This window comes from Streptomyces lasiicapitis, assembly GCF_014646335.1.
GTDB classification, from domain to species: Bacteria; Actinomycetota; Actinomycetes; order Streptomycetales; family Streptomycetaceae; genus Streptomyces; species Streptomyces lasiicapitis.
Genome location: NZ_BMNG01000004.1, coordinates 604,286 through 661,956 on the forward strand (window position 1 = coordinate 604,286; position 57,671 = coordinate 661,956).

The following is a 57,671-nucleotide window of genomic DNA, read 5'->3' on the forward strand; positions in this document are numbered from 1 at the left end:
GCAGGCGACGCACACGATGTTGGCGATGCACGGCGTGTCCAAGAGCTTCCTCGGCGTGCGCGTTCTGCACGGGGTCTCGCTCGACCTCGCCGCCGGTGAGGTGCACGCCCTGGTCGGGGAGAACGGCGCGGGCAAGTCGACGCTCATGAAGGTCCTCGCGGGCGAACACGTCCCCGACGAGGGCACCATCACGCTCGACGGAAGGAGCCACCACTTCAGCCATCCCGCACAGGCCCAGGCCGCCGGAATCGGCATCATCCACCAGGAGTTCGCCCTCCTGGAGCACCGCACGGTCGCCGAGAACGTCTTCCTGGGCCGCGAGCCCACCCGCTACGGCCTCGTCGACCGCCGCGCGATGGAGGCCCGTACCACCCAACTCCTCACCGAACTCGGAGAGTTGGACATCACGCCACGCACGTACGTGCGGGACCTGTCCGTCGCCCGGCAGCAGACCGTCGAGATCGTCAAGGCGCTCGCCTCCGACGTACGCGTCCTCGTGATGGATGAGCCGACCGCGCCGCTCGCCGACCACGAGGCCGGACTGCTGCACGCGCTGGTCCGCCGCCTGGCCGCCCGCGGCCTCGGCATCCTCTACATCTCGCACCGGCTGCGCGAGGTCTTCGAGCTCTCGCAGCGCGTCACCGTCCTCAAGGACGGCCGCCACGTGACGACGGTGCGCACGCGGGACACCAGCACCGACGCGATCGTGCGCGCCATGGTGGGCCGGGAGTTGAGCGCCTACTACCCGCCGCGCGCCCGCCCCGAGGAGGTCGGCGAGACCCGCCTGACCGTGCGCGGCGGCGGCAACACCCGGCTGCGCGGCATCGATCTGACGCTGCGCGCGGGCGAGGTGACGGGAATCGCGGGGCTCCAGGGATCGGGGCGTACGTCCCTTGCGCGGGCCCTGTTCGGAGCCGCGCCCTTCACCACCGGCACGATGACCGTCGGCGGCCCGCCCCTGCGGCCCGGCACGCCCCGCCGGGCCATCCGCGCCGGGATCGCGCTCGTCACCGAGGACCGCAAGGCCGAGGGGCTCGCCCTGCGCCAGTCCGTGCGGGACAACGCCCTTCTGGTCACGCGTGCCGTGCCCGACCGCGAACGGCCGCCAGCGGCACGGGAGTTGACCGCGCTCCTGGAGAGGGTCCGGCTGCACGCGCGCGGTGAGGACCAGGAGGCCCGCTATCTCTCCGGCGGCAATCAGCAGAAGGTCGTCATCGCGAAGTGGCTCGCCGCCCGGCCGCGCGTGCTGCTCTTCGACGAGCCGACCCGCGGCGTCGACGTCGGCGCCAAGGCCGCCATCCACACGCTGGTGCGCGACCTCGCCAAGGAAGGCCTCGCCGTGCTCATCGTCTCCTCCGAGCTGCCCGAACTCATCGGCATGAGCGACCGGATCCTCGTCATGGCCGAGGGGCGGATCGCCGGGGAACTGCCCGCCGGGGCTTCGGAGGAGGACGTCATGCGGCTCGCGACCGCGTCGTCCGACGGGCCCGAGCCACCGCCCTCGACCGACCCGCCGTCCCGGTCCGACCCGCCACCCCCGTCCGCCCAGGCGCCCCACGAGGGCACTGCCCCCACAGCGCAGGAAGGAGCGGAATGACCGGCACCGCCCTCGCCCCCAAGGCCGACCGGGCCCCCGCCAAGACCCGCGCCCCGCGCGGCCGCTCCCGGCTCGCCGACCCCGCAGTCGGCGTCTGGCTCGCGGCCGCCGCCGTCACCGGCATCGGCTGGATCGTGGTGGCCGCGCGTGGCGGCGACTTCCTCACGCTCACCAACGTCGTCGGCATCCTGCAGAACAGCGTGGCACTCGGCCTCGTCGCCGTCGGCCAGACCGCTGTCATCCTCACCGGCTCCCTCGACCTGTCGGTGGCCTACCTCATCAGCCTCGGCACCCTGGTCGCCGCCACCACCATGGAGGACGGCTCCGTGGTCACGGGGGTGCTCGCGGTCCTCGCGCTGTCCGCGGCCGTCGGGCTCGCCAACGGGCTCATCGTCACCGGCCTGAAGGTCAACGCGTTCATCGCGACGCTCGGCACCGCCTTCATCCTGCGCGGCTGGATCGAGGAGAACTACACCGGTCCCGCCGGCAAGGTCCCCGCCTCCTTCCAGCACCTCGGCTACGACCGCATGGGGCCGATCCCGGTCTCCCTCTTCCTGCTCCTCGCCGTCGCCGCCGCGCTCTGGGTCGTCACCCGGCGCACCCGCTTCGGCCATCACCTGTACGCCACCGGCGGCGACGAACACGCCGCCCGCCTGTCCGGCGTCCGCACCCGCCGCACCGTGATCGCCGCGCACGTCCTGTGCTCGCTGTGCGTGGGCGCGGCCGCCCTGTTCCTCGCGTCCCGCCTGGGCGCCGGAGCGCCGTGGGCCGGCACCGAGGCGCGCTACGACCTGGAGTCCATCGCGGCCGTCGTGCTCGGCGGCACCGTCCTCGCGGGCGGGCGCGGGGGAGTGGCCGGCACCCTCGGTGGCGTCCTCGTGCTCGCCGTCCTCGACTCCGTCTTCAACCAGCTCGGCGTCGACCCCTTCTTCAAGAACGTCGTACGCGGCGTCGTCATCATCGCCGCCGTCGCCCTCTACGCCCGGCGCGGCGCCAGGAGGCCCGCATGAGCACCGGTACGGGAACGAGCCCCGGTACGGATACGGACAAGGCGACCGACGCGGCCGAGAGCCGGGCCGCGACGGCGACGACCGCCGCGTACAAGACCATCGCTCGCGGCCTCGGCACGGGCGCCCCCGTCTACGCCCTCCTGATCGTGCTGCTCGTCGCGCTCGCCGCGACCGACCCCGGCTTCTACGAACCCGACCGCTTCCTCGCCTTCGTCAAGCGCGCGGCGCCGCTGGTGATCCTCGCCGCCGGGCAGTACCTGGTGATCGTGTGCGGCGAGTTCGACCTGTCCGTCGGCGCGATCGTCACCGCCGGAGTCGTCGCGACCGCCGAGGTCTACGGCACGTACCCCGACGCCCCCTGGCTGCTGATGACCGCAGGGCTGCTGCTCGCGGGTGCCGTGGCGGGACTCGTGAACGGGCTGATCACCACCAGGCTGCGCGTGCCGTCGTTCATCACCACGCTCGGCATGATGCTGATCCTCGAAGGCGCCGTCTTCTACTGGACCGGCGGCTCCCCGCAGGGTCAACTGCCCCAGGACTTCCGTCAGGTGGGGCGCGGCACGGCGATGGGCTGGCTGCCGTGGGCGGTGCTCGCCTGCCTGGCCGCCGGTGTGCTCGTGGTGCTCCTGATGCGCTCCGACTTCGGCCGTACGCTCATCGCGACCGGAGACAGTCAGCGCGCCGCACATCTGGCCGGGGTGCGGGTGCACCGGGCGCGCGTCCTCGCGTTCGTGTTCTCCGGTGTGGCCGCCGCGCTGGCCGCCGTCCTCGTCGGCGGCTTCTCCGGGGTGTCCGCGCAGGCGGGACGCGGCTACGAGTTCGAGGCGATCACCGCCGTCGTGCTCGGCGGTGTCGCCCTCGGCGGCGGGCGCGGCAGCGTCGTCGCCGCGATGGCTGGCGCGTTCTCGCTCCAGGCGCTGTTCACCTGGCTCAACCTCCAAGGCGTGTCAGGGGCGTTGGAGTCCACCGTCCAGGGCGTCATCGTCATCGCCGCCGTCGGGATCGGGGCCGCCGACTTCTCCCGGCTGCGCCGCCGTCGCGCCCGGCCGCCGGGCGCTCCGCCGGGCTCTACGCCAGGCATCGCATCGGGCACCCCACCGGCCACCCCGTCCGGCACCTCACCCGCCACCCCATCCGGAGGGACACCCTCATGAGCCCCAGTCGAAGCCGCAGCCTCAGCCGCATCAGCAGAACGCCACCGCGCACCCGCCGCGCCGCCCCCGCAGCAGTCCTCGCCACCACCCTGCTCGCCGCCCTCGCCGCCTGCTCAAGCGACGCCCCGGCCGACGGCCCCGCCGCCTCCGGGCAGAGCGCCGAGCAGAAGAACGACGGCGGCGACAAGCCGTCCAAGTTCTTCGACCGGACCGAGTACGACCGCCAGTTGAAGCTCGGCGAGCAGACTCCGCAGGGCCCGGCCGCCAAGCCGTGGGAGCAGATGCTCCAGCCCGCGATGGCCGACACCGCCCAGTACCGGAAGAAGGGCTCCGCCGACGACGTCCACCTGTGCTTCTCCAACGCCGGAGTCTTCAACCCCTGGCGGCAGGTCGGCCTCAAGACGATGAAGGCCGAGGTCGAACTCCACGACGAGATCGACGACTTCACCGTCCTGGACGCCCAGGGCAAGGACGACAAGCAGATCTCCGACATCCAGGAACTCGCGGGCAACAAGGAATGCGACGCGCTGATCGTCTCGCCCAACACCACCGCCACCCTCACGCCCGCCGTGAAGGAGGCCTGCGGCAAGCTGCCCGTCATCGTCTTCGACCGAGGCGTGCAGACGGACTGCGCCGTCACCTTCATCAACCCCATCGGCGGCTACGGCTACGGCGCGGTCGCCGCCGACTTCCTCGTCGACGAGGTCAAGCCCAAGGGCAAGATCCTCGCGCTGCGCATCTCGCCCGGCGTCGACGTCCTGGAGACCCGCTGGTCGGCCGCGAAGCTCGCCTTCGACAAGAGCGAACTCGACGTCGTGGACGTGAAGTTCACCGACGGCGACCCGGCGAAGACCAAGTCCATCGTGTCCGACTCGATCTCCCGGCACGGCTCCGTCGACGGCGTGTGGATGGACTCCGGCGCCACCGCCGTGGCCGCCGTGGAGGCCTTCGAGGACTCGGGCGCCGACGTGCCGCCGATCACCGGCGAGGACCAGCAGGACTTCCTCCAGGCCTGGAAGGACAAGAAGCTCACCGCGATCGCGCCCACCTACCCGACCTTCCAGTGGCGTACGCCGGTCATCGCCGCCCTGCGGGTCCTCAAGGGCGAGCAGGTCCCCAAGGAGTGGAAGCTGCCGCAGCCCACCGTCACCGAGGCCAACCTCGACGACTACCTCCAGGACGGCATGCCGCCGCTGCACTACGCGATGTGCGGCTGCCAGAAGATGCCCGGGTTCCCCGGGGACTGGGGAGGCAAGAAGTGACGTCGCCCGCAGGGAAGTTGGGGCGTGACGACCGGCCGCCGGGCGTCGGCTGGCCCGTGGGTGCCAACCCGTGGATCTGGCACTCGCCCGTCGCCTCCGACACCCTGGCCGAGGTGCTGCCCCGCCTTGCCGGATGGGGCTTCGACTGCGTCGAGCTGCCGTTGGAGCAGCCCGGCGACTGGGAGCCCGCGGCCGTCGCGAAGCTCCTCGACACCACCGGCCTGGCGCCCGCCGCCGTCATCGCCGTCATGCCCCCCGGCCGCGACCTCGTCCGCGCCGACCCGGCGACGGTGCGGGCCACCCAGGACTACCTGCGCCACTGCGTCGACGCCGCCCACGCGATCGGCGCGCCGGTGGTCGCGGGCCCGGTGTACGCCGCTGTGGGCCGGACCTGGCGGATGGGCGCTGCCGAACGGGCGGCCGCGTACCAGGAGTGGCGCGAGCACATCGCGCCGGTCCTCGCACACGCCGCGCCCGCCGCCAGCACCTCGAAGACCGCGCACGCCGCCCCCGCCCCCGTACGCATTGCCGTCGAACCCCTCAACCGCTACGAGACGAGCCTCCTGAACACCGTCGCGCAGACCCTCGACGCCCTCGAAGGCCTGCCCGAGCAGGGCATCGGCATCGCGCTCGACGCGTACCACCAGAACATCGAGGAGCGCTCCCTGCCCGCGGCCGTGGCGGCGGCCGGGCACCGCATCGTCCACGTGCAGGTGTGCGCCAACGACCGCGGCACCCCCGGGGCCGACCACCTGGACTGGGCGGGCTTCCTCGGCGCGCTGCGCGAGAGTGGCTACCGGGGCGCGCTGTGCGTCGAGTCGTTCACCGCGCACAACGACGCCATCGCGGTCGCCGCCTCCGTGTGGCGGTCGCTCGCCCCGAGCCAGGACGCCCTCGCGACCGACGGCCTGCGCTTCCTGCGCCGCGCCGTCGCGGCCCTCTGAACCGGGCCCTCGGGCCCACGCACTTCCGGCATCCGGCACCCGCACCCTCCGACCCCACAGAGAGGACCACCTCATGGGATGTCATGCTCGTGACATCAGAGGCGTACGAAGAGCGGTCATCGCCGTTCTGACGGCGCTGTTGCTCGCCGTCGGCTTCCTGCCGGCCGCCGGAGCCACCGCCACCGGAGCGCCCGCCGCCGACAAGGCACCGGCCTTCCGCGCCCTGCTGTTCACCAAGGCCGTCGGCTACGTCCACGACTCCATCCCGGCCGGCATCCAGATGGTCAAGGAGCAGGCCGCCGCCAACAACTTCGAGGTCGTCCAGACCGACGACTCGACCGTCTTCGACGACGCCAAGCTCAAGGACTTCGACGTCATCGTCATGCTGCAGAACTCCGGCATGGTCTGGGACACCGACGCCCAGCGCGAGGCCATGCAGAAGTACGTACGGAGCGGCAAGGGCATCGTCGCCCTCCACAACACCCTCGACATGGGCATCGAGGACTCCTTCCCGTGGTGGGACGACACCGTCAACGGCGGCGCCCACATGCCCGCCCACTCCCCGGGCGTCCTCAAGGGAACGGCGAAGGTCGCCGACCACGTGCACCCCTCCACCAAGGGCCTTCCGCAGCGCTGGGAGCGCCCCGAGGAGTGGTACAACTTCGACAAGAATCCGCGCGGCGACGTGCACGTCCTGGTCTCCGCCGACGAGACGACGTACAACCCCGGCAGCGAAGCGATGGGCGCCGACCACCCCATCTCCTGGTGCCGCAACGCCGAGGGCGGCAAGGTCTGGGCGACCGCCATGGGCCACGACAAGGCCTCGTACAGCGAACCCGCCTTCCGCGACCACGTGCTCGGCGGCATCCAGTGGGCGGCCGGGAACAAGCCCGGCGACTGCGGCGGCACCGTCTGGTCCGGCTACGAGAAGATCGCGCTCGACGAGAACACCGCCGACCCGATGGAGCTGGACGTCGCCAAGGACGGCAAGGTCTTCTACGCCCAGCGCAGCGGCGAGGTGAAGATCTTCGACCCGAAGACGCACGCCACGACCACCGCGGGCAAGGTCGACACCTACACCGGCGGCGAGGACGGCCTGGTCGGCATGGAGCTTGACCCGTCGTTCGCCAAGAACCGCTGGATCTATCTCTATTACGCGCCCGCGAGCGCCAAGGACGACGTGAACCGCCTGTCGCGCTTCACGGTCAAGAAGGACAACACCCTCGACCTCGCCTCCGAGAAGAAGATCCTCGACGTCCCCGCCTACCGGGACCGCACCTTCCCCGAGCCCGGACACACCGGCGGCGCCGTCGAGTTCGGCCCCGACCGCACGCTGTACCTGGGCGTCGGCGACGACGTGCCGCCGAACCTCGACCCGAACTGGCAGGGCTACGCGCCCCTCGACTGGCGCCCCGGCAAGCAGATGCTGGATGCCGCCCGCACGGCCGGCAACACCAACGACCTGCGCGGCAAGATCCTGCGCGTCAAGCCCAGGGACAAGGGCGGCTACACCATCCCCCAGGGCAACCTCTTCAAGCCCGGCACGGACAAGGCACGGCCCGAGATCTACGCCATGGGCTTCCGCAACCCCTTCCGCTTCACCGTCGACCCGAAGAACGGGAACGTGCACGTCTCGGACTACGGCCCGGACCGCGGCGCCCCCGAGACCGCACGCGGCCCCGAGGGCCTGGTCGAGTACAACGTCATCACCAGGCCCGGCAACTTCGGCTGGCCGTTCTGCCACGGCAACAACCAGGCGTACGCGCCCTACGACCCCGACACCCAGAAGGTGGGGCAGAAGTTCGACTGCGCGAAGCCGGTCAACCCCTCCCCGAACAACACAGGCCTGAAGGACCTGCCGCCGCTGACGCTCCCCGAGGTCTGGTACGGCTACGGCGCCTCCAAGGAGTTCCCGGAGATGGGCACCGGCGGCTCCGCGCCCATGAGCGGCCCCGTCTACCGCTACGACCCCAAGAACCCCTCGAAGACCAAGTTCCCGCAGTACTTCGACGGCGCGAACTTCTTCTACGAGTGGGCGCGCAATTCCGTCAAGGAGATGCGCTTCGACGACTCCGGCAAGCTCCTGAAGATCAATGACTTCCTGAAGTCGGTGAAGTTCACCAAGCCGATGGACATGACCTTCGGGCCCGACGGTTCGCTGTACGTCCTGGAGTGGGGCAGCGAGTTCGGCGGCGGCAACAACGACTCGGGTCTGTACCGCGTCGACTACGCGCAGGGCCAGCGCGTCCCCATCGCCAAGGCCAAGGCGTCCGCCACCAACGGTCCCGTGCCCCTCAAGAGCGACTTCTCCAGCGAGGGCAGCAAGGACCCGGACGGCGACCCGCTGACCTTCGCCTGGGACTTCAACGGCGACGGCACCTACGACTCCACCGACCCCAACCCCTCGCACACGTACACCACCAAGGGCGACTTCAACGCCCAGCTCAAGGTCACCGACTCCACCGGCAAGTCCGGCTACGCCAACATCCCCATCACGGCGGGCAACACGGCGCCGAAGGTGACCGTCGAGACGCCCGTCGACGGCAAGCTCATCACCTTCGGCGACAAGATCCCGTACAAGGTGAAGGTCACCGACCCCGAGGACGGCGAGATCGACTGCTCCAAGGTCTTCGTGAACCCGGCCCTCGGCCACGACGACCACGAGCACCCGACCACCGACATCCCCGGCTGCGAGGGCACCGTCGACACCGGCGACCTGGGCGGCCACCCCGAGGGCGCCGACCTCACGTACGTCCTCAACGCCAAGTACACCGACAAGGGCGGGTCCGGGACGAGCGCCCTGACCGGCTACGGCCGCTCGGTCATGCACCCCAAGCACAAGCAGGCCGAGTACTACGACGACCAGTCGGGCACCCGGATCGTCTCCCAGGCGGGCGCCGAGAACGGCAAGCGCATCGGCGACGTCAGCAACGGCGACTGGATCGCCTTCGCGCCCATGAGCGTCGAGGGCGTCGACAAGGTCACCTACCGGATGTCGTCCCCGTACGGAGCGGGCTCCGTCGAACTCCGCGCCGACGCCCCCGACGGCAAGCTCCTGGCCACGACGCCCGTGCCCAACACGGGAGGCTGGGACAACTACCAGAACACCCCGGCGGTGACCGTCGAGCCCCTGGCCGGCACCCACAAGCTGTACGTGGTGTTCAAGTCGCCGCAGGACAATTCCTTCGACGTGGACGCTGTCGCGTTCTCGGCCTCCACGGGCTGACCACCGCGACTGCGTACCGGCCCCGGTTGTCACCGGGGCCGGTGCGCCTCACTGCCAGAACTGGGCGAGCACGCCCTCCTTGAACGGGGCGGGGGACACGGACAGGTTCCCCGAGAACGGATGGTCCAAGGACAGGCACAGCAGCAGGCTCACACCGATCAGCCCGGCGACCGAGATGACGAACATCATCTGGGCGCGCAGGCTCCTGATGCCGTAGAGGAACGTCAGCGGCAGCATGACGAGCGCGCCGCCGTAGATGAGGACGTTCAGGAGCGTGGGCAGGGACTGCTGTGAGTCGGAGAGCCGGGTGCGGCGGGCCTGGGCGACTTCGCCGAGGGTGGTCACGGACTGCTCGTAGTAGACCTTCTCCGACTCGCTCCTCGGCTCGTAGTCCTGGAACACCTGGTAGAGCTTGACCACTTGGGGGTTGGTGACGCCCGGGTCGGGCCGTCCCTCGCGCATCAGCGGCCATTGCTTCTCGACGATCGCGTGGACGTACTCGCCGACGGCGACGGTCACCCTGCGCTCCTGCGCGGGCGGGAACGCGGAAGCGTCACGGAGCACCTCGGCGGTCTGGCTGGCCTCGGTGGCGACGTTCGTCTCCGCGTCGTTGAGGGCCTCCCACTCGGCCACGACGACGAAGGCGAGGATGATGCCGTAGATCGCGGCATACATGCTGAGCACGACACCGAGCATGTCGTTGTACGCGCCGTGCGAAAGCCTCGAGAGTCTGCGCCGCAGCAGCAGCGTGCCGGTCACGGCGACGAGTACGGCGCCGCCCCCGAGCAGCATGGCGAGCGTGAGGGTGGTGAAGTTGTTGAGCAGCCAGATACCCACAGCCCCACAACGGCGTGCGCCCGCGCGGGTTACGCGCCCGTCGTGCGCTGCCCGGACGCGAACCGCGCCGTGGGCTGCGTTTGAGGACGCACGGAGACCCGCGACGCGTCCCTGTCCCAGCGCGTCGCGGGTCTGCGTATCCCCGTAACCCCGTCAGCGAGTGCCGACCGCCGCGCGCACGGCCCGGCGGGCCATCTGGCAGTCGTCGTGCAGCCGCCGCAGCAGCAGCCGCTGTTCCTCGCCGGACGGCGCGGCCCCGGGGTGGGCCTGGCCCGGGGCCGTCGGGGTCGTGTCGTGCAGCGTGCGCTGCACGGCCGTCTCGCACATCCGGATCTCGCGGGTGAGCACCAGCATCAGGTTCACCAGGAACGCGTCGCGTGCCGCCGGGCCCGCCGACTGGGCGAGCTGGCTGATGTCGCGGCGCGCCACGGGTGAGTCGCCGAGCACGGACCACAGCGTGGCGAGGTCGTAGCCCGGCAGATACCAGCCCGCGTGCTCCCAGTCGACCAGGACAGGACCGGCCGGTGAGAGCAGCACGTTCGAGAGCAGCGCGTCACCGTGGCAGAACTGCCAGGTGAGCTGAGGTCCGGACACGTGTGCGTGCGCTATGCCGTGCAGCAGCTTCTGCAGGTCGCCCATGTCCCGGTCCGTGAGCAGGCCCAGCTCGTGGAAGCGGGAGATCCGCCGGCCGTAGTCCAGTGGCTTGCCGAACATCTCGTGCGGCGGCCGCCACTGGTTGAGCCGGCACACCGCGCTCATCGCCGCCCGGACGTCGGCGCGCGGTGGTGCTTCCGCGGGGTGCCGCTGCAACGCGGCGACCCGGCCGGGCATGCGCTCGATCACCAGCGTGCAGTCGTCCGGGTCGGCCGCGATGAGACGCGGCGCGCGCACGGGCGGACGGTGCCGGACGAACGAGCGGTAAGCCGCTATTTCGTGGCGGATCCGCTCCGCCCACAGGGGCGAGTGGTCGAGCAGGCACTTGGCCACCGCGGTGGCGCGGCCGGTCGTACCGACGAGGAGGACGGTGCGTCCGCTGCGGCGCAACACCTGCACGGGCTGGAATTCCGGACAGATGCGGTGCACCGAGGCGATCGCGGTGCGCAGTTGCGCACCCTGGGGGCCGGACAAGTCGAGTCTCCCGCTGAGCGGCCCGGCCCCGGTGGCCGGTACGCGTCGCGTCCGGCCGGTTGCGAGCGGAGCGGCCGCGGGCCGCGCCGGCGCCAGATAGGGGCCGCCACCGGGCAGCGGGGCCTCCGTCGCGCGGGCGGAGCCGCGGGAGGAGGGGTGCGGCCGCAGCGGCCGAGGCGGGGCGGACACGGAGGACGATGCTGTGTACATGGGCGATACAGATCCCTTCGTGTGCCTGCGAGTTGCGGCGCCCTCCCGCCCCGGCCGCTGTGGGTGCACCCTGGGGAATGCCTTGTGGCGGCCGGGTCGGGGTGGCGCATTCCTACCTGACACCCGTGAGCCCCTGGCACACCATGTGGCGCACCCTGGCGAACCCTGGCGAATAGTCGCTCAGCAACTGACAGAGGGTTACTGTCAATTCAGCCGAGAACCCTGGGGGCTTGACGTGAACGGACAACTCAACACCCGTCTGTCGGATCTCTTCGGCCTGGCGGGCTGGTCCAAGGGCGAACTCGCGAGACTGGTCAACCGGCAGGCGGCCGCGATGGGTCATCCGCAGCTGGCCACCGACACCTCGCGGGTGCGGCGCTGGATCGACATGGGAGAGATCCCGCGCGATCCCGTGCCCAGGGTCCTGGCTGTTCTGTTCACCGAGCGTCTCGGCCGTGTCGTGACCATCGAGGACCTCGGTCTGGTCCGGCACGGGCGCGTAGGCAAACAGCGCGCCGACGGGAGCGCAGAACACCCCGACGGCGTGCCGTGGGCGCCCGAGCGAACCGCCGCGGTCCTCACCGAATTCACGGGAATGGACCTCATGCTCAACCGACGCGGCTTGGTGGGCGCGGGTGCCGCGCTTGCCGCAGGCTCCGCACTCACCAGCGCCATGCACGACTGGCTGCACACCGATCCGACCCTGAAGGCCGACGCCCCCCGTCTCGACGACCCCCTGCAAGTCGACCCCGCCGGATTCGACCGTTATGAGGCCGCCCCCATCGGGTCCCAGGAGATCGAGGCGCTCGAGCGCTCGGTCGAGGTGTTCCGCGCCTGGGACGCGTCCCGCGGCGGCGGCCTCCAGCGCAAGGCCGTGGTGGGCCAGTTGAACGAGGTGGGCGGCATGCTCGCCTACCGCCACCCCGACCATCTGCAACGGCGCCTGTGGGGCGTCGCCGCCAACCTCGCCGTACTCGCCGGCTGGATGTCGCACGACGTCGGCCTCGAACCCACCGCCCAGAAGTACTTCGTGATCGCCGCGCACGCGGCCCGCGAGGGCGGCGACCGACCGCGCGCCGGGGAGGCCCTGTCCCGCGCCGCCCGTCAGATGGTGCACCTCGGCAAGCCCGAGGACGCCCTGGACCTGATGAAGCTCGCCAAGTCCGGCTCGGGCGAGCAGACCCTGCCGCGCACCCAGGCGATGCTCTACACCATCGAGGCCTGGGCGCAGGCGTCGATGGGCAAGGGCCAGGCGATGCGCCGCACCCTCGGCCAGGCGGAGGACCTCTTCGTCTCGGACAAGGGCGACGTGCCGCCGCCGAGCTGGATGCAGATGTTCGACGAGGCGGACCTGCACGGCATGCAGGCCCTGGCGTACCGCACCCTCGCCGAGCACGAGCCGTCCGCGGCCCGGCTCGCCCAGCGGCACGCCAAGGAGGCCATCGCGCTGCGCCTGAAGGGCCGCGACCGTTCGACGATCTTCGACTACATCTCGCTGGCGTCGGCCTGCTTCATCGCCGACGACCCCGAACAGGCCGCCCGGTACGCACGCCTGGCCCTTGTGTCCATGGGATCCAACTCCTCGCTGCGCACCTGGGACCGGCTGCGCGAGATGTACCGCCTGACCGCGCAGTACGCGGGCTATCCGAAGATCGAGGACCTGCGCGCCGAGATCAAGCAGGCCCTGCCCAAGGCGGCGGCCCGGCCCGGGGGAGGCAAATGGGTCCAGGCATAGGAACCGCATAGGAACCGGAGCGGAGAGAAACGGCCGGTGCCGGCGTTACGAAGTCGTGGCTAGGGCTTCGTCCGCGTACGCAGCCTAGGCGTCGACCCTCGCCACCAGCAGACAGGCGTCGTCCTCCCGTGGGGCCACGCCGAACTCCTCGACAGCGACGCGCACGCAGTCCTGTGCCGCTTTCGCCTCGGCGAAGCGCGGTGCCAGGGCGAGCAGCCGGTTCGTCGCGGCCTCTCGGGAACGCCGCGGCACCAGACCGTCGGTGTGCAGCAACAGCAGGTCACCGGGGCGCAGTTGTTCCTCGGCCTGTTCGTAGCTGGCGCCGGACGTCGCGCCGAGGAGCACTCCGTCCGGTGGCGTCAGCGCGCGCCCCGTCCCGTCGCGGAACAGCAGCGGGGCGGGGTGGCCCGCCTGCGCCCAGGTCAGGGTGCGGTCGGCGGCGTCGTACAGACAGCACACGGCGCTGCCGAGCGCGGGCTGCACGGAGGCGTCGAGGAGCTGGTTGAGCCAGCCCATGAGGCGGCCGGGCCGGGTGCCCGTGACGGCCATGCCGCGCAGCGCGCCGAGCAGCATCGCCATGCCCGAGGTCACCGTGACGCCGTGGCCTGTGAGGTCGCCGACGCTCAACAAAGTGCGGCCGTCCGCCAGTTCGAGCGCGTCGTACCAGTCGCCGCCGATCAGCGCGGTCGACGACGACGGCAGGTAGTGCGCGGCGAGGTCGAGGCTCGCGGGTCCGCCGTGCGGGAACCGCAGGGAGCCGCGCCACGGTGGCAGCACGGCTTCCTGCAGTTCGACCGCGAGCCGGTGCTCGGTCTGCGCGAGGTGCCGCTGGCGCTGCAGCGAGTCACGGGTCTCGCGCACCACCCGCTGGCTGCGGCGCAGTTCGCTGACGTCCCGCAGCACCGCCCACATGGAGGCGGTGGAGCCGTCGGCCGCGAGCACGGGCTCGCCCATCATGTGCACCTGCCGTACGCCGCCGTCGGCGCGCACGACGCGGAACTCGCCGTCGATCGGCTTGCCGTCGACCAGGCAGTCCGTGACCATCGCCGTCAGCGTCGGCTGGTCGTCGGGGTGGATCAGGGAGGGCAGCTCGTCGAGGGAGAGCGGCGGTGTGGCCGGGTCGCGGCCGACGATGTGGTACAGCTCGGCGGACCAGCTCGCCTCGTCCGTCAGCAGGTTCCACTCGGCGCTGCCGACCCGGCTGAGCAGCGAGCCGCGCTGCGGCTCCGTCCGCGCGGTGGAGGCGGTGGCGGAGGTGGTGTGGGGGTGCGGCGGGCCGTCCCGCAGTTGCGCCAAGTGGCCGTGCAGGTCATTGAGTTGATGAACCGCCAGGTCGCAGAGCGCGCGCTGCCAGCGGCCAGCGGGGTCGCCGTGGTCGGCTCCTGTCTCGCGGCGCACCGCGTCGACCTCGCCGCGCAGTCTGCGGGCCTGTGAGATGAGCGCGTCGACCGCGCCGTGCTCGTGCGACCGGTCGGGGCGGCCTTCGAACACATGGGACGGCATGGGGTGCTCCGTGGGTGATGCGGTGCGACCGGGCTTGCTGTGGGGATCGCCGGTCATGGCTCCTCGACCGGTAGCGGCGTGGCGTTCGTACTGGCCTTCGTGCGTCGCGTACGTGACTTCCCTTTGTGACGTGCGTGACGTGTGCGATGGCGCCCGTACTGACTTCAGTAACAACTCTTCGACCGGTAACGACTCTGGCACAGCGGGCCCACGCCCGTAAGGGATTTGGCAACACCCGATGCGGTGGTGCTTTTGACATATGCCCCCGTCCTTCGAGGCCGGTCGAGCGGCTGTGCGAGTCCGCTGGGGCTCAGGCGACGACGACGTGTTCGGTCACTTGCCCGGGGAAGACCCGGCCGCGCCCCTCCGGGGGCCGGTCCACGACCACCGCGACACCCCGCGCGGCCAGCCGCTCCACGGTGCCGATCAAGTGCTGGTCGAAGACGTTCGTCTCGACCGGGGCGAGCACGATGCGGGCGCCCTGGTGCCCTGCCCACACCAGACCCTGGACGAGCCAGGACACCGCGCCGTGCCCGCCGGGCCCGAGCACCCGCACGGACAGGAAGCGGACGTTCGGCCCGGCGCCGGGAAAGGAGTCGAGTGTCCCGCAGGCGTACGCGGTGCAGTCCGCGACGCCGTCGGCGGCGTCACCGGGGGTGCCGGGGATGTCCTCGGTGAAGTCCGCGGCGGCCACGAGGCGGTGCCGGACGGCGGGGTGGTGCGGGTCGAGGCCGCTGCCCAGGACGGCGACGAGGACGGTCCCGTCAAGGGTGGTCCGGGTGGTCTCGTCGGGGGTGGAGCTGGGGGCGGGGCTGTGAGGGCCGTCGCCGGGGGTGGTGCCGGAGGTGGCTTCGGGACCGGCTCCGGGGTCGAGCGTGGGTTCGGCCGTGGGCATGGCGCCCGCCGCGGCCGCCTCGCGTGCCGCGTGCGCGCCCGCGGCCGTGAACCGCACCTGCGCCGCCCGCAGCCGGTCCAGCATGTCCGCCAGATGCCCCTGGAGCCGGCAGCCGTCGGGCAGGGGCACGTCCAGGAACGGCAGGTCACGCGCCCGGTGCGCCAGCGCCCGCCCGCGGCCCTCGTCCTCGCCCGCGACCCGCAGGAGCGGCGCAAGCGCCTGGTCCACCGCGGCCTGCGCCGCTGTGTCTTCGGTGTACATGGCGTTCTCGGCGTTCTTGGCGTCCCGCGCGTGCAGCACGGCGACCGTGAGCAGCGTGTCCACGTTGGCCAGCCAGTCCTCCGGATCATGGCCGCGTACGTTGCCGTCGTTGACGCCGTCCTCGCGGTCGAGCGCCTTCTGCACGTCCTCCCGCGCGCCGTCGACGTCACCTCGGGCGAGCCGGATCGCGGCGTGACCCACGCCGATCTGCGGGGACATGAGGGTGGTGAAGGACCCGCGGCCCGAGGCCCGGTCGCGGATGTGCGCGGCGTACTCCATGGCGGCGGTGAGCGTCGCGTCGGCGCGGTCGAGGTCACCGGCCGCGATCCAGGCGTACGCCTCATGGGCGAGCGCGACCTCCTTGCGCCGCCGCCCGGCCCGCTCCCACAGTCGCGCCGCGGCCGCGAACTCCCCGGCGGCGACCCGGTGTTCGCCGGTGCGCAGCCGCAGCAGGCCCGTCGCCTCATGGATCTCGGCCGCGGCGTGTCCACCCACCGCCCGCAGCCGCGCGGCGAGCGGGGCCATGCGCCGGGCGAGCCCTGCCGCCTCGTCCGCTCCGGCGTACAGCAGGACCCGCGTCACGGCGTCGCGCACGCCCACTGCCAGGGCCGGCGCCTCACGCTCCGGTACGGGCGCGCACGTGCCGGAACGCAGGGTGGCCAGGAGCGTGGTGTGGGCCGGGGCGTGCGGGCGTCGCGGGTCGGCCGCGAAGCCGAGCAGGGCCTCCTGAGCCGCCCGGTCGCCGCTTCGCATCAGCGCGCGCACGGCTTCGGGGTGGAAGCGTTCGGCGCTGGTGTCCAGGACGGCGGCGGCGCGGGCGTACGCGCGCAGCAGGCGCCGCGCCCGGCGCGGGTTCCCGCCGAAGAAGGCGCTGACGGCCTGGTTGAACCGGGCGCACGCCAAGGTGGGATCGAGCTCGGCCAGGCGTGCGCAGGCCCGCTCGGCCTTGGCGAACTCGTCGCGGTAGAAGGCGCGGGCCGCGCACGACTGGAGCGAGACGAGGTGGCGCGGCGCGAGCCGGGCCGCCGCCGTGAAGTCGTCGACCTCGCCGGGGTGTCCCGTGCTCTCCCGCAGGACGCCGCGCAGCGCGAGCGCGTCCGCGTCGTCGGGCCGCGCCGCGAGCGCGGCGGCGAGCAGCGGCCCCGCCTCGGCCTCCCGCCCCGTCCGGAGCAGCAGGACCTGGGCGAGCCGCACCAGCGCGTCCGGGTCGCCGGGTGCGCGCGCGAGCAGTTCGCGCGCCAACTCCTCGGCCCTGTCGATCTGTTGGCGTCCGAGCGCGACGCGGACACGGATGTCGGACGCGGCACGGGCGGTTTCGGGGTACGTCTGCGCCTGGCGGGCGTAGGCGTCGGCGAGGTCGAGGAACCCCGCGTCGAGGAAGAGTCCGGCGTAGCGCACGCGGAACTGCGGCAGCGGCAGCGGAGCGAGGTCGGGAAAGCTGGCCAGGGGTCCGCGCTGGGCGACGGCGAGGCCGCCCCCGGCCCCGGTGGCCGAGCGGAACGTACGCTCGTCGACGACCCCGATGGAGAGCACGGACGGGCACTCCGCCGGCCACCAGCGGGCGCTGCGGCCGCGGTTGCCGGAGGTGGCCACGAAGTTGCCGAGGAGCCCCTTGGCGGCCACGAACGCCTCGACGGCCTCCTCGACCCGCCGCGCGTGGTCCGGGTAGGAGGTCAGATCGATGCCGCCCGCCATGAACACGAGGCCGACGTCGAGGGGAAGCAGGAGTTCGAGCGCGGCGAGCAGGTCCTCCACGCCGATCAGCCCGCCGGGCCCGCGGAACGCCTTCACGGAGACGATCCGGCAGCCCGGCTCGGCCAGCACCTGCCGGATGGCCTGCACCGTGCCGTGCCCGCAGACGTCCTGCGGGCCCTCGCCGGTCACGTCGAGCGGCGGGCAGGCGAGCCGGCCGCTGAGCAGCGGATGGTCGGCGAGCACACCGGAGTCGATGACGGCCACGTCGGCGGAGCGGAAGAAGTGCAGCGGCATGAGCGGGCAGGGGAAGGGCATGAACGCGCTGGTCCGCTGCAGCTCGGGGGAGTCGGGCCAGTCCGCGCGGGCCTTGCGCCGGCGGCTGTCGGCGCTCTGTATCTGGTGGGCGAGATTGGCGTACGTGGGTACCAGGTGGGCGCCCGTGTCGGGGTCGCGTACCAGGTGCAGGGCGAGGGAGGTGCTGTGCAGGCCGGGGGCGGGCGGCGGCGTCGTGGCGTCCTTGGCGAGGTCGGCGCGGAGCCGGGACAGGAGGGCGGCGGTGTCTTCGAGGTCCGGCACGGCCGTCACCTGGGGGATCCTTCGCCGTCGCCGTGGGTGCTCGCGGTCCCGGCGTCGCTGTCGTCCTGGAGGACGGCGATTCTGGCGGGCGGTGCGAGGCGCAGGTCGAGCCGTCCGATGTCCAGGCTGTGCCGCCCGTCGAGCAGGAGCCGGATCACGGCACTGCCCGTCACGGGGGACTCCGCGCCGATGGCGAGCGGAATCATCAAGGACTCACCGGCGGCGACGTGATGGCCCACCGGGTGCCGGTAGCCGACCGTGCCGTGGCGCAGGCGGAGTTGGACGACCTCCATGCGCTCGAAGGCGGAGTGCGGCTCGCCGGTCACGTCGAGGACCGCGGTGGCCACGGACGGGTGGGCGGTGATGCGGCGGACCAGCTCCTCCAGTTCGGCGGGGGCGGCGGGCCGTGCCGTCGCGTACCGCACCGCGTCCTCGTCGGACCGCTCGGCGACCAGGCTGAACGCGGCGGCGAGCGTCGTGCGGGCCGACTCGTCGTGGCCCGCGTGGAAGGTGACGACGATGCGCGGTGCGGGCGCGGTCGGCGGCGCGCCGTCCGGTGCGCGTCCGCCGTCCGTCGCCAACGTGCCGAAGGCCAGCTCGACTTGGTTGATGCTGACGGTGCGCTCACGAGTGTTGGTGACGTCGATGCGCAGCTCGGGCTGGGTGGAGGCACCTGGCACCGAACCGCGCGGATAGGCGGCGAGGGACTCCGTGGGCTCGACGCGGTAGCGGTTCCTGCCGTGGTGGGTGATGCGGTAGTACGGCGTGTCGGCGAGCCACAGTCGGGCCGCCACGCCGGGTCTCCGGTCCCGGGCCAGCTTCAGCCACGCGACGGCTCCGGCGCCGGCCGCGATGAGCGCGGCGAGCAGGACGAGGACCTCGACGACGACAGGGCTCTGAGCCGACATGGTCCCCCCGGATCATCTGGATCATCAGCGCGCCCCGAAGGCGGCCGCCTGCCGCAGGCCGGCGTCGCAGGCCGGCGTCGGGGGCCGCCTCGAAACTTCGTGGATCGAAGGTAGCGGGTCAGAGAGCTCGATCACCACACTTCGGGCATTCGGCGGGGAACGGGAGTCATGGGGTATCTCCGCTAAGTACGCTGAAACGACCGGGGTGTTGAGGGGTGTGCCTGGGTGTTGAGGGGGCGTACGGATATGGACCTTCCGCATGGCGAGCCGTCCCGTGGTCCTTTGCCTGACGGCCTCTCACGTGACGACCTCTCACATGACGTCCTGGACGTGCTGCTGGCCGGTGCGCTCCCTCCGGAGCGGAGTGCCGGGGCAGCAGCCCGTCCCGCGGCACCCCTCCTCGCGGCGGCCCGCTCCCTCGCCGCCGGAGAGCCCCGGCGCGCCCTGCGCCTCCTGGAGCGGGTCGACGGCCCGGCCCCGGCCGCCGACATCGCCGCCGCGCTGCGTACGGCGGCGCACACCCTCGACCTCAACTGGTCGCCGGGCGGCGGGGGCGCCGTCCTGTCCGACGGGGACGAGGAGCTCCTGAGCGCCCGACCGCCCGAGCCGTCCGATCCCGGTGCCCGACTGGTCGTGTTCGTCGCCACGCGCCTCCTGCCGCGTATCCAGAACGCGCGCTCCATCGCGGAGAACTCCCGTATCAGCGACGATGGTTGGGCCGCTGTGCAGGTGCTCCAGGATCTCGAACGTCTCGGGGGCGAGCTGGGCGGGGGCGCCGGAGGTCCGCAGGTGCGGCGGCTGCGGGCGCACGTCCAGTTCGCGGTGGCCGACGTGGCGGGCAGGGCCGGACGCGACGAGGACGTACGGACCGCTGTCGCCCGGTGTCGTGAGGGTGCCGAAGACGATCCTTGGCTGCTCGCGCGGATGCGGCTGTTCGAAGGGGACGTGGCTCTGACACCGGGCTCTCACCCCGAGCTCCTGGGCCTGCGGCTCGGTCCGCTCGGGACCATGGGGCAGGCCGGGCCGCAGGCCCCGGGGCCCACGGCCACCGCCCCCGCCCCGGAGCCGCCGCCCGACCCCGCCGCGGCCGAAGCCCACTACGCGGCCGCCGACGCCCTCTACTCCCGCCTGTCCAGCCCGCACGGCCTGGCCCAAGTAGCTGTCAGGCGCGCCCACTTGGCGCGGACGCGCGGTGACCGGGCGGGCCGTGCGCGAGAACTGGAGTGGGCCGAGACCCTGGCCGCGCGGGCGCGCGCGGGTGCCCTGAAGGTGACCGTCACCACGCACCGCCTCCTCGACGGGCTCGCTGACGGCGAGGACGCGTACCGCCGCGCACTCACCTGGATGGCCAAGTGGAGCCTCCGCGAGGGCAGTTCCAGTTTCGTACGCGGAGTGGTCCGCCTCTTCCTCGCGTACGCGGCAGCGCGGCAGCGGGACGGGCAGACCCTGGCCGCCCTGCGCTGCCTGCGCGCCGCCCGGTACCTCGCCGCCCGCAGTGTGCCGTCCGTGGAGGGGGAGTTGACGGACCGCGCCTACCTCGACCTGGTGGACCGCCTGAACTTCCGGCAGGCGTCCGCCGTACTGCTCGCGGCGGACACCGCCCACGCCACGGCGGCTCTGGCCCGGCCCGGCGCCGACGAGTACACCTGGGTGCGCGCCGCCGACCTTGCGCTGTCGCTGGACCGTGCGGTGGAGGCGCTCGCCGACCCGGATCTGAAGGCCGTCGCCGAGGCCCGGCTCGGTGAACTCGACGCCGAGGCAGGGAGGTTGGCCGGTGCGTGGCGGCCCGCGGCCGAGGCCGTCGACGCCGTACGCGAGAGCTTGCGGCGGGCTCCGGGCCAACTGCTGCGCCACCGGGGCCGCCGAGCCCTGGAGGCGGGCTTCACACACAACGGACGTGCGCTGCTCCAGCAGGCCCTCGACCTCGCGGGCGACGACGTGCTCCTGCGGATCTCACTGCTATACGACCTCGAACGGCAGGACGAGGCCCACGCCCTGGCGACCGCCCTCAACGCGGCCGGCGCGCTGCACCCCGACCAGGCGGTCAGCCTGTTCCTGCGCCTCGGCGACCCGGGGACGGCGCGCGAGGCCCAGAGCCTGCTCGACCGGATCGGGTGGCCCACCTCCACGGACAGGCCCTGGGAAGACATCGCACGCCGAGCGGAACTCGCCGAGGCCGAGGGCGACCACACCAAGGCGATCGACCTGAGCGAGGACGCCGTGGCCCGCTTCGAGCGGTGGTCGGACCTGCTCGTGCGGGACGTACTGCGGACCTCGATGACGGACGACGTGACGGTGGCGGCGATGTACCACATCGCGGCGCGCGCCTACCTCTGCCGGGCGGAGGAGGGCGGGGGTGGTGCGCGTCGAGGGGGCGGCGGGGTCGGCCGGGGTGCCGGCCTCGGCGCTGACCCCGGCGCCGACCTGGCCCGTGCCTTCGACCTCTCCGACCGCTGCCGCGGCATCGCCGCCGACATGCTGACCTCCCTCGACGAGCTGCCCCCAGGCCCGCCGCTCGACGCGGCCCGCCGCTGGCTGCGGGCAGGCTCGGCGTGGGCCGCCGCGTACGAGGGCCTCGTCGGCGCCGTCACCGTCAACCCCGCGCGCACCCCCACCTCCGCGCGCCTGCGTCACACCGTGCTCGCCCCCGAGGACGAACTGGAAGCCGCCGACGCCCAAGTGGCCGTGCATGCACCGCAGTTGCTGCGCAGCCGCACGCGGTCGCGGAGGCCACGCGGCACCCGCCTCGACGCCGTGCGCGCCGCGCTCCCCGACGACGCCCTGCTCCTCATGTACGAGACGTTCGACGACGACCTGCTGATCTGGGCGGTCGAGGGCCGCGGCGACGCACTCCACGTACGCCGCACCATCCACCACCGTCGCCTCGCAGGCATCGTGCGGCGCTTCCACACCGCGTGCGCGACCGGTACCCCCGCCGGCGCGGTGGCGGCCGAGCTGTCCGGGTGGCTCCTGGAGCCGGTGGCCGACGAGGTCCGGCGCCATCGGCGGCTGTACGTCGTGCCGCACCGCGCGCTCGGCCTGGTGCCGTTCGCCGCGCTGCCCCTGGACGACGGGCCGCTGGGGGAGCGGCGTGTGATCTCCCAGCTGCCGTCGGCGGCCCTCGTCACCCGGCCCGGCGGCGGTCGGCCGCCGCGCCTCGACGCCTCCGCGCTGCTCGTCGGCGACCCCGAGTACGCGCCGGACCGGGGGCTCGCCCCACTGCCCGGGACGGCGACGGAGGTGACGGCGATCGGCCGGCTGCTCCACGCCGAGCCGCTCCTCGGCCCCGCCGCGACCGGCGCCGCCGTGTCCGCAGCCGCGCCGGGCCGCGCCGTCCTCCACCTCGCCACCCACGGCGTGCTCGACGAGCGCGGCCCCCACCGCAGCTACGTCGCCCTGGCCGGCCGGGACCGGCTGACCGTCGGCGACCTCACGGGCCTCGACCTCGCCGCCGACCTCGTCGTGCTCTCCGCCTGCCACACCGGCCGCGGCACCGCGACGGCCGGAGGTGACGTCGTCGGCCTGGTCCGGGCCGCCGTCGCCGCGGGCGCCCGCCACACCGTCGTGTCGCTGTGGCCCGTCGACGACGAGTCGGGGGCCGTACTCATGACGTACTTCTACGAGGCGCTGCGCGAGCCCGGAACGCCGGTCGCGGAGGCGCTCGCGGTGGCGCAGGGCCGGGTCCGCGCGCTGGGCGCCCAGGGGCGCGCGGCGGCGTACGAGGAACTGCGCGAGGCCACCGGGGGCCGCGCCGCCGCCATCGGCGCGCGGGACGGCCGCCCACCCGCCGACCTCGCCGACGACACCGGTCAACTCCCGTACCACTGGGCACCGTTCATCCACGTGGGGGCGTGAAGCACCCGCGCGCGGAGCTGCGTTCCGCGGGGTGACCGGGGGAGGCGCGCGTGTCATCCTGGCCCGTACGGCGCGCGTCACCGGGGGGTGCGATGCGTAAACGGGCCCTGCTCATCGGCAGCCAGACCGGCGGGTTGCGCGGCGTACACGCCGATGTCGCGCTCATGGCCGACACTCTCGGCGCCTTCGGCTTCGAGGTCACCCGCGCGACCGCCGAGCGCGCCACGAGGCGCGGCATCATCGACGCGTACCGCACGCTCATCGACGCCACCCGCCCCGGTGACGCGGCCGTCGTGTACTACTCGGGCCACGGCGGCATGGCGCGCCGCCCGAGGACTGCGCCCGAGAGCCCCGCGCGCATCCAGTACCTGTGCCCCACCGACATCGACGAGAGCGGTGAACGCACGGGATTCCGTGGCCTGTTGGCGGATGAACTGAGCCTTCTCCAGTACGAGTTGAGCGCGCGTACCGCCAACGTCACGACCATCATCGACAGCTGTCATTCCGCCCGGATGGCGCGTTACGGGCGGGAGGTGCCCAAGGCGCGCGCGTGGGCGGACGAAGCCGAATGGGCGACCGTGCACGCGGCGTGGCAGGCCGCAGTGCGGGACGCTCCTTCGCCCGCCGACCGGACCGGTGAGTCGAACCCGTCCGTCGTACGGCTCGTGGCCTGCGGGCCCGACGCCATCGCGTTCGAGATGCCCGGTCTGGAAGGCGGCCGTACGCACGGGCTGTTCACCGCGACCCTGGCCCGACTGCTGCGGCAGCCCGGCGCCGGGCACCTGACCTGGCGCGGCCTCATGGAGAGGGTGCGGCCCGCGGTCATGGACGCGATGCCGCTGCAGCGCCCCGAGGCCGAAGGCCCCGCGGACCGGCGACTGTTCGAGGAGACCGAGCAAGTGGTGACGGGCGTGCTGCCCGTGCTGGTCGAGCGGAATGTGGCGTGGCTGAGCGCCGCCGGGCCCTTCGGAATCGGCGTCGGCGACCAGTACGCGCTCGTCGCCCCGGGCGGCGATCCCGCCGAACCTCAGGCCACCGCAGTCGTCGACCAACTGCACGCGGGCGCGGCCCGGTTGCGCCTCGCGGACGGTTCCGCCGCCACGCTGCCTCCGGGGGTCGAGGCCCACCCCCTCCAGGTCGGCCTCGGCCGACGCCCCGTCGCGATCGTGCCGCAGGACCACCGCGACCGCGCCCGCGTGTCCGACGCCCTGGCCGCCGGAGCCCAACTGCGCATCGCCCGGCACGACGAACCCGCCCTCGCCACCGTCGCCCTCGAACCCCACGGACTCCGGCTTCGCGACGCCGGAGGCGAACCCCTGCGGGCCGCGACCGTCCCCCTCTCCGGAGCCTCGCTCGCCGCCCTCGCCCAGGACCTCCGCCGCCTCGCCCGCGCGGCCCACCTGCGTGCCCTGGAGTCCGGCTCCGGCGCCGAAGCGCTGCCCGACGACGTCGGGTTCAGTTATGCGCTGCTGCACGCGGACGGCTCCACCACCCCCCTGGCCGCGAGCGGAGAGCACCTGTTCAACGGCGACCAGGTGGTCGTACGCATCCACAATCACGGCCGCGACCACCGCTACGTCTCCGTCTTCGACATCGGCCTGCGCGGCGCCGTCGAACCGCTCACCACGACCGAGCCCTCCGGCATCGAGATCGAACCCGGCGGCCACTACGAGCTGTTCCGGCTCCCCGGCAGCCACCGCCTCGCCGGAGTCGAACTCTTCTGGCCCGACGACCTGCCCCGAGGCGCCCCACGCCCCGAGTCGTTCGTCGCCGTCGTCACCGACCGCCCCCAGGACCTCACCCGCCTCGCCCAGCGCGGCACCGCCCGCCGCACACCCGGCGGCTCCCCCCTCCAGCGTCTGGCCGACGACATCGTGACCGGCGTCCGCGACGCCCGCAGACCGGACTACGTGGAACCGGCCGTGCGCTACCGCGTGGCGCGCTGCGACTTCCACCTGCACCCCGGCCGCCGCCCGGGTCCGGAGCCCGCGTTCGCGGTGGACGAGCGGCCCGACCCGACGTTCCTGCTCGTGCCGCCGCATGCCGCTGGGCCGGTGCCGCGCCGCCTGGCCGTGCGGCTGCGCGAAGCGGTCGCGTACGACGGCGGGGTGCCGCGCCCCGCCGCCCTGCGCGTCGACTGCCTCGCCGTCACCCGTACCGAGGGCGCCGTCCCGTACCGCGCCACGACGCACCGCATCGCCGCTTCGAGTCCCGGAACACCGCTCCCGCCGGACGGCCTGCCCCTGTATTCGGGCCCGGTGCGGGGCGCCGTCGACCTGGCACTGTGGGTCTCGCGCGAGGAAGGCGAAGGCCCGGACCTGGAGCGGTTGTTGGCCGCCGCGGCGGAACGGGCCGACGAGGCCGACCGTACGTACGGAATCGACCGGACGTATAGAAATGACCGGCTGCACGGGGCCGACAAGGCGCTCGGCGTGGAGATCCACGAAGCCGTGGCGCTGCTCACCACGCCCGCCGGTGCTGGTGCCGGTGCCGTGGACGCGGTCGCGGCCCTCGTCCGTGCCGCCGCCGCGCTCCTGGACCGCGCCGGTGCGAGCACCGGCGCGTACCGCACCACGCTGCTGCCGTACGAGCGGTACGCGGTGGGCGACGGCGCCGCCCGGCACCCGGCCGACGGGCTGCTGCGGGCCGGGGAGCTGTCGTTCGCGTACGAAGTCGTCGACACCGGCCGGGCCGGGGGCGGCGCGGACGGGGAGCAGCGGAGGCAGCCATGACGTACCAGCAGCGGATCGACCGGCGGCGGCCCGGGTGCTTCCTGTTCCTGGTCGACCAGTCGGGCACCATGTACGAGCCGATCGGCGGGAGCGCGCAGGTCCGCAAGGGACAGGCGCTCAGCGACACCGTCAACGACGTGCTGTACGCCGTGCTCATCGAGTGCACCAAGGACGTGCGCGAGGAGGAGCCCCGGCACTACTTCGACATCGGCGTCATCGGCTACGGCGGCCCCGACATGGTGGTGCCCCTCGTCGGCGGTGGTCGCGACCTACTGGTTCCCAGCGCCCAACTCCCGCGCCACGCAAGGGTGGAGACCCGGGAGAAGCTCCAGTGGGACGGCGCGGGCTACCGCTCGGTGAGCCGCCGCACCATGGTGTGGCTGGACCCGGTGTGGCAGGGGTCGACGCCGATGTGCGGTGCGCTGCAGCACGCCCACCGGGTGCTGAAACGCTGGGTGTCACGGCACCGCGACTCCTTCCCGCCGATCGTGCTGCACGTCACCGACGGCATGGCCACCGACGGCGACCCGCGCCGCCCCGCGGCCCGGCTGCGCAAACTCCGCACCGCCGACGGGAACTTGCTGCTGTTCAACCTGCACCTGTCGGCGCGCGGCGAGGATGCCGTGTACTTCCCGGCCGAGACGGCGAAGAGCACCGACCCCGCGACCGCGCTGCTGTACGAGATGTCCAGCGAACTGCCCGCCAATCTGGTCGAGGAGGCGGGTTACGCGGGCCGGATCGCCCCCGGTGCCCGCGGCTTCGTCTACAACGCGGACGTGCCCGAGCTGGTCGACTTCATGCGGATCGGCACGGCAACGACGAGCCGGGTACGGGCCGGGTGACTGCTGACGGACCGCCCCCGCCCCCGCCCCCGCCCCCGCCCCCGCCTCCGGCGCTCGGCAGGCGCCTGGTGCTGACGGCTTCGGTCCTGTCCGTGCCGAAGTCGGCCGGTGAGCCGAGCGAGGACGCCGCTGCCCTCGATCTGGCGCGGGGGCGCATCGCGGTCTGTGACGGCGCGTCACGCGCGCTCGCGTCCGGGCCGTGGGCGCGGTGTCTGGCGGACCGCTTCGTGGCTGCTCCGCCCGACGACTTCGGTGAGGAGGCGCTCGCGTGCTGGGTGCGCGCTGCCGCGGAGGAGTGGTCCGCGGGCATACGGCTGCCCGCGGAGGCGCCGCCGTACCTGTCGGACGCGGTGGCGCGGGGCAGCTTCGCGACGCTGCTCGGTGTCGTGGTGGAGGCCGCACCACCTGGCGCCGGGAGCGTGTGGTGGCGGGCCGTGGCCGTGGGCGACACGTGCCTGGTGGCCCTGCGGGCGGGCGCTGTCGTCCGGTCCTTTCCACTGGACGGACCGGAACAGTTCACGTCCGCTCCTGCCCTGGTGCCGACGTCGGCGGGGGCGCTGCCGGGTGCCTTGAGCACTGCTGATGTGACGTCCGGGGCGTGCGGCGTGGGTGATGTGCTCCTTGTGATGACGGACGCGCTGGCCCGCTGGGCACTTGGGCGGGCCGCGCGTGGGGGTGAGGTGTGGCGATTCCTTACGGAGGTGGCGCCGGGGGATTTTGAGGGGGAGGTGCGTTTGCTTTGGCGGCGGGGGGAGTTGGAGGTGGATGATGTGACGTTGGTGCGGTGTGGGGTTGTGGTGGGGGTGTAGTGGGGGCAGGAGGCGGGGCGAGAGCGACGGGGTATCGGCACGGGCACGGCACACAGCGCCCAAGTGCTCGAAGCACTGGGACGAGTCCGTCACCGGGGTTCTGACCGCCAGGGTCCAGCGCGGGCGGCCCGGCTATATTCCATGCGTGGACGACGATCACGCACAACTCCTCGCGGGCCGCTACCGGTTGAGCCGACTGCTCGGCCAGGGTGGGATGGGCGCCGTCTGGCAGGCCCACGATGAGCAGTTGGGGCGGGACGTCGCTGTCAAGGAGTTGCAGTTGCCCGAGCATCTGGGCGAGGCCGAGCGGCAGAACTGGATCGGCCGCCTCGACCGTGAGGCCCGCGCCGCCGCACGGCTGAAGCATCCGGGGATCATCACCGTTCATGACCGGATATCCGGCCTCGACGGACGGCCCTGGATCGTCATGGAACTGGTGGACGGCGGGTCCCTGGCCGACCTCATCGAGGCACAAGGCGCGCTCACGCCCCAGCGGGCAGCCGATATCGGGCGGCAAGTGGCGGCTGCGCTCGGTGCCGCGCACCGGATGGGGATCACTCACCGGGACATCAAGCCCGCCAACATCCTCCTCGAAGAGGACCGGGTCGTCCTGACCGACTTCGGGATCGCCGCCCTTGAAGGCGACGCCACCCTCACCGCCACCGGCATGATCATGGGCACGCCCGCGTTCATGGCGCCCGAGCAGGTCCGGGGCCTGCCCGCGACGGCCGAGTCCGACCTCTGGTCCCTGGGCGCGACGCTGTACGCCGCCGTGGAGGGCCACGCCCCGTTCGCCGGGACGGCCCCGAGCGCGGTCCTGGTCGCCGTCGCGACGGAGCCGCCGATTCCGGCCGTGCGGGCGGGGGTGCTCGGCCCCGTGCTCGACGGGCTGCTGCACAAGGATCCAGCGGCGCGCCTGACCATGGATCAGCTGCAGGCCCAGTTGAACGGCGCGGCAGCGCCAACTCCCGCCATGGCAGCCCCCGTTGTGCTCGCACCTCCCACGATGCCGGCGTGGAGCCCCGCCGTGCGGGCGCCGCAGGTCGCGGCGGAGCCCACCGTCGGGCCGCGGCCCGCACCGCGCCGACGTGTCTCGCCGTGGGCCAAGTTGGGCGCGACGATGCTGGTGATCGCGCTGGTCTCGTATGCCGGGTACTTCCTTGACAAGGGGGGCGGCGACAACAGCACGTACGAGGCCAACCGGACTGTGGCCGACGCCCTCACGGTCCCCACGGGATTCTCCGGGCCGACCACGACCCGCGTCGACCAAGACCAGGCACAAGTGACGTACACGTGGCCCGACCCGTGCGTCAAACACTGCGCCGACCAGGTCCTCCTGGTCGAAGAGTGGATGAAGCGGCAGGCGGGCGTAGCCCGGGTCGACACCCTCGGGGCCGAACGCGGCGGCTGCCTCAACGACGAGCACGGCTGCCCCATCCTGATCGAGCAGACGCCGTCGTACAAAGAGCCGACCCTGCAGAGCGCCGCAGTCCAGACGGAGGGCGACCGGCTCTCCTTCCGGGTCCAAGTGGGCCGATAGCCGCCGGCCCAGCGCTGAAGGAGACCGGTCGGTCAGCGGGCGGTCGGGGGCGTTGCCGTGCAGGGGATCGAGCGGTTGGCCGTTGCCGTTGGCGTTGCCCTCGCCTCCGACGACGAGACAGGCCGTCGCACCGGCCCCCAGGGAGAGTTCCGGAAGCCGGGCCAGTGCCGCCGCCTCGGGCGGAAGTCCGGCCAGTTCGGGGAGTGCGGCGCCCTGCCCCAGGACTGGCGGACGCCGGGGCCGGAGACGAGAGCCTGAGCTTCACGAGTGAGCGGTTCGCGCATGTCGTGTTCCGCGTGGGCGGCATAGAAGCGCAAGTCCACACGCCGAAGGAGGGCGCGAGCCCGTCGGCGGAGGCGTGGGCGGACGTGCTGGAGCGGCGGATCCGCTCGGTGATGACGGGCGAACAGCCGACAGCGCGGATCACGCAGGGCCAGGACCTGTCCGGGCGATCATGCGACTGTCTCGTAGGGGCCGTTGCTCTGGTCGCTACGGCGTGGGCGACCACTCCAATGTTCAACTCTGAGGCCTGCGTTCGGCGTCATCCTCCCCAAGGGGCAGGCACTGCCCCTTGGGGATCAGGAGGCACACGGACATGAAGCAGCGCGTTGCATGCACTGTCTCACTCACTCTGGCAATGGCGATTGCCGCTGGAGCGGCAGCACTCGCCCCGTCCGCGCACGCGGCGCGGTCAGAGCACGGTGGCCACGAGGCCACCCGGACCGCACTGCGTGATCTCGTCGAGAAGGGCGGACTTCCCGGAGTGGCCGCCAAGGTCCGGGATCGTAACGGCAGTTGGTTCGCGGCGTCCGGTCATGCGGACACCAGCACGGGCCGTGAGCGTTCCCCCGGCGATCACTTCCGTGGGGCCAGCATCACCAAGACGTTCGTCGCGACCGTCGTGCTCCAACTGGAGGCGGAAGGGAGACTGAGCCTGGACGACACGGTCGAGACGTGGCTGCCCGGCTTGGTGCAGGGCAACGGCTACGACGGGAGCAGGATCACTCTGCGTCAGCTCCTCAACCACACCAGCGGCATCGCCGACTACACCTCGGATCCCGCGTTCATACACAATGCCGCCGGTCCTGGCTTCCCGGAGCACCGGTACGACACCCATGCGCCCGAGGAACTCGTGGCGACAGCGCTGAAGTACCCACCCATGCCCGATCCGGAGCAAGCGCCGCTGTACTCGAACACCAATTTCGTGGTCGCCGGGATGGTCATCGAGAAGGTGACGGGCCATTCGTACGGGCAGGAGGTCGAACGCCGCATCATCAAGCCGCTGAAGCTGACCGGGACATCGTTCCCCGGCACGGCACCACAGTTGCCGAACCCGCACCCCGTCGGCTACTCCCGGCTCCACCAGGATGAGCCCGACGCCAAGATCCATGACGCCACCGAACAGAACATGACATGGCTGGGCGCGGCCGGCGACGTCATCTCCACCAGCGGCGACCTCAATCGCTTCCAACAAGCCCTGGTGAGCGGGCAGTTACTGCCCCCGAAGCAGATGAAGGAGATGCTCGATGAAGTCCCGGCGGGGGACGGGCTGGGGTATGGGCTCGGTGTCGAGTTCGGGCAGCTGTCCTGCGGAGTGAAGGTGGTGGGTAAGACCGGCCGTGCGAACGGCTCCCTGTCCGGGATGTTCGGCACGCTGGACGGGAAGCACCAGCTGACCTTCAACGTCAACGGTGACTGGTTGCAGGATGGACGGCTCTACGTGAATGTCATCGAAGCGGAGTTCTGCGGCAGGGTCCCGTCCCCGACCGACAAGCCGTCTCCCTTGCCGGAGCTGGTTCGACTTCGGTAGTGGCGGTTCACTTAGTCGGCCATCCGCGCCAGGTGCGGCCCTGGGAAGTGGTCCAGGCCGAGGCCGTGTTTGAGTTCGCGACAGTCGAGTTCGATGCGGAGAACCAGCTCAGGTGGGACTGGGGCCGGCCTCGGTGACCAGTTGTTCCGGATCGCCCGACTGTCCAGGCGCCCGTGCGCAGTCGGCGGACAGGCGGCGGGACATTGTTGCGACGCGCGGGTCGGGGGAGGCGCCCAGGCGTTCCCAGAGGGGGGTGCGGCCGGGTTGGGCGAAGTCGGTCTCGCGGAAGATCAGGTTTTCCTGGGTGTGCAGTTCCCACAGGCCCGGGTCCGCCGCGACGGCCAGCGCGGACAGGAAGATCACGGAGGCCGGGAAGGCGTCGAGGCGTACGCCCTGCAGGTCCGCGGCTTCCCGTGGGTGTCGGTAGTCCGGGTGCCCGGCGTCGGCTCGCGGCCACTCCTGGCCGTCCGGTACCCAGACCCCGTCGAGATCGACCAGTTGGAGCCGGAGTTCGTCGTCGACCAGGACGTTGCCGTGCTGGAGGTCGCCGTGGCCGAGGCCTGCCTGGGCCAACTGGCGAAGGACCACACGCCAGTTGGCGGCGAGGTGGCGCAAGGCTCGGGGTTCGTCGAGGTGGCGGGCGAGGGCCAGGTCCAGAGTGTCCCCGGGTACCCACGGCATCAGCACCACCGGCCACCACGCGCCGCCCACGAGGATGCCGCGCTCCAGCCAGGTCGCCGGGGTCAGGGCGGCGCAGGGGCGGGTTTCGACGTAGCGGCTCAGCGAGTCGTAGCGGCGTGCGCCTGCCACGGGTTCGCGGGTCATGCAACGTACCGCGCACGGGCCCCGGTCCCCGAGCAGCCGGAAGACTACGGCGTTCCGGCCCGAGCTGGTGCGGGGCATGCCCAGCCGGTTGAGGTCGAGCACGCCTCGGGCCAGGCCCGGGTCGGCGAAGGCCGTGGCCGGATCTTGCACCGCTTCGGCGTACTCGGGCTTGGACGGCCAGCGTGGGCCGTGCGCGGCGCTCTCGGTCATGGCGGGCGGTCCCCCTTCCCGTGTTTGTCGCCCGTTCCTGTTCTTGGGTCGGGCTGGTGCCCTGCCGGGCGCTCATCCCCGATACACCACCCGCCCGGGCAACTCCCTCCCCTCAATACGTGCCCACAGCCGCAGCCCGGCCAGCACCTGGCCCTTGCGGCCGCCCGCGTCCAGGGGGATGTCGTTGCCCCCGGTGCGGCGGCGGGCCTCGCGGTAGGACGGGGCGAGTACCTCCACGGCGACGTCGGCACCGTTGTCGCGCACCCTGCGGCGCAGTTCGAGCACGGCTCGCTGCGAGGTCTCGGCCAGCTGTGCCCACCAGCTTCCCGGTGCGGCGGGGGGCAGGTGCAGCACGGAACACAGAGCCTCGTCGACGGCCAGGGCCGCTCGCAGCTCCGCCGCCGAGTCCGGTGTCTGGCGGGCCAGGCGCCCGATCCGCTGGGCGAGTTCGTGTCGGTAGGCCTCCCGGTGTTCCGTCTCGCGCAACGGCACCACGCCTCGGTGAGCGACGTTCTCCAGGCAGTGGTGCAACTGGCCGTCCAGGGCGGCGAGTTCGGCTACCCAGCCGGCCAGGACGACGCAGACGCTCAGCGGCGAGCGTGGGTCGCCCAGCGCGGGCGTCGTTCGCGGGTCCCTGTGTCTGCCCGAACCTTCTCCGGACGGCTGCTCCCCGGCTTCCGCGGCCGCCATCGCCCACGGCGCCACCGAGCCCGCCCGGCTGAGGCGCACCCCGGAAACCCCCAAGCGGGGCAGCGGGGGCAACAGCACCTGCCCGCCGTCGAGTGCCCGCCACTCGTCCCAGAGTTCGCCGCCCGGATCGCCCGCCATCATCGGCAACTGCCGCGCGCGGGCGCGCCATTGGGCAGCGTGCGGAGAGGGCAGGCGCAGCAGGGTCAGATGGAACCAGTGCCACAGCACGGCCGTGTCCGACACGTCCGGCGCGGGGAGCGGCCCCAGATGGGCGACGCTGTCCGGGTTGCGGCCCAACTCGGCGGCGAGGGCGGCCAGATGGGGGTCGGCGGCAGGGGGTGGGGGCGGGGGGACTGCGGCCGCGCCGGGCATCGGTGTGCCCATGGGGGGAGTGTCGGTGGCGGTATTGAGGGGCGTGGGCGCGGTCGCAGGTTGTGGGCCGGGGGCGGGCGCGGCGGTTGGGGGTGAGGGGGCGGCCGTACCGGCAGTGTCTGTGCCGGGGATGGCCGCACCAGTCGTCGCACCGGGAGCACCTCTGCCGGGAGCAGCCGTGCCGGGCGCCGCCGCACCAGTAGTGGGCGTTCTGGGGGTAGCCGTCTCAGCAGCGTCTGCGCCGGGGGCGGTTGCACCAGAGGCGGCCGTGCCGGGGGCCGCCGCACCCGTAGCCGCACATGCAGTGGCACCCGTAGCGGCCGTACCGGGGGCGGCTGTCGCTGGGGTGTCTCCAGGAGCCGGAGCCGCACCGGGAGCAACTGCACCGGCGGCAGCGCCAGTAGTGGTCGTGCCAGGACGGGGCGTGGCGGAAGTGTCCCTACGGGGCATGGCCGCATCGGGAACGTGTGTGGCGGGGGTGGCGTCCGCAGCGCCCATGCCCGTGTGGGCAGCAGCCGTGCCGGGGGCGGCGGCACCAGCCTGGTCCGCACCACCAGTGCCCGTACCTGCATCGGCCTCTCCGTGAGTTGCAGCATCGGAGCCAGCCGCACTCACACCGCCCGCACCAGCAGTGCCCGTACCAGCGGCCGTAGCCGCATCGGCCTCTCCGTGAGTTGCCGCATCGGAGCCAGCCGCACCAGTACTGCCCGCACCAAGTCCGCCCGCACCAGCACCGCCTGCACCGCCCCCACCCGCGAAAGCCCCCGCCCCCGCCCCCGCCCCCGCCCCCAAAGCCGACACCCCCGCACCGGCAGCCGGCCGTTCCGCAGTCGACGCAGCCGCGTCGAGGCCACCCGCCCGGGCCGCCCCCGTCTGTGCCGGGGGACCTGCCGGCATCGGCGCTCCCGCCTGCGTCAAAGCCCCCGCCTCCATCAAAGGCCCCGCCCGCGTCAAGGCCACCGCCTCCGCCAACACCACCCCCACCTCCTCCAACGCCCCCCGACACTCCCGAGCCCCCGCATCATCCGGAAAAGCATCCAACGCCGCCCCCAACGCGGCCTGCATCCCAGCGAGTTGGGCCCGCGCCACGAGGGCGAGCCGAGAGTCCGGTACCCGGGTGAGTCTGCGCATCGCGTCCATGGCGGTCAGTGCTCGCCGTTGAACGGGTCGCGCTCGGCAACGTACGACGCCTTCGTGTCGCTCATGTCGACGCGGAACACCGAGCCCGGCCGGTGCCACATCTCGGCGATGGAGTCGGCCGTCCAGTAGGGGACGGGGTCGCGGTGCACCCGCAGGTGTCCGTGTTCGTCGAGCGTGGCCACGTACCCAGCTCCCTCCTCGGCCTCACCCGGCTCCGGCGCGTAGGCCGTCCCGGGCGCTGTCGCCACAGACGTTCCGTTCGCGTCCGGCACCGGCACGACCCCCAGGAGGTCCCACTTCCGGTCCGGCTCGGCCGGATAGCGCAGATAGAACGACCAGCCGTCGGGCGGCGGCGCGCCGAGCGGCTCGCTCGTCATGCCCCGCACGGCCCGCGCCGCGCCCGCCGAGCCCACCCGGAAGACCTTGTCGAACCTGCGGGCCTCGACGGCGGGAGGCACGGCCTCGACCCCCACGGACTGCCCGGCCGCGGGTTCCCCGGGACGCGGCGCCACCCCGGACTCCGGCGGCTCCGCGGATTCCGGCCCTCCGGACAGCGGCCCTCCGGACAGCGGCACTCCGGACTCCGGCCACGCCGAGCCCCCTTCGCGCGGCCCCCCGACCGGCCGCCGAGGATCCTCCGGCAGGCTGAACACGACCACACCCACATCCGGCCGGTCCCCGGCCACCCGGGTGTCGGCGACGATCTCGATCGGCGCCCAGCCACCGCCGCCACCACCGTTGCCACCCCCCTGACCCCCGTCACCGCCGTCAAAGGCAACCCGCACCGGAGCCACCCCGCCCACCTCGTAATGCGGAGCCCCCCGCGCCAGATGCACCGACAGATCGAGATCCGCGTTCACCTCCAGCTCGAACGTCGCCTCCCGCGTCCACTCCGTCATGTTGAGGTGGAAGCCGGGCTCCTCGAGGCGGACGTAGGCGTCGGGGTCGAAGGCGCCCCACTCCTTCCAGCCCGTGCCGACGTTGCGGTGGATGCGCAGGCTCGCGGGCAGGCTCTGCCATTTGCTGCGTACCGCCCAGGTGCCGCCGGGGCCGATCGGGCTGAGCCGGGCGCCGACGCGCAGCAGGGCGTGGGTGGGGTCGTTGGTCGCGAGCTGGTAGGTGGGGCCGAAGTCGCAGGGCAGGTAGTAGCTGAGGTTGTCCACCTCGATGCGCAGCACGTAGCGGCCGCGGCCGAGCACGCCACGGGCGTTGCGCACGGTGTGCGCGAAGCGGCGGATGTGATGGCCCCAGCAGGCGCCGATGGACGTCGCGAGTTTGCCGTACTCCTTCTCCACGGCGACGCCCGCGGGGTTCCACGGCACGTCGCCGTCCTGCCGCAGCCGCCGTTCCAGGCTGTGCCGAAGGAGCGGCATGCGGCTGCTCTTGCCGGTGAGGAAGATCCGGTCGAGCTCGCTGCCCGGCACGATGTTCTTCGTGAGGGCGAGCACGAGATCCATGATCTCCTTCATGTCGGGGGCGAGCAGCGCCGCGAAGGTGTCGGCGTCGAGGAGCGGCGCCCACTCGGGTTCGGAACCCTGCGGCGCCCCCATGCGGTCCAGGAGCGCGTGCAGCGTCTCGGGCAGCGGCTGGTACACCGCGTCACCCGCGCCGAGCCGTTTCTTGGCGTCCTCGGCGAGCTCCCACAGCAGCCAGAACGTCTGCTCCGCGTCCTCGCGCGCCGCCGAGACCACCGTCTCGGCACTCCACCGCGTGGGCACCACCCGGTCGACGAGGTCGGCTGGATAGCGCTTGGTGTGGTGGCCGCGGTCGAGCAGCGTGCGCGGTACGTAGCGGCCGTCGACGGCGTACGGATCATCGAGTGAGCCCACGACGTGCTCGTACCGGTCCGGGTGGCTGGTCAGCAGGTGGTCGGCGAACGCGGCCTTGTACCAGCGGAACAGCCGGAGCGTCATCAGGTCGCCGCCGAGCTGGAGATGCCCGGTGGAACCGAGGAGTGTGGGAGTCAGGACGTACAGACGTCCGCCGAAGCGGGGGTCCTGGCCCGCCATCGGATCGGGCGTGGCGTCCTTGAGGTGGAGGTTGATCAGTGCGAGGTCCGAGGTGCCGCCGCCGACGTCGACGACGAGTACGTTCTGCTGCCAGGCCCGGTCGGTGCCGGGCAGCGGACGGCAGCGGGCCCGGAACGCCTCGACGCCCGCGACGAAGTCGCCCGCGAAGTCCCGCATGATGAAGAACAGGGCCGCCGCGACCGCCTCGTCGAACTGGGTGTCCACCAGCGTGACGCCGAGCCCGTCGCCCGCGCCCTCGGCGCCCGCCCCGACCAGCTCCCGCAGCCTGCGGCGCACGACGGGCGGCGCCACCGTCGGGTACGTCATGACGACGTGGTCGATCTTCCCCTGGTGGAACTCCTTGGGGTTCGCGGCGATGTACTCGTCGGTCTGGTCCAGGAGATAGCGCAGCCCCTCGCGGATCAGGTCGTCCGCGGTGGCGGGCTCCAGGCCCTCCATCCGGTGGTCGCGGCCCAGGTACTGCTTCAGGCCGCGGTACGAGCGGGCTCCGGGCCCGCCGCCGACCGCGACGCGCTCCTCGCCCATCCGCACCCGCAGCTCCGGGTGGGTCTGGACCACCTCGATGCGGCTGGGCAGTTCGCTGCCGCCGGAGTGGTCGAGGTCGGCGGTGAACAGGCGCAGGACGTCCAGCGGCAGTTCGTCGAACGCCCGGTGGTAGCACTGGTGCAGCAATGGGGCGGCGGCCTTGCGCAGCCGCTCGTCGCGGGACGCGACCCGCAGTTCGAGCGCCGTGTACAGGGCGTGCACCCACCCCTCGTCGCCGTACCCGCCGTCCAGGGAGTCCGCCAACGCCCGCCCCGCGCCGCCGTTCTGGAAGCCGTCGGGACCGGCGGACCCCGCCGCGCCGTCGGTGAGGTACTGGCGCGCCACGTCGGCGAGCAGCTCCTGCCACTGCGCCCGCTCGGCGCCGGGCGCGTCGGCGTCGGTCAGCAGCGCGACGAGCTCCTGGCGCAGGCGCGTCTCCTGATGCCGGGACATGGCGCGCACGTCGAGCTGGCGCATGTCGTGGATGGTCACCGTGGAGTTCGTGGTGCCGAAGTCCACGGCCGCGAAGCCGAAGTGGCGTACGGCGTCGCCGGGCACCCGGCGCGGTCCGTGACCGCCGGTCGCGGCACCGGTGGGCGCGGCGGCGGCCGGTGCGGCGGCGGCCCTGGCCGAGGGTTCGGGCAGCGGCTCGGTCCACTGGGCGGGGTCGTACCAGGCGCCGGATCCCGCGTCCGCCGAAGGACGGTGCGCCTCGGCACGCGCCGTCTGGGGCGCTGCGGTAGAAGGCGGGGAGGGCTGCTGCCGGGCCATGTCCAGATGGAGCGTGGCGGCGACGTCCGTGACGGCGTGGATGGTGCTCACGGGACGTCCGGTGACCGGGTTCATGTCGTGGTGCGTGAGGCGTACGACGACGGGGATGTCGGCGTGGCCCGCGGCCGCGGACAAAGCTACGGACGCACCGGAGACGTTCACCGGCGCCGTCACGACGTGCCCCTCGACGGAACTCCACGCACCGTACAGCGCGAGGCGGTCCTCCTCGGCCAGGCCGGGCGCCGCGAGCACCTCGACCCGGCTCACCAGGGTGCCGCCGCCGGGGGTCGGCCAGAGCTGCAGGTCGGGAGGGCGCAGTGCGGACAGCGGGCCGAGGAGCGTGAATCCCTCTCCTTGGGCGTCGGCCACACAGGACGGCCCCGAGGACGAGAAGCGGGCGGTCAGTCCCATGGTGTCTCCGGTATCTCCGGTGTCTCCGTCGGTGAGTCCGGGCGTCGATGCCAGGTGCAGGGTGCCGTGTGCGACGGGGCGGCAGCGGTGTTCACGGCGCGCCAGGTCGCGTCGGCGCGTGCGCGGCGCGGTGTGTGGACGGCGGTTTGGGCGCGGGTGTCGCTTCGAGCCGGGCGGCCAGGTCGAGCGGCGCGGCGCCCGGGGCCGCCCCCTCGCCCCGTATGCCGGAAAGCAGCAGCTCGGGTGTGTCGGTCGCGTTCGCATAGCGTTCGCCCACCGCCAGGGCCCTGCCCGCCTGCTGGGCGAACTGCGTCTGGTGCGCGGCGAGCCGGCCGTGCACGAGGTCGACGAGCGCGGCGACCAACTCCCGCCGCATCCGCACGACATGGGCGACGTGCCGTTCGAGGGGGTCGCGGTCCTCGGGCTGCTCGGGATGCCAGGGGAAGAGCCGGTCCGGCCGCAGCGGGAACCCGGACTCCACGGCGCCGGAGTCCTGCTCGGGGACGGCCGTCTCCCGCAGCCTGGTGCGGAACTCCTCCACGTTGATGGTCATGATGAGGGCGCCGAGCCGGCCCCGGCGGGCTCCGGACAGCGTGCCCCTGCGCTGCTCCTCCGCGGCGATGGCGATCCAACGCTCGCGCAGGTCGTCGAGCACGCCCGCGTACTGGTCGAGACGCTCTTCGTACGCGGCGCGTATCCGGTCGTGGACGAGGTCGAGCAGCACCTCGTGCGAGGCGCGGAACGACGCGAGCAGTTCCCCGGGCCCGCCCGGAATCGTCTGCCGCGGTTCGCCTTCCGACGCGGTCGGCTCCTCCGCGAAGAGCCCGAGGAGCGCCAGCTCCTCCTGCACCCGCATGTCGAAGTCCGCGTCGTCCTCGGTGGCCGAGGGTGCCACGACCAGATGCCGGTCCCGGTCGACCGCGGCGAACAACTCCTTCCACTGCGGCCACGCGGCGACCGCCGCGGCGGCCTCGTCGACGAGGTACTGGCGCAACTCGTCGCCCTGCGTGCCGTTCGCGCCCCGCCCGAGCACCAGCGTCTCCCTGAGCCCGGCGAACAGCAGCCGGGTCTCGTGGAGCGTGCGCTGGATCTCCTGGTACGCGGGCGGGTACTCGATCTCCGGATGCGCCGAGCGCTCCGCCGCGATCAGCGCGAGCCGCATCCGCTCCACGGCCCCGGCCCGGCGGCGCACCGAGCCGCTCTTGAGCCTGCCGCCGTGCGCCCGCGCGTGCCCGGTGAGTTCGCGGCGCAGCAGCCCGAGACCGCCGTCGCGCGCGAACTCCCGCAGCGCGACGATCAGGGGGCTGCCCGGCGCGTCCGCCGCGAGCCGGTCGGCCACCTGGGCCCACATGCCGGGCGGCACCGACTGGCCCGCGGCCTGCGGCCGGGCCCGCGACGACACGTCGGGCACGGCGCCGAGCGCCCCCGAGGCGCGCAGCGCGGCGAGGCCCACCATCGGGGACGCCAGGACGAGTTGCTTGTGCTGCCCAGCGGGCAGCAGCGACTGCGCGGCCTCGACGACGCGCTTGAGGACCGCGGTGTCCCGGTGCCCGAGCAGGCGCCGCTCGGTCAGCCGCTCCGGCGTGTTGAGGAGCGCGGCGCGCAGCGCCGCCGGGTCGTCGACGGGCAGTTGGTCGAAGCGGCCGCCCGCGACCAGGATGCTCTCCCGCAGCTCCTCGTCCGACCTGCGCTCCCGGCCGTCGGCCGTCGGTTCGCGCAGCATGTCGAAGAAGTCCTGCTCGCCGGCCGTGGGTCCGCGCTGGGCGTTCATCAGGATCAGAACCGTGTGGATGTCGCGCAGTTCACGGCGGCTCAGGAACCGGTCGCGCACGCTGGACCCGGAGGCGTTGAGCCCGGGGAAGTCCATCAGGGTGAGCGCGCCGACGTCCGCGAGGTCCCAGATGCGCCGGGGCACGCGCACCCGCAGTTCGATCTTCCGGATGAGGGGTACGCAGGCGGCGAGCACGTCGTCCGGAATGCTGCCGCCCTCCGGGTCCGGGGTGCCCTGCCTGTCCCAGCCGCCGCCCTTCTCCTCCGGGGGTACGTCCTTGAGCGACATGGCCAGCTTGGCCTGGGCGTCGGACAGGTCGTAGCGGCGGCCGAGCAGCGCCGCGCCTTCCTTGTGGGCGTCGGCGACGAGCAGCGCCTCGGTGGCCGCGGCGCTCAGCTTGGAGCCCTGCGCCGAACGCCCGTGGCGGCGGCACCAGTCGACCAGGGGCTGCCACCCCTCACGGTCGGGCCGCGCCGTCCGCAGCGCGTCGACGTCCCGCTCCGCCAGGCCTTCCAGAGCGGCCAACTTCCCCATCCTGCCGTGCAGATGAGCCATCAGCTCGGCCGTCTCCGCGGGCGTGCAGTAGACGACCCCGCGCTCCCACAGGGACGGCGCGGGCTCGCCGTCGCGGGCCTGGTCGACGCGGATGGCCGTCACGTTGCCGGTCGTCGGCGCGTGGCTCACCGACAGCAGCCCCGGCATGCCGAGGAGCGACTCGATCAGGAGGGACTTGCCGGAGCTGAACTCGCCGACCACCCCGATCGTGAGCGGATCCCGCACCTCGCCGAGGAACTGCGCCACCGTCGCCCTGAACTCCTCGCGGCGGGCGGTGAGTTCGGTGTCCTCCGTGTCGTGCGTCGGCGCGCGTTCCAGCGCCTCCAGCATGCCGAGCGCCCACTGCTCATATCCGTCCGTGCTGGGGTCCATGACAGCGGACCTCCCCCCTGCGCCGCCCCCGGCGAGCACCCCAAGTCCCCCCGGAACCGCGACAAAACCCTCGCAGTCGGCGCACCACGCAATGTCCCGCGAAATACCCACGGCGGGCAACAGTCCGTGGCAAGTTCGCCGAATTCGCTCGGAGTTGTACTCAACGGGACAGACACCTGGCACCCTCGGCGTATGGCCACGCCGCGCCAGGGACATCGGGGGGACCCCTATGCGCGGGACCCGGGGGAGTTCCAGATCCCGTACTCCTGGGTCCCCGGCCCTGACGCGTCCGCGCCCCCTTGGGGAGACGGGGCACCCGCCGACCGTGGAGGCGGCAAGGCGCGCGGCCGCCGCCGGGTACGACGCGGCCTCCTCGCCCTCGTGACCGTCCTCGTCCTGGGCACGGCGGCCGCCGCCGCGATCAGCGCGGACGTGATCCCCAAGGACTCGCTGCCGCAGTGGGGCATCGGTCCCTTCCCCGACCGTACGCACACGTCGGACGCATCGGACACGTCGACGCCGACGGACACCGACACAGCCACGGTGACGGAAACCGGAACGCCCACGGACACGGAAACGGACCCGGGCCCCGGCACGGAGACCCCCACGGACACCGATTCCCCCACCGGGCCCACCAGGCCCGCGGGCACCCTGACCGAATGGGACGCCCTGGACATCGGCGACTGCGCGTCGGCAGGGTCCTCGGCGACCTCGGCGCTCGTCGTGGACTGCGCGGACGCCCACCGCTTCGAACTCTTCGCCACCCCCGACCCCTACGAGGCCGTCGACTACCCCGGGGACGCGGTCATCCAGGCGCACGCCAAGCAACAGTGCCGGCGCAGCTTCGCCGAGTTCTCCGCCGTCTACAGGGGCTTGGACGACCTGACGTGGACCGCGCGCACGGTCACCGAGCTGGCCTGGACCCGGGACCAGCCCGTCCACTGCTACCTCATGGACGACGAGGGCGGCTCGTTGTACGGCTCGGCGGTGGACGACGCGCTCGGCTCCGACGCGATCCAGTGAGGCGCGCCGCGTCCCCCGGCATGCGCGCCGCGTCAGTCGCGCAGATAGCGCAGCACCGCGAGCACCCGCCGGTTCGCGTCGTGCGACGCGGGCAGCCCCAGCTTGTCGAAGACCGCGGCCACATGCTTCTCGACGGTGCCCGCGGAGACCACGAGGGCCTGCGCGATCGCCGCGTTCGAGCGGCCCTCGGCCATCAGGGAGAGGACCTGGCGCTCGCGCGCGGTCAGCGGCGTGAGCTCGGCCGCGCGCCGGCTCGCGCCCGCGAGCTGGGTGACGACCTCCGGGTCGAGGGCGGTGCCGCCACCGGCCACGCGGGCCAGCGCGTCGGTGAACTCCGCGATGTTCGCGACCCGGTCCTTGAGCAGATAGCCGACGCCCGCCGAGCCGTCCGCGAGCAGCCGCGTGGCGTACTTCGTCTCGACGTACTGGGAGAAGAGCAGCACGCCCGTGCCCGGGTACGCGCGGCGGATGTCGATGGCGGCGCGCAGGCCCTCGTCGGTGTGCGACGGGGGCATCCGGATGTCCACGACCGTGACGTCCGGGCGGTGCTCGGCGACGGCGGCACGCAGCGCCTCCGCGTCACCGACGGACGCGCACACCTCATGGCCGCGCTCCACCAGCATCTGGCCCAGCAACTCCCGCAGGACGGCGGCATCCTCAGCGATCACGACACGCATGGCGGCATGTTCTCACGCGCTGAGCGGCAGCTCGACGGCGACCACCGTCGGCCCGCCCTCGGGGCTGTGCACCTGCAACCGTCCGTCGACCGTCCGCACCCGCTGTACCAGACCGGTCAGCCCACTGCCCAGGCCCACCGCGGCACCCCCGCGCCCGTCGTCGGTGACGCGCAGCCGCAGTATGCCGACACCGCCCTCGCTCTCCTCGGTCACGGTGATCGTGGCGCGTGCGGCGCCGCTGTGCTTGATGACGTTGGTGAGCAGTTCGGCCGCGCAGAAGTACGCGATGGTCTCGATGGCGGGCGTCGGGCGGCGCGGAACGTCCGTGGTCAGCTCGACGGGCAGGGCGCTGCGCGCCGCGAGGGTGGCGAGGGCGTCGGGCAGGCCGTCGTCGAGGACCGGCGGGTGGATGCCGCGCGCCAGGTCCCGCAGCTCGGTGAGGGCTTCGGTGGCGTTGTGGTGCGCGACGTCGACGAGTTGGCGTACGCGGGCGAGATCGAGGGACGGGGGTGAGGCGCCGTCGTGCGCCTGGTCCGGACGGGCGGGGCCCGGGGCGCCTTCGCTCCGGCCGCCCGCGCCCAGCCGCCCGCCCTGCCCTGCGTCACCGGCCTCGCCGAGCCGCTCCTTGATCATGTCCAGGCTCATGGCCACCGCCACAAGCCGCACCTGCGCGCCGTCGTGCAGATCCCGCTCGACACGGCGAAGCAGCGCCACCGAGTCGTCGACGGCGAGCGCGCGCGTCTCCTCCAAGTCCCGCACGCGGTCTGCCAGTTGGCTCGGCCCGAGGAGCGCCCGCAGCAGCCGCCGGTCGGCCTCCACGACCAGCCGCGTCGCCCACGGCGCGAGCAGCAGCAGCGCGAGGCCGAGGGCGAGCGCCGCGAACGTACCGGCGAAGGTGTGCACTTCGAGGCTGCCGGCCGGGATCGGCGTCAGGACGGGCATGCCGCCCACGTCGCCGGACCCGGCGTCCTGCCCGAAGACGCCCCACCGCAGCGGTGCCGTGAGATTGATCAGGCCGGTAAGCCACCACAGCACCGCGTACATGCCGAGCGCGCTCACCGGCAGCTTCACCATGACGTACGCGGCCGCCCGCCACCCGGCCCCGTCCCGCAGCCGCGCGTCGAGCCGCCCGAACACCCCGGAGCCGGGGCGCGGCGCCGCCGGGCCCGGCACCCGCTCACCGAGCAGCCCCGCCGCGAGCCCCCGGTGCAGCGCGCCGAGCCCCCGCGCGAGACGCATGCACCCCACGAGCACGAGCGCGCCGACCACCGCGCCCACCAGCGACACCGCCAGACCCGCGCCCAGCGCGAGCAGGACGGCCAGCAGGACGCCGCCCGCCAGGCCGAGCGGGAGCGCGAGGAGGCAGTACGCCGCCTCGGCCCAGGCGCGGCGGGTGAGCGGGGCGCGCAGGAGTGCCGCCGCGCGGGTCCTGGCCGTGCCGGCTTGCGGGAGCGGGGTGGCCGGTGAGCTGTCGTGCATGGTCATCAGTGTCCCTGTCAGGCGTCGCGGCGGGCCAGCAGCCGCGCGCCCGCGCCGAGCACCACGGCGACGTACAGGCACAGCACGGCGAATCCGGTCCAGGGCGAGAGCATGTCGGATACGGGCTTGGCGACGGCCAGGGAATTGCCGGCGATCATCGTGGGGAAGAACTTCGCGACCGTCGGCCCCGAGATGCCGCCGTTGACGGCGGGCAGCACGAAGGTGACGCCGACGAGCGTGGCGATGGCGCTCGCGGTGTGCCGGGTGAGGGCGCCGATCCCGATGCCCAGGAGGCCGATGAGGCCCAGATAGGCGCCGGACATGAGCACCGCCCGCAGCACGCCCGGATCGCCGATGCCGGGTCGCGGCACGCCGTCGGCCAGCGCCGCCCGGCCCGCGAAGAACGTCACGAGGGCGACCGCCTCGCCCACGAGCAGGGTGAGCGTGCCGTACACGGCCGCCTTCGCAGTGAGCAGTGTGCGCCGGTCGGGGATCGCGGCGAGCGTGGAGCGGATGGAGCCGGAGGTGTACTCGCCGGTGACGACCAGGACGCCCAGTACGCCGACGACGAGCTGGCCGAGGGCGACGCCCGCGAGCACGTTGTTCGTCGGGTCGAACGCGGCGGCCTTGTCGGCCGATGGCACTTTGGTGTTCGCCATCGTGACGACACCGATGGCGACCATGCCCGCGACGGTGAGCAGCAGTGCCCACGCCGTGGAGCGCAGGCTGCGCAGCTTGATCCACTCCATGCGGGCGGCGTGCGCGAAGCCGTGGTGTCCGGTGGGCGCGGTGGCGGTGACGGCGGTCATCGGTCGTTCCTCTCCGGCGCGGCGTCGATGGCGGACGCGACTTCGTGGTGGTCGGCCGCAGTGCCTTGGTGGTCGGCCGTGGCGCCTCGGTACGTGGGGTGGGCGGCGCCCCGGTAGTCGGCGCTCGCGCCCGTCAGGGCGAAGAACGCCTCCTCGAGGGAGCGCCCCCGCGTGGTGAGCTCCCGCACGGTCGTGTCCGCGAGCAGGCGCCCCTGCCCGATCACCACCAAGTGGTCGGCGGTGAGCGCCATTTCGCTGATGAGGTGGCTGGACAGGAGCACCGTGCGGCCCTCCGCGGCCAGCGACTTCATCAGCTCCCGGATCCAGCGCACACCCTCGGGGTCGAGCCCGTTCACCGGCTCGTCGAACAGCAGCACCCCGGGATCGCCGAGCAGCGCGGCCGCGATCCCCAGGCGCTGGGCCATGCCGAGCGAGTACGTCCCCGCGCGCCGCCCTGCGACACCGCTCAGGCCGACGGCGGCGAGCACCTCGTCCACCCGCGCGGGCCGGATGCCGCCCCCCGCGGCGAGCGCGGTCAGATGCGCCCGCGCACTGCGCCCCGGGTGGAACGTCCGCGCCTCAAGCAGCGCCCCCACCTCACGCAGCGGCCAGCGCAGTTCGCCGTACCGGCGCCCCGCGACCAGTGCCTTGCCCTCGTCGGGCCGGTCGAGACCCATGATCATGCGCATGGTGGTCGACTTGCCCGAGCCGTTCGGGCCGAGGAAACCCGTCACGGCCCCGGGCCGTACCTCGAAACTCAGCGCTTCCACGGCGGTGGTGGGCCCGTACCGTTTGGTCAGCCCTTGGACCTCGATCATGACAACTCCCGCTCCCAGCCCGGTGCGTACCCGGCGTGATCAACACACCTCACGCTAGGACCGCCACCGCACCCGTCGGAACGCTGCTTTCCTCCGACTGACCTGGGGGTTTTCCCCCACGCTCCGGCGCAATGAGCCCTCTGTGCTCCGCTCCTGCCCGTGTGGGTGATGTCGCCGAGCGGGGCTCAGGCGCGACGATCCGGAGACATCCGCACCGGGACCGACCGGAGACACTCGCACCGAGACCGAGGAGAAGCCCCATGTCGTACCGACGGAACGCCCTGCGCATCGCCCTGACCTGCGCGCTGGCCATCGGCCTGACCGGCCTGTCCCAGACGGGCGGCGGAGCGCGTTCGAGCGCGCGGGCCACGGCGGAGCCCGGAATCATGGAGCCGGCCTGCCCACCGCCGGGCGGCGGGACCTGCTACTTCGAGTACTACGACGACGCCGGGCGCCGCGGCATCGAGTTCAGCCCCGAGGTCGGCCGCTGCTACAACATGAGCTCGGCCGGATCCGTCAGGGGCACCAACATGACCAGCAAGAGGGTCCATCTGTGGCCCAGCAGCGACTGCGTCGGCGGCGCGACCGCGCTGGTGGACCCGGGCTTCTCCTGGAACGACCGGTCCCACTACTACTACTCGTTCCGGCCGATCCGCTGAGCCGGGCCCCCGGGCGTGCCGATCCCACGCCGGGGGGCCCGGCTCAGTGCGCGATCGAGTCGATCAGCTCCCGCGCCCCCTGCCGCAGCAGCGTCACCGCCACGGACGTGCCGAGGGTCGCCGGGTCGAGCGGGCCCGCCCACTCGTGGGCGTTGAGGACGGTCTTGCCGTCGGGCGTGAACACCCGGGCGCGCAGCGACAGATCACCGCTGGGCTCGCTGCGGGCGTAGCCCGCGATCGGCGAGTTGCAGTGCCCCTGGAGCACGTGCAGGAACATGCGCTCGGCGGTGGCCTCGCGCCAGGCGTCGCGGTCGCCGAGGCCGCTCACGGTGTCGATGGTGGCGGCGTCGTCCTCGCGGCACTGCAGCGCCAGGACCCCGGCGCCGATCGGCGGGCACATCGTCTCGACGGACAGCACCTCGGAGATGTGCTCGGTCGCGCCGATCCGCTCCAGGCCGGACACGGCGAGCAGCAGCGCGTCCGCCTCGCCCCCGGCCAGCTTCGCGAGCCGGCGGCCCGCGTTGCCGCGCATCGGTACGCAGTTCAGGTGCGGGTGGGACGCGGCGAGCTGTGCGATGCGGCGCACCGACGACGTGCCGATGCGGGTGCCGGGGGGCAGCTCGTCCAGCGTGCGGCCCGCGGGGTCGATGAGGGCGTCACGGATGTCGTCGCGCTTGAGGAACGCCGCGAACGTGGTGCCCGCGGGCAGCGGCCGGTCCGCCGGCACGTCCTTGACGCAGTGCACCGCGAGGTCCGCCTCCCCGGCGAGCAGCGCCGCGTCGACCTCCTTGGTGAACGCGCCCTTCCCGCCGAGCTTGGCCAGGTCGCCCATCCAGCGGTCGCCGGAGGTGGTCACCGGCAGGACCTCGGTGCGGATGCCCGGGTGCAGGGCGGCGAGTTCGGTGCGTACGCGCTCCACCTGGGCGAGGGCCATGGGCGATGAGCGGGAGACGATGCGGATCAGCTCGGGAGCGGACATGGCGTACACGATAGGCCCTCGCGGTGGAGTGAACCGCATCGGACCCTGCGCCAACTGGGTTACCGCGCAGAGAGGTTGATGGCGCGGACACGGGCCTGGGATACTCCGTGCGCACTGCGGCCCTGTCGGCGTGTGCGCCCCGCCGGGTCAGCTCGCACGTCGTGCCCGGCGCACCCCGGCGGCGTCGTCCCCGCCGCACGCACCCGGCTCCAGCGGCGGCGATGTCACCGCCATGTTGGACGTGCAGTGGGGGTTGTTGCCCGCCTCGCCGTGCCAGTCCGAGGGCCGCGGCCGGATGAACGCGAAGGCCGCGAGGCCCGCCAGGACGAACAGTCCCGCGCAGCCCCAGGCCGCCTTCCCGAAGGCGGAGTCGAGCGCGACCGGATCCGTGTACGCGGTGCCCGTCAAGCCGACCGCGAGCGGAAGTGCGGCGATGACCAAGAGCGAGGCGATGCGGGCCGCGGTGTTGTTCACGCCGCTGGCGAGACCGGCGCGGGACGCGTCCACCGACGCGAGCACGGTCGCGGTGAGCGGCGCCACGAACACGCTCATGCCGAGGCCGAGCACGACGACGGCGGGCAGCACGTCGGCGACGTACGAGGCTCCGGGGCCGATCCGCAGCATCAGCACGGCGCCCGCGGCGGCGATGAGCGGGCCCGCGCACAGCGGCAGGCGCGGCCCGATCCTGCGGGCCAGGTCGCCCGCCGGTGCCGAGAGCAGCAGCATCATGACGGTGATCGGCAGCGTCGCCGTGCCGGCCTGCAGCGCGTCGTAGCCGAGCGTCGTCTGCAACTGCACGGGCAGCATGAACAGGATGCCGCCGATGGCCGCGTACAGACACAGCGTCATGACGTTCGCGGCCGAGAACAGGCCGGAGCGGAACAGTTCGAGCGGCAGCATCGGATTGCTGCGGCGGTGCTCGACGAGCAGGAACACCGCGCCCGCCGCGAGCCCGGCGAGGCCCGGAAGCAGCGCCGCCACGAACGAGGAGTCGCCGGACGCGCCGATCAGCGCGAAGCTCACGCCCGCGAGGAACAGCGCCGCGAGCACCGCGCCCGGCACGTCGAACCGCTGCCCGACGGCGCTCTCGCCCTTGCTCTCCGGCACGTGCCGTACCGCGAACAGGACAAGGGCGGCCAGCGGCACATTGATGAGGAAGATCCACCGCCAGCCGGGCCCGTCGATCAGCCAGCCGCCGAGGAACGGCCCGATCGCGCCCGCCACCCCGCCGAGCCCCGACCACGCGCCCACCGCCTTGGCCTGGTCCCGCGTGCGGAACGAGGAGCGCACAAGCGCCAGCGAGCCCGGCGTGAGCAGCGCGCCGCCCACGCCCTGCAGCGCCCGCGCGGCGATCAGCGTGCCCGAGTCCTGCGCGAGCCCGCACAGCGCGGAGGCGAGCGCGAACCACACCACGCCGATGACGAGCGTGCGCCGCCGCCCGATGCGGTCACCGAGCGCACCGCCGAGGAGCAGCAGCGCGGACAGCGTGAGCATGTAGGCGTTGACGACCCACTGGAGGGAGGCGATCGACGCGTCGAGGTCACGGCCGAGGGTGGGCAGGGCGACGTTGACCACCGTGCCGTCGAGCATCGCCATGCCGGAGGCGAGGACCGCGCTGGTCAGTACCCAGCGGCCGCGCGCGGAGGCCAGGGTGACACCGCCGTCGGCGTCCTCGCCGCCCGCGTCGCCGGGGGACGTCGTCACGGATTCACCGCCCTCCTGGCCGAAGCGCCCGCGCGACGGACCGGCCCACTCGCGCGACGGACCGGCCTACATGTGGGTCGCGCCGCCGCCCAAGTGACTGTCGGCGGGCCGCCCCTTGCGGTACAGCACGACCGTAATGGCGCACCCGACGGCGAAGAAGAGGGCCGACCACCAGTACGCCGTCTCGTAGCTCTGGACCTGGGCCTGGGCCTGCACCTCGGGCGTCGGCCGCTTGCCGACGAGGTAGTTGGCGGCGGCGCTCGTGGCGAGGGTGTTGAGGAGTGCCGTACCGATCGAACCGCCCACCTGTTGGGTGGTGTTGACCATCGCGGACGCCACACCCGCGTCGTGCGCGGCGACGCCCGAGGTGGCCATGCTCATCGCCGGGGCGAAGATGAGGCCGAGCCCGAGCCCGAAGACGAGCAGCGGCGGCAGCACGTGCAAGGCGTAACCGCTGGTGGTGTCGAGTGCCGTCAGCCACACCATCCCGGCCGCCGAGAGCCCCATGCCGAGCGGCACGACCGGTTTCGCGCCGAAGCGCGGTACGAGGACGTTGGTGGTCAGCACGGAGATCACGATCAACACCGCGACCATCGGGATGAAGGCGAGACCCGTCTTGATGGGCGTGTAGCCGAGGATCTGCTGCATGTAGTACGTCAGGAACAGGAACACGCCGAACATGCCCGCACCGGAGATGAACATCGCCAGGAACGACGCGCCCCGGTCCCGGTCGAGCACCACCCGCAGCGGAAGCAGTGGATGCGAGGCCCGGGTCTGCCACCAGGCGAAGGCCGTCACGAGTACGACGCCGATGACGAGGAACCCCCACGTCAGCGGGTCGCCCCAGTCGTGGGTCTCGGCGTTGGCGAAGCCGTAGACGATGCAGAACAGACCGGCCGACACCAACAGCGTGCCCGGCACGTCGAGTTTGGGCCGGTCCTCCGGCGCCCCCGGGTGCAGCAGGCGCGCGCCGCCGATCATCGCGGCCGCCGCGAAGGCGAGGTTCACGTACAGGCACCAGCGCCAGTCCAGATACTCCGTGAGTACGCCGCCGAGCAGCAGCCCGACCGCGGCGCCCGAGCCCGCCACCGCGCCGTAGATGCCGAACGCCTTCGCGCGCTCGCGCGGGTCCGTGAACGTGGTGCTGAGCAGGGAGAGCGCGGCGGGCGCGAGGAGCGCGCCGAACAGGCCCTGCAGCGCGCGGGCGATCACCAGCATCCCGAAGCTGGTCGCCGCGCCGCCGAGCGCGGAGGCCAGCGCGAACCCGGCGAGCCCCGCCAGGAAGACCGCCTTGCGGCCCACCAGGTCCGCGATGCGCCCGCCGAGCAGCAGCAGGCTGCCGAAGGCGAGCGCGTACGCGGTCACGACCCACTGCCTGTTGCCGTCGGTGAAGCCCAGGTCCTGCTGCGCCGACGGCAGCGCGATGTTCACGATCGTCGCGTCCAGGACCACCATGAGCTGCGCGGTGGCGATGACCGCGAGGATCAGCCAGCGGTGCTCGTGCTTGCCGCCGGTGTGCTGGGCGGCGGGCGGCGGGGGAGGGGCTTCGGCGGAGGGGGCCGGCTGTGACAGCGGCTGCGGTATGCCCTCCGGTACGCCCTCGGAGCCGGGCGAGCGGTCCATGGTGACCTCCAGACCCCCCGCCTCGACAGGCAACCCCTGTCACACGCTAAGCGCCCCGCTCGGCGCCCGCGACCTGGGCGGATCACGCCCGGGATCAGGCCCGGGGTCACGCTCCGTCGAAGGCCTGCGCCACCGCGAGGGAGTCCTCGTACACGTGGTGCCGGGTGACCAGGCCGTCCTCGACGGTCAGGTGCAGGGCGAAGCGCGCGCTGTAGGCCCGCCCGGTGGCCTTGGCGGTCTGCCGTATCTCGCCCGTGACCACGGCGTCCGCGCCGTCGACCAGGATCCGCTCGACCTGGGTGTCCGCCGCCTCCGGCACATGGTGCCCGGCGATCCCGCCGTAGTGCTGGGCGGCCTCGTCGCCGCGCGTCCGGTGCCGGATCCACGGCGTCGCGGCCCGCCCGTGCTCGGCCTCCGGCCAGTTCAGCTTCCAGTCGACGTGCTCGGCGTACATCTCGGCGACGCGGGCGGTGTCGCCCGCTCCGATGCGGCCGAGCAGCTCCATGACGACGGCGCGGGTCGTGGCCGACCTGGTGTCCTGCGTTGCTTCGGGCATGACGGTTACCTCCGTGGTGCTGCGGTGCGAATGATCACGACTCTCGCGGCTGGGTGCCGTCGCTGTCGATGACCTTGGAGGTAAGGGAGGGCTCCAGAGGCTGCGCTTCGGGCTCACCGGCGGCCCGGGCCTCGGCAGCCGGGGCTTTCGGGTCCCGGGCCTCGGGCTCCCCGACATCCCGTCGCCGGGACATCCGTCCGACCAGCGCCGCGACCGGCTCCGCATAGCGGGCGGTGAGCGGCCCGGCCACGACCAGGATCAGTACGTACGCAGTCGCCAGCGGGCCGAGGCGGGGCTCGATGCCCGACGTCACCGCGAGGCCCGCGATCACGATGGAGAACTCGCCGCGCGCCACCAGCGCGCCACCGGCCCGCCAGCGCCCCTTGACGGAGATCCCGGCCCGCCGCGCCGCCCAGTAACCGGTGGCGACCTTCGTGCACGCGGTGACGGCGGCGAGGGCGAGCGCGGGCAGCAGGACCGGGGGAATGCTCGCCGGATCGGTGTGCAGGCCGAAGAAGACGAAGAACACGGCGGCGAACAGGTCCCGCAGCGGCGCGAGGAGACTGTGCGCGCCTTCCGCCGCCTCACCGGACAGCGCGATGCCGACGAGGAACGCCCCGACCGCCGCGGACACCTGGAGCTGCTGCGCGATGCCCGCGACCAGGATGGTGAGGCCGAGCACGACCAGCAGCAGTTTCTCCGGATCGTCGCTCGACACGAACCGCGAGATCAGTCGCCCGTAGCGCACCGCGACGAACAGCACCGCCCCCGCCGCGCCCAGCGCGATCGCGAGCGTCAGGCTGCCCGCGGCCCAGCCGACGCCCGCCAACAGCGCGGTGATGATGGGCAGATAGACGGCCATGGCCAGGTCTTCGAGGACGAGGATGCTCAGGATGACCGGCGTCTCGCGGTTGCCGAGGCGTCCCAGGTCGCCGAGGACCTTCGCGATGACGCCGGAGGACGAGATCCAGGTGACTCCGGCGAGTACGACGGCGGCCACCGGACCCCACCCCATCAGGAGCGCGGCCGCGGCGCCCGGCAGCGCGTTGAGCGCGCAGTCCACGATCCCGGCCGGGTACTGGGTCTTGAGGTTGCTGACGAGATCGCTGGCCGTGTATTCGAGCCCGAGCATCAACAGCAGCAGGATGACGCCGATCTCGGCGCCGATGGCCACGAACTCCTCGCTGGTCCCGAGCGGAAGGATTCCGCCCGTCCCGAACGCGAGCCCGGCAAGGAGGTACAGCGGTATGGGCGAGAACTGGAAGCGGCCGGCGAACCGGCCGAGCAGCCCGAGCGCGAGGATGATCGCGCCGAACTCTATGAGCAGGACGGCAGAGTGCACGCGATCACTCCCGGCCGAGTATCGCCGCGGCGCTCTCGACGCCTTCCCGGGTGCCGATCACGATGAGGGTGTCCCCGCCCGCGAGCCGGAAGTCCGGCGCGGGCGAGGGGATGGCGTCGGCCCGCCGCAGGACCGCCACCACCGAGGTCCCGGTCTCGGTGCGCAGCCGCGTATCGCCGAGCACGCGCCCGTTCCAGTGCGAGGACCCCGCGACCTCGATCCGCTCGGCGACGAGACCGAGGTCGGTGGTGTGCAGCAGGTTGGGGCTCTGGTGCGTCGGCAGCAGCGCGTCCACCAGCGCGGCCGCCTCGCCGGAGGACAGCCGCAGGGAGAGCGCGCAGGCGTCCGGGTCGTCGGAGCGGTACGCGCTGATCGTGCGCCCGCCGTCCCGGTGCGCCACGACGGAAAGGCGTTGCTGTTCCCGCGTGGTGAGGTCGTAGCGCATACCGATGCCTGGCAGTGGCGTTCGGCTCATTCGTGGAGCTGACACAGCTCTCCCCTGGTACTGATGGGCGACTTCGTGCACATGCCACCCTATCGGTCCAGATTTTACTAATACTTGGTGGTGTGCGGCCTCAGTTCCTTGGTGGTGTGCGACCTCAGCCGGGGATCGTCTCGATCCGCTCCCGGTTGAGGAGGTACACGGGCAGGTGCGGCTGCTTCGTGGCGACGGGGAAGTCGAAGTCGTACGCCAGGCAGGCCATCGCGAGCGGGCCGAGCGCCACACGGGCGCGCGGCGCCCCCGAGTCGCCCCAGTACCCGCCGTGGTGCGCGACAGCTTCGGCGAGGGCATCGCCGAAGGCGTCGTGCTCGCGGGTGATCAGCCGGTGGAAGAGCGCGATGGCCTGGTAGTCGATCCGGTCCGCGTAGTCGTGCGGGGTGTGGGCGAGCGACTGGGGCATGGACGCCTCGATGGCGGCGGAGAGCTTGGCCACGATGTCGTCCATGGGGTGCCGGCTCCAGAAGCTCTGGAGCGCGTCGATCCAGTGCAGGACGTACGCGTCGACGGAGTCGTCCTGCCGCAGCACCTCCAGCGGCACCTGTGCGAGACGGTCGGCCCGCTCCTGCTGGCGGCAGACGAGCGCGAGGTAGAAGGCGTCGAGCCAGGCACGGGCGTCCGCCGGCGGCGCCGCGGGGACGGCGGGGAGCGTGCGTACGAGGTCCTCGCCCAGGTGGCACTCCTGCTGCCGCGCGCCGGTGAACAGCGCGGAGCCGAGCTGCACGGCGGTGGCCCAGGCGTCCCAGGTGTCGATGTCGGACACGTGGGGGTCGGTGGCGCAGTGCGCGTGGGCGAGGGAGAGCGCCGTCGCGAAGGCGTCGCCGAGACCGGCGGGATTCTCGGCGAGGCCGGCTATCCCCTCGGCCGTGGCGCGGGTGAGTTCGGCGGTGCCCGGGACATGGGCGGCGGCGGTGCGGGTGGCGAGCCGCCCGGCCCCGTCGAGGCGGACCAGGCCCCTCATCAGGTTGAGCAGCTCCGGCGGCGGCCGCAGCGAGAAGGTGCGGGTGTCGTGGTCGATGACCGTGAGGCACGTCAGGCCGCCCCGGTGCCACCAGTAGACCCGCGGGGACAGCGCGCCCGGCCCGTCCTCGAAGGCGCCGAGTGCGTACGCGGCGAGGTCGTTGACGGCGTGGGCCACCGACCCGTCCGTCAGCGGGTGGAAGGCCAGCAGGTGCCGGGTCGGTACGACGACGAGGGCCCCGGCGGCCGGCAGCGGCTCGCCGGTGACCTGCTTGGCCAGCTCGGACAGGAACAGCGCCTTGCTCGCGACGAAGTGGGAATCGCCGTACACGGAGTGCAGCAACGCCCCGCCCTCGCGCGGCACTTCGTCGTGCTCGACGGGCGCGCGCATCAGGTTCGCGTACGCCGCCTTGCCCAACTCCTCGAGACCGGCCCGCTCCACATCGGCGTCGGTGAGGATCCGCACGCTGGTGGGCAGGTCGAGGGCGTACGCGAACACGAGACCGTCGGCCACGACGCGCGCGTAGCTCATGGCCGCCACGATCTCCGGGCTCAGCGAGTCGGTGGGCAGCAGCCGCGCGTGCACGCCCCGGAGCAGTTCCTCGGCACTCTCGCCACCTGAGGCGTCGTCAAAGTGGTTCATCCCCGCGACCCTACGATCCCCGCCCGCGAGGAGCCGACACGGGGGTGGTGCGCCCGCGCAACCAGGCGGCCCGGGTTGATCGTCATAGTGGCCGCGACTGACGCGGTGACCGACGCGATGACCGGCGCGGTGGCTGACAGTGCGACTGACAAAGAGACTGACACACGGGGGCATACATGGCTGAACGCGAACCAATACCCGCACCCGAAGGCCGGGTGGCCGCCCTTGCGGAACAGGCCCGCCTGGGCCGTTGGCGGATGGGCGCCGGAAACCGCGCGGGCCTCACGGGCAAACAGTGGGGCGACGCGCGGCTCCACCTCTACGAAGAGGGCCTTGTCGTCACCGACCCCGACAGCCGCGAGTGGGTGTTCCGCTGGGAGACCACAAGCGTCCACCAGAACCTGTCCACCCTCAACGGCATGACGCAGGACGCCACCTACATGCTCGTCGGCGCGGACGGAGTCGCCCTGTCGGTCGGCCGCGGCGGCAACGGCCTGTTCAAGCGCGACCTGCCCGGCGTGGGCGTGAACTCGCACACGCGCGGTCCCTTCGTCGTGTACGAGGGCCAGTGGGGCCCGGAGATCCAGAAGGGCGTGCTGCGCGCCCAGGGTAACGCGGCGCTCGAACGGCTGCAGCGGGGCGAGACGTTGACGTACGGAGGAGTCTCCTTCGACCGACACAGCGTCTCGGTCAAGAGGAAGTCCGTGCCCTGGACGGAGGTGGCCGCCGCCGAGGTCATGCACGGCAGCCTGACCTTCAACAACGCCGCCAACCGCGGCGTGCTGAGCTGCGCGATCCCCAAGGTCGCCAACCTGCACCTGCTCCTCGCCCTGGCGGACCGGTTGAAGGGCTGAGCGGGTCGGCTGTAGGACTGAGCGGGTCGGCTGAAGGGCTGGGCGGGAGCGCCCGGCCCTTCTCAGCGACTGCCTGTGACCGCCGCCGGCTAGTGGAGGCCCGCGACCGGCTAGTGGAGGCCCGCGACGTCGGCGACCTTGCTGAGGGTCGTGGCCGCGCCGGTGACGTGGGTCGTGGTGATCCGGCCGGCCTCGAGCCGGTCGGCGGTCTTGGCCAGGGGCCGGACGGTCGCGGCGACGCCGAGGTCCTCGATCGGGTTCTTGAGGGCCTTCGTGCTGAGCCTGTCGGAGTCCATGAGCTGCTTGTCCGTGCCGCGCGGCTCGGGGGCGGCGACAGCGGGGGACACGGCCCCCACAGCGAGAGCGACACCTACGACACCGGCAGCGGCCTTGGCGATCTTCACGTGCGGATTCCCTTTCGTACGGCGCGCGCCCGCGGGAGATGCGACGGCCGGACCGTCGGAGTGCCATCGGTCGGACACTCTCGAGGCGCGCTGCCGCAACGCGTAACCGCCCCTGGCCGGGCGAGGTGACGGCGGGTCACCCGTAGGGCCCCGCGTGCCGGCCCCAGTGCCCGCGGTGGACGACGTCGGACGCGCCGCGTCGGCGGTCTTTTGCGATGTCTCCCGGGCGCGCGGTCCGCATATGGTCCGGGTTCTGGCCTTGATTGAGCTAGTGGTACAGAACGGGAGAGAGCGAGAGAGGCTCGGTCAGCCTCCTAGGTACGCGCCCCGGGCGCGCGAGCCGTCTTCACCGCCGCCGCTCAGCGCCAGCTCGAGGCTATCGACACCCGCGAACCGTCAATATCGCTCAGCAAGGGCCTCACCTTCGGCCTCCGCGGGGAGGTGATCGGCGCGCACTGACGGGTACACGCCCTTGCCGGAGCCACATGCCAGCGTACGCCTCGCCACACTATCGGGGTGGCGGGATTTGAACCCACGACCTCTTCGTCCCGAAATGAGGTTCGGTCAAGATCACTACCGGCCGTGCTTGATATCTGTGCAGGTCAGACTGTTGGTCTCGGTTGGTGTGGCGGGGTGCCGCAAGGGCTCCAGGAGAAGATCATCTCCCAGATTTCTCCCAAGGGCGGTCGCTCGTGGTGACGTCGGCCCCTTCCGGCTCTGTTGCTTGCGCAAGTTTGCGCGCGGTAACAGTGGTGGGATGCCGGATCAATATTTCGGTCAACGACCAGCCTTCCCTCAAACGGCTACCAGGCGCCAATGGACTCCAACAGGCGGTGGAGGTCGTGGGCCGCCTCGGCGGGGCGACCAGCGTGGAACGATCAGGGTCGCCGGCCTCGCGGGGCCAGACGGCGACCAACGGATCAAAAGTCCTGGATAGGGCCGTCCCGATGAGTCCGGGCGGTCCTCCTCTGTCTGGACTTCCCTGGTCAGGACACATACACGGTGGCGCGTGATCCACGCTGTACCGGGGCGTGGGGCGCCGTCCGCTCACGCATCGGCTGGGGCCCCTGGGCTGCCCTCTGCGCCTGAACCGCGATCGTGACGGCCCTGGGAGCTACCAGCGGAGTACATCCCGGGCGCCCCGCGGCGGCAAGGGCCGGGCTCTGCTCAGGGGATGCAGGCTACGGCGATGGCGAGCCTGTCCTCGAAGTGGGGAAGCCGGTGATCAGTCCGTTCTCGACGACGAAGTGAACGGCGAAGGACGAACCGTACGGCTTGCCCGTGGCGCGCACCCTCCCGGCCAGATGGCCGGTGATCACGTCATGGACATCGTCTGCGACGACGGTGTCCGTCTTGGCCCGCCCCGGATCGGGAACCACCCCGGCGGCCAGTGTTCAGGTCGGGGGCGCAAGCGCACGGCCTGCGGGCTGTGGTCGTGCACGGCCACCTCGATGCTGTCCGGGTGCGCAGTCAGCTCCAGGGTGGAGGTGCCGCCGACGGATGTTGCGTGCCCCGGCCTGCGGCCCGTATCCCGGCGGTGACGGCCTTGCGCCCGCCCGCCACGGCTGTTCGAGGTCGATTACCTCACCTTCGAACACGCGAAAATCTATATTGGCCAGAGTAGACATTGGGTTGTGGCGTGGTTATGGTTTCTCTCGTAGCCGAGATCGAGCAAGGCCCGGCAGAGACGAACTGCCGGGCAGCAGTACCCGCAGTTGCAGTGCGCAGGACCGCAGTTCACGCAGTAGCAGTTCGGTAAGTGCAGTTCGCAGTACCCAGCAGTGAAGTCAGTGAGCAGCACCTCGGTGAAGGCGTCGGCTGCGGACGCGCGCACCGGGAAGTTCGGCAGTGGGGTTCTAAGCCAGAGCAAACGCAGGACGGGCGACGGGGCTGGCTGCCGAAGAGTGGCGCTGTCACAGGCCGCTGAGCAGTTCGCATCACCAGCAGTACGCAGGAGAGCAGTACCAGCAGTGCCCGCTAGGTAAGTGATTGATCCCAGAGGGAAGAGACGGAGGAGCCGAGCGCCATCAGGATCGCCCGGGCAGAAGGCTGAGCCCGGGTACCGCAGGACATCGATAGTGAGGTGGTCTCCGGTCAAGCAACCGCGATCCCTGCGTCCCCGACAGCATCTCGGTCGGGCATGCGGAAACAGGAAGTCGGCGCAGTACTAGGGCCGGCAGATGGTGTAGCAGTTCCTTCGGGGCCCTGGTGCCGTACGGCACCAGGGCCCCTCGACGCGTTCCACAGAGAGGTGCAAGTGACAGCAGACGACTCGTTCGGCCGTCTCGATGACGACGACTACCCCGCCTACACGATGGGCCGGGCCGCCGAAATGCTCGGCACCACCCAGGGCTTCCTCCGCGCCATCGGCGAAGCCCGCCTCATCACCCCGCTGCGCTCCGCGGGCGGCCACCGCCGCTACTCCCGCTACCAGTTGCGCA

38 protein-coding genes and 1 pseudogene (1 of these 39 cut by a window edge) are annotated in these 57,671 nt (G+C 72.6%); 17 read left to right on the forward strand and 22 right to left on the reverse strand.

Annotated features, from left to right (window positions below; genetic code table 11):
- Nucleotides 1-16: 16 nt before the first annotated feature.
- The 6 genes from IEY91_RS11345 (at nucleotide 17) to IEY91_RS11370 (ending at nucleotide 9,193) form a co-directional block, all read left to right on the forward strand.
- Nucleotides 17-1,597: a sugar ABC transporter ATP-binding protein gene (locus IEY91_RS11345; RefSeq protein WP_189173895.1), complete on the forward strand. Its 1,581-nt coding sequence runs from the start codon at nucleotides 17-19 to the stop codon at nucleotides 1,595-1,597.
- Complete coding sequence (locus tag IEY91_RS11350) at nucleotides 1,594-2,607, forward strand: ABC transporter permease (RefSeq protein WP_229696866.1); 1,014 nt, start codon at nucleotides 1,594-1,596, stop codon at nucleotides 2,605-2,607. The genes IEY91_RS11345 and IEY91_RS11350 overlap by 4 nt, the downstream gene beginning before the upstream one ends.
- A complete protein-coding gene (locus IEY91_RS11355) occupies nucleotides 2,604-3,761 on the forward strand; it encodes an ABC transporter permease (protein ID WP_189173816.1) in 1,158 nt (385 codons plus the stop codon). The genes IEY91_RS11350 and IEY91_RS11355 overlap by 4 nt, the downstream gene beginning before the upstream one ends.
- On the forward strand, nucleotides 3,758-5,023 hold the full coding sequence (locus tag IEY91_RS11360; protein WP_189173817.1) for a substrate-binding domain-containing protein: 1,266 nt from the start codon (nucleotides 3,758-3,760) through the stop codon (nucleotides 5,021-5,023). The genes IEY91_RS11355 and IEY91_RS11360 overlap by 4 nt, the downstream gene beginning before the upstream one ends.
- Nucleotides 5,020-5,967 carry a sugar phosphate isomerase/epimerase family protein gene (locus tag IEY91_RS11365; protein ID WP_229696867.1) on the forward strand — a complete coding sequence of 316 codons (948 nt, stop codon included), beginning with the start codon at nucleotides 5,020-5,022 and terminating at the stop codon, nucleotides 5,965-5,967. Before IEY91_RS11360 ends, IEY91_RS11365 begins: the two co-directional genes overlap by 4 nt.
- 73 nt (nucleotides 5,968-6,040) lie before the next feature.
- On the forward strand, nucleotides 6,041-9,193 hold the full coding sequence (locus IEY91_RS11370; RefSeq protein WP_189173818.1) for a ThuA domain-containing protein: 3,153 nt from the start codon (nucleotides 6,041-6,043) through the stop codon (nucleotides 9,191-9,193).
- A gap of 48 nt (nucleotides 9,194-9,241) precedes the next feature.
- On the opposite strand, the gene IEY91_RS11375 is transcribed toward IEY91_RS11370, so the two are convergent.
- Complete coding sequence (locus IEY91_RS11375; protein WP_189173819.1) at nucleotides 9,242-10,030, reverse strand: bestrophin-like domain; 789 nt, start codon at nucleotides 10,028-10,030, stop codon at nucleotides 9,242-9,244.
- 153 nt (nucleotides 10,031-10,183) lie between these two features.
- Nucleotides 10,184-11,368: an aminoglycoside phosphotransferase family protein gene (locus IEY91_RS11380; RefSeq protein ID WP_189173820.1), complete on the reverse strand. Its 1,185-nt coding sequence runs from the start codon at nucleotides 11,366-11,368 to the stop codon at nucleotides 10,184-10,186.
- A 235-nt stretch (nucleotides 11,369-11,603) separates the two neighbouring features.
- Between IEY91_RS11380 and IEY91_RS11385 the strand changes: the two genes are divergently transcribed.
- Nucleotides 11,604-13,103, forward strand: a complete 1,500-nt coding sequence (locus IEY91_RS11385) for a DNA-binding protein NsdB (protein WP_164327054.1) — start codon at nucleotides 11,604-11,606, stop codon at nucleotides 13,101-13,103.
- 84 nt (nucleotides 13,104-13,187) lie between these two features.
- Here IEY91_RS11385 and IEY91_RS11390 read toward each other — a convergent pair whose 3' ends face one another.
- From IEY91_RS11390 to IEY91_RS11400, 3 genes are all read right to left on the reverse strand, one after another.
- A complete protein-coding gene (locus tag IEY91_RS11390; protein ID WP_189173821.1) occupies nucleotides 13,188-14,606 on the reverse strand; it encodes a PP2C family protein-serine/threonine phosphatase in 1,419 nt (472 codons plus the stop codon).
- A gap of 310 nt (nucleotides 14,607-14,916) precedes the next feature.
- Entirely contained in the window at nucleotides 14,917-18,042 is a 3,126-nt protein-coding gene (locus IEY91_RS11395; protein ID WP_189173822.1) for a tetratricopeptide repeat protein, read from the reverse strand.
- Nucleotides 18,039-18,941 (reverse strand): hypothetical protein, encoded by a 903-nt coding sequence (locus tag IEY91_RS11400; RefSeq protein ID WP_189173823.1) that lies wholly within the window; start codon nucleotides 18,939-18,941, stop codon nucleotides 18,039-18,041. Before IEY91_RS11400 ends, IEY91_RS11395 begins: the two co-directional genes overlap by 4 nt.
- Before the next feature lie 246 nt (nucleotides 18,942-19,187).
- On the opposite strand from IEY91_RS11400, the gene IEY91_RS11405 reads away from it, so the two are divergent.
- From IEY91_RS11405 to IEY91_RS11430, 6 genes are all read left to right on the forward strand, one after another.
- On the forward strand, nucleotides 19,188-22,796 hold the full coding sequence (locus tag IEY91_RS11405) for a CHAT domain-containing protein (RefSeq protein ID WP_189173824.1): 3,609 nt from the start codon (nucleotides 19,188-19,190) through the stop codon (nucleotides 22,794-22,796).
- Nucleotides 22,797-22,888: 92 nt separating this feature from the next.
- Nucleotides 22,889-25,528, forward strand: a complete 2,640-nt coding sequence (locus tag IEY91_RS11410) for a caspase family protein (protein WP_189173825.1) — start codon at nucleotides 22,889-22,891, stop codon at nucleotides 25,526-25,528.
- A complete protein-coding gene (locus IEY91_RS11415) occupies nucleotides 25,525-26,370 on the forward strand; it encodes a vWA domain-containing protein (RefSeq protein WP_189173826.1) in 846 nt (281 codons plus the stop codon). Before IEY91_RS11410 ends, IEY91_RS11415 begins: the two co-directional genes overlap by 4 nt.
- Nucleotides 26,367-27,179 (forward strand): hypothetical protein, encoded by an 813-nt coding sequence (locus tag IEY91_RS11420; protein WP_189173827.1) that lies wholly within the window; start codon nucleotides 26,367-26,369, stop codon nucleotides 27,177-27,179. The genes IEY91_RS11415 and IEY91_RS11420 overlap by 4 nt, the downstream gene beginning before the upstream one ends.
- A gap of 145 nt (nucleotides 27,180-27,324) precedes the next feature.
- Entirely contained in the window at nucleotides 27,325-28,719 is a 1,395-nt protein-coding gene (locus IEY91_RS11425; RefSeq protein WP_229696868.1) for a serine/threonine-protein kinase, read from the forward strand.
- Nucleotides 28,720-29,314: 595 nt separating this feature from the next.
- A complete protein-coding gene (locus tag IEY91_RS11430) occupies nucleotides 29,315-30,529 on the forward strand; it encodes a serine hydrolase domain-containing protein (protein ID WP_189173828.1) in 1,215 nt (404 codons plus the stop codon).
- A gap of 108 nt (nucleotides 30,530-30,637) precedes the next feature.
- On the opposite strand, the gene IEY91_RS11435 is transcribed toward IEY91_RS11430, so the two are convergent.
- The 4 genes from IEY91_RS11435 to IEY91_RS11450 all read right to left on the reverse strand — a co-directional run bounded on the left by IEY91_RS11435 (nucleotide 30,638) and on the right by IEY91_RS11450 (nucleotide 40,201).
- Nucleotides 30,638-31,564, reverse strand: a complete 927-nt coding sequence (locus IEY91_RS11435; RefSeq protein WP_189173829.1) for a protein kinase family protein — start codon at nucleotides 31,562-31,564, stop codon at nucleotides 30,638-30,640.
- Nucleotides 31,565-31,636: 72 nt separating this feature from the next.
- Nucleotides 31,637-32,638 carry a hypothetical protein gene (locus tag IEY91_RS11440; RefSeq protein WP_189173830.1) on the reverse strand — a complete coding sequence of 334 codons (1,002 nt, stop codon included), beginning with the start codon at nucleotides 32,636-32,638 and terminating at the stop codon, nucleotides 31,637-31,639.
- 1,133 nt (nucleotides 32,639-33,771) lie between these two features.
- Entirely contained in the window at nucleotides 33,772-37,503 is a 3,732-nt protein-coding gene (locus tag IEY91_RS11445; protein ID WP_189173831.1) for an Hsp70 family protein, read from the reverse strand.
- Nucleotides 37,504-37,594: 91 nt separating this feature from the next.
- A complete protein-coding gene (locus tag IEY91_RS11450; protein WP_189173832.1) occupies nucleotides 37,595-40,201 on the reverse strand; it encodes a dynamin family protein in 2,607 nt (868 codons plus the stop codon).
- Nucleotides 40,202-40,393: 192 nt separating this feature from the next.
- Between IEY91_RS11450 and IEY91_RS11455 the strand changes: the two genes are divergently transcribed.
- A complete protein-coding gene (locus tag IEY91_RS11455) occupies nucleotides 40,394-41,224 on the forward strand; it encodes a hypothetical protein (RefSeq protein ID WP_189173833.1) in 831 nt (276 codons plus the stop codon).
- Between the two features lie 32 nt (nucleotides 41,225-41,256).
- Here IEY91_RS11455 and IEY91_RS11460 read toward each other — a convergent pair whose 3' ends face one another.
- From IEY91_RS11460 to IEY91_RS11475, 4 genes are read right to left on the reverse strand one after another with little or no spacing between them, the layout of a single operon-like run.
- A complete protein-coding gene (locus IEY91_RS11460; RefSeq protein ID WP_164327067.1) occupies nucleotides 41,257-41,901 on the reverse strand; it encodes a response regulator transcription factor in 645 nt (214 codons plus the stop codon).
- A 12-nt stretch (nucleotides 41,902-41,913) separates the two neighbouring features.
- Nucleotides 41,914-43,380, reverse strand: coding sequence for a sensor histidine kinase (locus IEY91_RS11465; RefSeq protein WP_189173834.1), 1,467 nt, complete (start codon nucleotides 43,378-43,380; stop codon nucleotides 41,914-41,916).
- A 17-nt stretch (nucleotides 43,381-43,397) separates the two neighbouring features.
- On the reverse strand, nucleotides 43,398-44,189 hold the full coding sequence (locus IEY91_RS11470) for an ABC transporter permease (RefSeq protein WP_189173835.1): 792 nt from the start codon (nucleotides 44,187-44,189) through the stop codon (nucleotides 43,398-43,400).
- Nucleotides 44,186-45,007 (reverse strand): ABC transporter ATP-binding protein, encoded by an 822-nt coding sequence (locus IEY91_RS11475; RefSeq protein WP_229696869.1) that lies wholly within the window; start codon nucleotides 45,005-45,007, stop codon nucleotides 44,186-44,188. The genes IEY91_RS11470 and IEY91_RS11475 overlap by 4 nt, the downstream gene beginning before the upstream one ends.
- A gap of 260 nt (nucleotides 45,008-45,267) precedes the next feature.
- Between IEY91_RS11475 and IEY91_RS11480 the strand changes: the two genes are divergently transcribed.
- Nucleotides 45,268-45,666, forward strand: a complete 399-nt coding sequence (locus IEY91_RS11480; protein WP_164327071.1) for a hypothetical protein — start codon at nucleotides 45,268-45,270, stop codon at nucleotides 45,664-45,666.
- A 43-nt stretch (nucleotides 45,667-45,709) separates the two neighbouring features.
- Here the strand turns inward: IEY91_RS11480 and hemC are convergent, their stop codons facing one another.
- The 7 genes from hemC to IEY91_RS11515 form a co-directional block, all read right to left on the reverse strand.
- Entirely contained in the window at nucleotides 45,710-46,645 is a 936-nt protein-coding gene (gene hemC / locus IEY91_RS11485; RefSeq protein WP_189173836.1) for a hydroxymethylbilane synthase, read from the reverse strand.
- A 147-nt stretch (nucleotides 46,646-46,792) separates the two neighbouring features.
- Entirely contained in the window at nucleotides 46,793-48,349 is a 1,557-nt protein-coding gene (locus tag IEY91_RS11490; protein ID WP_189173837.1) for an MFS transporter, read from the reverse strand.
- A 66-nt stretch (nucleotides 48,350-48,415) separates the two neighbouring features.
- Entirely contained in the window at nucleotides 48,416-49,972 is a 1,557-nt protein-coding gene (locus IEY91_RS11495; protein ID WP_268240861.1) for an MFS transporter, read from the reverse strand.
- 106 nt (nucleotides 49,973-50,078) lie between these two features.
- A complete protein-coding gene (locus tag IEY91_RS11500) occupies nucleotides 50,079-50,528 on the reverse strand; it encodes a nuclear transport factor 2 family protein (protein WP_164327074.1) in 450 nt (149 codons plus the stop codon).
- Nucleotides 50,529-50,562: 34 nt separating this feature from the next.
- The gene (locus IEY91_RS11505; RefSeq protein WP_189173838.1) at nucleotides 50,563-51,870 is read right to left on the reverse strand and encodes a cation:proton antiporter; all 1,308 of its coding nucleotides are present in this window, start codon (nucleotides 51,868-51,870) and stop codon (nucleotides 50,563-50,565) included.
- A gap of 4 nt (nucleotides 51,871-51,874) precedes the next feature.
- The gene (locus IEY91_RS11510) at nucleotides 51,875-52,345 is read right to left on the reverse strand and encodes a cation:proton antiporter regulatory subunit (RefSeq protein ID WP_164327076.1); all 471 of its coding nucleotides are present in this window, start codon (nucleotides 52,343-52,345) and stop codon (nucleotides 51,875-51,877) included.
- A gap of 124 nt (nucleotides 52,346-52,469) precedes the next feature.
- A complete protein-coding gene (locus IEY91_RS11515) occupies nucleotides 52,470-53,972 on the reverse strand; it encodes an immunity 49 family protein (RefSeq protein WP_189173839.1) in 1,503 nt (500 codons plus the stop codon).
- Between the two features lie 176 nt (nucleotides 53,973-54,148).
- On the opposite strand from IEY91_RS11515, the gene IEY91_RS11520 reads away from it, so the two are divergent.
- The gene (locus IEY91_RS11520) at nucleotides 54,149-54,826 is read left to right on the forward strand and encodes a DUF6585 family protein (protein WP_164327078.1); all 678 of its coding nucleotides are present in this window, start codon (nucleotides 54,149-54,151) and stop codon (nucleotides 54,824-54,826) included.
- A gap of 110 nt (nucleotides 54,827-54,936) precedes the next feature.
- Here the strand turns inward: IEY91_RS11520 and IEY91_RS11525 are convergent, their stop codons facing one another.
- Nucleotides 54,937-55,230, reverse strand: a complete 294-nt coding sequence (locus IEY91_RS11525; protein ID WP_164327079.1) for a hypothetical protein — start codon at nucleotides 55,228-55,230, stop codon at nucleotides 54,937-54,939.
- A 1,374-nt stretch (nucleotides 55,231-56,604) separates the two neighbouring features.
- Nucleotides 56,605-56,725: pseudogene (locus IEY91_RS41740) on the reverse strand (ATP-binding protein); the annotation flags it as partial.
- A 762-nt stretch (nucleotides 56,726-57,487) separates the two neighbouring features.
- Here IEY91_RS41740 and IEY91_RS11530 point away from each other — a divergent pair.
- Nucleotides 57,488-57,671: the 5' portion of a MerR family transcriptional regulator gene (locus IEY91_RS11530; RefSeq protein ID WP_164327080.1), read on the forward strand. It continues 155 nt past the right edge of the window; only the first 184 of its 339 coding nucleotides appear in the window; it begins with the start codon at nucleotides 57,488-57,490; its stop codon lies beyond the right edge, outside the window.

Coding starts and splice junctions, on each gene's coding strand:
- IEY91_RS11475 (WP_229696869.1), bottom strand. CDS start 45,007: ATGATCGAGGTCCAAGGGCTGACCAAACGGTACGGGCCCACCACCGCC.
- IEY91_RS11360 (WP_189173817.1), top strand. CDS start 3,758: ATGAGCCCCAGTCGAAGCCGCAGCCTCAGCCGCATCAGCAGAACGCCA.
- IEY91_RS11345 (WP_189173895.1), top strand. CDS start 17: ATGTTGGCGATGCACGGCGTGTCCAAGAGCTTCCTCGGCGTGCGCGTT.
- IEY91_RS11370 (WP_189173818.1), top strand. CDS start 6,041: ATGGGATGTCATGCTCGTGACATCAGAGGCGTACGAAGAGCGGTCATC.
- IEY91_RS11350 (WP_229696866.1), top strand. CDS start 1,594: ATGACCGGCACCGCCCTCGCCCCCAAGGCCGACCGGGCCCCCGCCAAG.
- IEY91_RS11455 (WP_189173833.1), top strand. CDS start 40,394: ATGGCCACGCCGCGCCAGGGACATCGGGGGGACCCCTATGCGCGGGAC.
- IEY91_RS11465 (WP_189173834.1), bottom strand. CDS start 43,380: ATGCACGACAGCTCACCGGCCACCCCGCTCCCGCAAGCCGGCACGGCC.
- IEY91_RS11415 (WP_189173826.1), top strand. CDS start 25,525: ATGACGTACCAGCAGCGGATCGACCGGCGGCGGCCCGGGTGCTTCCTG.
- IEY91_RS11440 (WP_189173830.1), bottom strand. CDS start 32,638: ATGGGCACACCGATGCCCGGCGCGGCCGCAGTCCCCCCGCCCCCACCC.
- IEY91_RS11390 (WP_189173821.1), bottom strand. CDS start 14,606: ATGCCGTCCCATGTGTTCGAAGGCCGCCCCGACCGGTCGCACGAGCAC.
- IEY91_RS11410 (WP_189173825.1), top strand. CDS start 22,889: ATGCGTAAACGGGCCCTGCTCATCGGCAGCCAGACCGGCGGGTTGCGC.
- IEY91_RS11430 (WP_189173828.1), top strand. CDS start 29,315: ATGAAGCAGCGCGTTGCATGCACTGTCTCACTCACTCTGGCAATGGCG.
- IEY91_RS11380 (WP_189173820.1), bottom strand. CDS start 11,368: ATGTACACAGCATCGTCCTCCGTGTCCGCCCCGCCTCGGCCGCTGCGG.
- hemC (WP_189173836.1), bottom strand. CDS start 46,645: ATGTCCGCTCCCGAGCTGATCCGCATCGTCTCCCGCTCATCGCCCATG.
- IEY91_RS11500 (WP_164327074.1), bottom strand. CDS start 50,528: ATGCCCGAAGCAACGCAGGACACCAGGTCGGCCACGACCCGCGCCGTC.
- IEY91_RS11480 (WP_164327071.1), top strand. CDS start 45,268: ATGTCGTACCGACGGAACGCCCTGCGCATCGCCCTGACCTGCGCGCTG.
- IEY91_RS11510 (WP_164327076.1), bottom strand. CDS start 52,345: ATGAGCCGAACGCCACTGCCAGGCATCGGTATGCGCTACGACCTCACC.
- IEY91_RS11355 (WP_189173816.1), top strand. CDS start 2,604: ATGAGCACCGGTACGGGAACGAGCCCCGGTACGGATACGGACAAGGCG.
- IEY91_RS11515 (WP_189173839.1), bottom strand. CDS start 53,972: ATGAACCACTTTGACGACGCCTCAGGTGGCGAGAGTGCCGAGGAACTG.
- IEY91_RS11405 (WP_189173824.1), top strand. CDS start 19,188: ATGGACCTTCCGCATGGCGAGCCGTCCCGTGGTCCTTTGCCTGACGGC.
- IEY91_RS11435 (WP_189173829.1), bottom strand. CDS start 31,564: ATGACCGAGAGCGCCGCGCACGGCCCACGCTGGCCGTCCAAGCCCGAG.
- IEY91_RS11450 (WP_189173832.1), bottom strand. CDS start 40,201: ATGGACCCCAGCACGGACGGATATGAGCAGTGGGCGCTCGGCATGCTG.
- IEY91_RS11445 (WP_189173831.1), bottom strand. CDS start 37,503: ATGGGACTGACCGCCCGCTTCTCGTCCTCGGGGCCGTCCTGTGTGGCC.
- IEY91_RS11495 (WP_268240861.1), bottom strand. CDS start 49,972: ATGGACCGCTCGCCCGGCTCCGAGGGCGTACCGGAGGGCATACCGCAG.
- IEY91_RS11460 (WP_164327067.1), bottom strand. CDS start 41,901: ATGCGTGTCGTGATCGCTGAGGATGCCGCCGTCCTGCGGGAGTTGCTG.
- IEY91_RS11470 (WP_189173835.1), bottom strand. CDS start 44,189: ATGACCGCCGTCACCGCCACCGCGCCCACCGGACACCACGGCTTCGCG.
- IEY91_RS11400 (WP_189173823.1), bottom strand. CDS start 18,941: ATGTCGGCTCAGAGCCCTGTCGTCGTCGAGGTCCTCGTCCTGCTCGCC.
- IEY91_RS11520 (WP_164327078.1), top strand. CDS start 54,149: ATGGCTGAACGCGAACCAATACCCGCACCCGAAGGCCGGGTGGCCGCC.